Origin of the sequence: Anoxybacillus sp. ST70, assembly GCF_019553625.1 — a bacterium.
In the GTDB taxonomy this organism is placed as follows: Bacteria; Bacillota; Bacilli; order Bacillales; family Anoxybacillaceae; genus Anoxybacillus; species Anoxybacillus gonensis.
Map to the genome: position 1 here is coordinate 57,224 of NZ_JAHZOF010000006.1, position 57,671 is coordinate 114,894.

The 57,671-nt window shown below is 40.0% G+C and carries 55 protein-coding genes, 1 other RNA gene, 1 pseudogene and 1 riboswitch (2 of these 58 running past the window's edge); of the genes and pseudogenes, 11 read left to right on the top strand and 46 right to left on the bottom strand.

Annotated elements, in window-relative coordinates; translation table 11 throughout:
- The 4 genes from K1I43_RS09510 to K1I43_RS09525 form a co-directional block, all read right to left on the bottom strand.
- Positions 1-93, bottom strand: the start of a protein-coding gene (locus K1I43_RS09510) for a putative bifunctional diguanylate cyclase/phosphodiesterase (protein WP_370628352.1). 1,617 nt of this gene lie to the left of the window's left edge; 93 of the gene's 1,710 nt are visible here — the first part of the coding sequence; it begins with the start codon at positions 91-93; its stop codon lies off the left edge, out of view.
- 80 nt (positions 94-173) lie between these two features.
- Positions 174-564, bottom strand: an RNA gene (rnpB, locus tag K1I43_RS09515) — RNase P RNA component class B.
- Between the two features lie 67 nt (positions 565-631).
- Positions 632-928 (bottom strand): cell division regulator GpsB, encoded by a 297-nt coding sequence (gene gpsB, locus K1I43_RS09520; protein WP_009361304.1) that lies wholly within the window; start codon positions 926-928, stop codon positions 632-634.
- A gap of 124 nt (positions 929-1,052) precedes the next feature.
- Positions 1,053-1,286 carry a CotD family spore coat protein gene (locus K1I43_RS09525; RefSeq protein WP_009361305.1) on the bottom strand — a complete coding sequence of 78 codons (234 nt, stop codon included), beginning with the start codon at positions 1,284-1,286 and terminating at the stop codon, positions 1,053-1,055.
- Between the two features lie 372 nt (positions 1,287-1,658).
- Between K1I43_RS09525 and K1I43_RS09530 the strand changes: the two genes are divergently transcribed.
- Genes K1I43_RS09530 through K1I43_RS09545 form a run of 4 tightly spaced genes read left to right on the top strand, consistent with a single transcriptional unit; the run spans position 1,659 to position 4,042 of the window.
- Entirely contained in the window at positions 1,659-3,026 is a 1,368-nt protein-coding gene (locus K1I43_RS09530) for a globin-coupled sensor protein (RefSeq protein ID WP_136260205.1), read from the top strand.
- Positions 3,027-3,044: 18 nt separating this feature from the next.
- Positions 3,045-3,380 carry a hypothetical protein gene (locus K1I43_RS09535; RefSeq protein WP_019417713.1) on the top strand — a complete coding sequence of 112 codons (336 nt, stop codon included), beginning with the start codon at positions 3,045-3,047 and terminating at the stop codon, positions 3,378-3,380.
- Positions 3,358-3,756 (top strand): ATP-binding protein, encoded by a 399-nt coding sequence (locus K1I43_RS09540; RefSeq protein ID WP_136260206.1) that lies wholly within the window; start codon positions 3,358-3,360, stop codon positions 3,754-3,756. The genes K1I43_RS09535 and K1I43_RS09540 overlap by 23 nt, the downstream gene beginning before the upstream one ends.
- On the top strand, positions 3,749-4,042 hold the full coding sequence (locus tag K1I43_RS09545) for an STAS domain-containing protein (RefSeq protein ID WP_009361310.1): 294 nt from the start codon (positions 3,749-3,751) through the stop codon (positions 4,040-4,042). Before K1I43_RS09540 ends, K1I43_RS09545 begins: the two co-directional genes overlap by 8 nt.
- Before the next feature lie 18 nt (positions 4,043-4,060).
- On the opposite strand, the gene K1I43_RS09550 is transcribed toward K1I43_RS09545, so the two are convergent.
- The 4 genes from K1I43_RS09550 to thiM form a co-directional block, all read right to left on the bottom strand.
- A complete protein-coding gene (locus K1I43_RS09550; RefSeq protein ID WP_136260207.1) occupies positions 4,061-5,197 on the bottom strand; it encodes a fused response regulator/phosphatase in 1,137 nt (378 codons plus the stop codon).
- Positions 5,198-5,290: 93 nt separating this feature from the next.
- Positions 5,291-6,052, bottom strand: a complete 762-nt coding sequence (locus K1I43_RS09555; RefSeq protein WP_035066349.1) for an enoyl-CoA hydratase — start codon at positions 6,050-6,052, stop codon at positions 5,291-5,293.
- Between the two features lie 102 nt (positions 6,053-6,154).
- Complete coding sequence (gene thiE, locus K1I43_RS09560; RefSeq protein ID WP_136260208.1) at positions 6,155-6,808, bottom strand: thiamine phosphate synthase; 654 nt, start codon at positions 6,806-6,808, stop codon at positions 6,155-6,157.
- Position 6,809: 1 nt separating this feature from the next.
- Complete coding sequence (gene thiM, locus K1I43_RS09565) at positions 6,810-7,601, bottom strand: hydroxyethylthiazole kinase (protein WP_136260209.1); 792 nt, start codon at positions 7,599-7,601, stop codon at positions 6,810-6,812.
- 59 nt (positions 7,602-7,660) lie between these two features.
- Positions 7,661-7,776: riboswitch (TPP riboswitch) on the bottom strand.
- A gap of 163 nt (positions 7,777-7,939) precedes the next feature.
- Here thiM and hcp point away from each other — a divergent pair.
- Positions 7,940-9,229: a hydroxylamine reductase gene (gene hcp, locus K1I43_RS09570; RefSeq protein WP_026011685.1), complete on the top strand. Its 1,290-nt coding sequence runs from the start codon at positions 7,940-7,942 to the stop codon at positions 9,227-9,229.
- Positions 9,230-9,259: 30 nt separating this feature from the next.
- Here the strand turns inward: hcp and K1I43_RS09575 are convergent, their stop codons facing one another.
- From K1I43_RS09575 to K1I43_RS09650, 16 genes and pseudogenes are all read right to left on the bottom strand, one after another.
- Positions 9,260-9,787 carry a thermonuclease family protein gene (locus K1I43_RS09575; protein WP_019417719.1) on the bottom strand — a complete coding sequence of 176 codons (528 nt, stop codon included), beginning with the start codon at positions 9,785-9,787 and terminating at the stop codon, positions 9,260-9,262.
- Positions 9,784-10,410: a histidine phosphatase family protein gene (locus tag K1I43_RS09580; RefSeq protein WP_019417720.1), complete on the bottom strand. Its 627-nt coding sequence runs from the start codon at positions 10,408-10,410 to the stop codon at positions 9,784-9,786. The genes K1I43_RS09575 and K1I43_RS09580 overlap by 4 nt, the downstream gene beginning before the upstream one ends.
- A 50-nt stretch (positions 10,411-10,460) precedes the next feature.
- Positions 10,461-11,162, bottom strand: a complete 702-nt coding sequence (locus tag K1I43_RS09585) for an ABC transporter ATP-binding protein (protein WP_019417721.1) — start codon at positions 11,160-11,162, stop codon at positions 10,461-10,463.
- The gene (locus tag K1I43_RS09590) at positions 11,155-11,964 is read right to left on the bottom strand and encodes an ABC transporter permease (RefSeq protein WP_009361320.1); all 810 of its coding nucleotides are present in this window, start codon (positions 11,962-11,964) and stop codon (positions 11,155-11,157) included. The genes K1I43_RS09585 and K1I43_RS09590 overlap by 8 nt, the downstream gene beginning before the upstream one ends.
- Entirely contained in the window at positions 11,961-12,410 is a 450-nt protein-coding gene (locus tag K1I43_RS09595) for a nitrous oxide reductase accessory protein NosL (protein ID WP_009361321.1), read from the bottom strand. The genes K1I43_RS09590 and K1I43_RS09595 overlap by 4 nt, the downstream gene beginning before the upstream one ends.
- On the bottom strand, positions 12,394-13,725 hold the full coding sequence (locus K1I43_RS09600) for a right-handed parallel beta-helix repeat-containing protein (protein ID WP_019417722.1): 1,332 nt from the start codon (positions 13,723-13,725) through the stop codon (positions 12,394-12,396). Before K1I43_RS09600 ends, K1I43_RS09595 begins: the two co-directional genes overlap by 17 nt.
- Positions 13,726-13,823: 98 nt before the next feature.
- A pseudogene (locus K1I43_RS09605) lies at positions 13,824-14,123 on the bottom strand (EAL domain-containing protein); the annotation flags it as partial.
- A 370-nt stretch (positions 14,124-14,493) separates the two neighbouring features.
- The gene (locus K1I43_RS09610) at positions 14,494-16,554 is read right to left on the bottom strand and encodes a heavy metal translocating P-type ATPase (RefSeq protein ID WP_019417724.1); all 2,061 of its coding nucleotides are present in this window, start codon (positions 16,552-16,554) and stop codon (positions 14,494-14,496) included.
- Positions 16,555-16,565: 11 nt separating this feature from the next.
- The gene (locus K1I43_RS09615; protein WP_019417725.1) at positions 16,566-16,871 is read right to left on the bottom strand and encodes an ArsR/SmtB family transcription factor; all 306 of its coding nucleotides are present in this window, start codon (positions 16,869-16,871) and stop codon (positions 16,566-16,568) included.
- Positions 16,872-16,959: 88 nt separating this feature from the next.
- Positions 16,960-17,679: an exonuclease domain-containing protein gene (locus tag K1I43_RS09620; RefSeq protein ID WP_019417726.1), complete on the bottom strand. Its 720-nt coding sequence runs from the start codon at positions 17,677-17,679 to the stop codon at positions 16,960-16,962.
- A gap of 3 nt (positions 17,680-17,682) precedes the next feature.
- Positions 17,683-18,711, bottom strand: a complete 1,029-nt coding sequence (locus K1I43_RS09625; RefSeq protein WP_019417727.1) for a DUF294 nucleotidyltransferase-like domain-containing protein — start codon at positions 18,709-18,711, stop codon at positions 17,683-17,685.
- 13 nt (positions 18,712-18,724) lie between these two features.
- Positions 18,725-20,038 carry an ammonium transporter gene (locus K1I43_RS09630; RefSeq protein ID WP_026011686.1) on the bottom strand — a complete coding sequence of 438 codons (1,314 nt, stop codon included), beginning with the start codon at positions 20,036-20,038 and terminating at the stop codon, positions 18,725-18,727.
- A 156-nt stretch (positions 20,039-20,194) separates the two neighbouring features.
- Positions 20,195-21,583, bottom strand: a complete 1,389-nt coding sequence (locus K1I43_RS09635) for a hypothetical protein (protein WP_009361329.1) — start codon at positions 21,581-21,583, stop codon at positions 20,195-20,197.
- A gap of 66 nt (positions 21,584-21,649) precedes the next feature.
- Positions 21,650-22,591 (bottom strand): endonuclease I family protein, encoded by a 942-nt coding sequence (locus K1I43_RS09640; RefSeq protein ID WP_220382658.1) that lies wholly within the window; start codon positions 22,589-22,591, stop codon positions 21,650-21,652.
- Between the two features lie 198 nt (positions 22,592-22,789).
- Positions 22,790-25,045, bottom strand: a complete 2,256-nt coding sequence (locus tag K1I43_RS09645) for a thiamine pyrophosphate-dependent enzyme (RefSeq protein WP_019417730.1) — start codon at positions 25,043-25,045, stop codon at positions 22,790-22,792.
- A 16-nt stretch (positions 25,046-25,061) separates the two neighbouring features.
- The gene (locus K1I43_RS09650; protein WP_019417731.1) at positions 25,062-26,054 is read right to left on the bottom strand and encodes a 2-oxoacid:acceptor oxidoreductase family protein; all 993 of its coding nucleotides are present in this window, start codon (positions 26,052-26,054) and stop codon (positions 25,062-25,064) included.
- A gap of 197 nt (positions 26,055-26,251) precedes the next feature.
- On the opposite strand from K1I43_RS09650, the gene K1I43_RS09655 reads away from it, so the two are divergent.
- On the top strand, positions 26,252-27,178 hold the full coding sequence (locus K1I43_RS09655) for an MBL fold metallo-hydrolase (protein WP_019417732.1): 927 nt from the start codon (positions 26,252-26,254) through the stop codon (positions 27,176-27,178).
- Between the two features lie 54 nt (positions 27,179-27,232).
- Here K1I43_RS09655 and K1I43_RS09660 read toward each other — a convergent pair whose 3' ends face one another.
- Positions 27,233-28,999 (bottom strand): ABC transporter ATP-binding protein, encoded by a 1,767-nt coding sequence (locus K1I43_RS09660; protein ID WP_026011687.1) that lies wholly within the window; start codon positions 28,997-28,999, stop codon positions 27,233-27,235.
- Complete coding sequence (locus K1I43_RS09665; RefSeq protein WP_035067302.1) at positions 28,996-30,750, bottom strand: ABC transporter transmembrane domain-containing protein; 1,755 nt, start codon at positions 30,748-30,750, stop codon at positions 28,996-28,998. Before K1I43_RS09665 ends, K1I43_RS09660 begins: the two co-directional genes overlap by 4 nt.
- A gap of 179 nt (positions 30,751-30,929) precedes the next feature.
- On the opposite strand from K1I43_RS09665, the gene K1I43_RS09670 reads away from it, so the two are divergent.
- The gene (locus K1I43_RS09670) at positions 30,930-32,150 is read left to right on the top strand and encodes an NAD(P)/FAD-dependent oxidoreductase (protein ID WP_026011688.1); all 1,221 of its coding nucleotides are present in this window, start codon (positions 30,930-30,932) and stop codon (positions 32,148-32,150) included.
- Between the two features lie 9 nt (positions 32,151-32,159).
- Here the strand turns inward: K1I43_RS09670 and K1I43_RS09675 are convergent, their stop codons facing one another.
- The 3 genes from K1I43_RS09675 to K1I43_RS09685 form a co-directional block, all read right to left on the bottom strand.
- The gene (locus tag K1I43_RS09675) at positions 32,160-33,470 is read right to left on the bottom strand and encodes a glycosyltransferase family 4 protein (RefSeq protein ID WP_033383432.1); all 1,311 of its coding nucleotides are present in this window, start codon (positions 33,468-33,470) and stop codon (positions 32,160-32,162) included.
- Positions 33,467-34,558 carry a CotS family spore coat protein gene (locus K1I43_RS09680; protein ID WP_026011689.1) on the bottom strand — a complete coding sequence of 364 codons (1,092 nt, stop codon included), beginning with the start codon at positions 34,556-34,558 and terminating at the stop codon, positions 33,467-33,469. Before K1I43_RS09680 ends, K1I43_RS09675 begins: the two co-directional genes overlap by 4 nt.
- Positions 34,559-34,662: 104 nt before the next feature.
- Positions 34,663-35,157 (bottom strand): glutathione peroxidase, encoded by a 495-nt coding sequence (locus K1I43_RS09685; RefSeq protein WP_026011690.1) that lies wholly within the window; start codon positions 35,155-35,157, stop codon positions 34,663-34,665.
- A 131-nt stretch (positions 35,158-35,288) separates the two neighbouring features.
- On the opposite strand from K1I43_RS09685, the gene K1I43_RS09690 reads away from it, so the two are divergent.
- Together K1I43_RS09690 and K1I43_RS09695 are read left to right on the top strand one after the other, a co-directional pair.
- Positions 35,289-36,134, top strand: a complete 846-nt coding sequence (locus K1I43_RS09690; RefSeq protein WP_019417739.1) for a carbon-nitrogen hydrolase family protein — start codon at positions 35,289-35,291, stop codon at positions 36,132-36,134.
- 11 nt (positions 36,135-36,145) lie between these two features.
- Positions 36,146-36,808, top strand: coding sequence for a GNAT family N-acetyltransferase (locus tag K1I43_RS09695; RefSeq protein WP_009361339.1), 663 nt, complete (start codon positions 36,146-36,148; stop codon positions 36,806-36,808).
- 82 nt (positions 36,809-36,890) lie between these two features.
- On the opposite strand, the gene K1I43_RS09700 is transcribed toward K1I43_RS09695, so the two are convergent.
- From K1I43_RS09700 to K1I43_RS09750, 11 genes are all read right to left on the bottom strand, one after another.
- Positions 36,891-37,325, bottom strand: coding sequence for a DnaA N-terminal domain-containing protein (locus tag K1I43_RS09700; RefSeq protein ID WP_019417740.1), 435 nt, complete (start codon positions 37,323-37,325; stop codon positions 36,891-36,893).
- A gap of 53 nt (positions 37,326-37,378) precedes the next feature.
- Positions 37,379-37,624: a YuzB family protein gene (locus K1I43_RS09705; protein WP_009361344.1), complete on the bottom strand. Its 246-nt coding sequence runs from the start codon at positions 37,622-37,624 to the stop codon at positions 37,379-37,381.
- Between the two features lie 73 nt (positions 37,625-37,697).
- Positions 37,698-38,216 carry a hypothetical protein gene (locus K1I43_RS09710; RefSeq protein ID WP_019417741.1) on the bottom strand — a complete coding sequence of 173 codons (519 nt, stop codon included), beginning with the start codon at positions 38,214-38,216 and terminating at the stop codon, positions 37,698-37,700.
- A gap of 4 nt (positions 38,217-38,220) precedes the next feature.
- Entirely contained in the window at positions 38,221-39,342 is a 1,122-nt protein-coding gene (gene menC / locus K1I43_RS09715; protein ID WP_019417742.1) for an o-succinylbenzoate synthase, read from the bottom strand.
- Between the two features lie 59 nt (positions 39,343-39,401).
- Positions 39,402-40,571 (bottom strand): sugar ABC transporter permease, encoded by a 1,170-nt coding sequence (locus K1I43_RS09720; RefSeq protein ID WP_019417743.1) that lies wholly within the window; start codon positions 40,569-40,571, stop codon positions 39,402-39,404.
- Positions 40,572-40,574: 3 nt separating this feature from the next.
- Positions 40,575-42,128, bottom strand: coding sequence for a xylose ABC transporter ATP-binding protein (locus K1I43_RS09725; RefSeq protein WP_019417744.1), 1,554 nt, complete (start codon positions 42,126-42,128; stop codon positions 40,575-40,577).
- Between the two features lie 16 nt (positions 42,129-42,144).
- Positions 42,145-43,227 carry a D-xylose ABC transporter substrate-binding protein gene (xylF, locus tag K1I43_RS09730; protein ID WP_019417745.1) on the bottom strand — a complete coding sequence of 361 codons (1,083 nt, stop codon included), beginning with the start codon at positions 43,225-43,227 and terminating at the stop codon, positions 42,145-42,147.
- A gap of 179 nt (positions 43,228-43,406) precedes the next feature.
- A complete protein-coding gene (locus tag K1I43_RS09735) occupies positions 43,407-44,639 on the bottom strand; it encodes a helix-turn-helix domain-containing protein (protein WP_019417746.1) in 1,233 nt (410 codons plus the stop codon).
- Entirely contained in the window at positions 44,617-46,056 is a 1,440-nt protein-coding gene (locus K1I43_RS09740) for a sensor histidine kinase (protein ID WP_019417747.1), read from the bottom strand. The genes K1I43_RS09735 and K1I43_RS09740 overlap by 23 nt, the downstream gene beginning before the upstream one ends.
- Positions 46,053-47,039 carry a sugar-binding protein gene (locus K1I43_RS09745; RefSeq protein ID WP_019417748.1) on the bottom strand — a complete coding sequence of 329 codons (987 nt, stop codon included), beginning with the start codon at positions 47,037-47,039 and terminating at the stop codon, positions 46,053-46,055. The genes K1I43_RS09740 and K1I43_RS09745 overlap by 4 nt, the downstream gene beginning before the upstream one ends.
- Positions 47,040-47,116: 77 nt before the next feature.
- Positions 47,117-48,793, bottom strand: a complete 1,677-nt coding sequence (locus K1I43_RS09750; RefSeq protein ID WP_020424552.1) for a methyl-accepting chemotaxis protein — start codon at positions 48,791-48,793, stop codon at positions 47,117-47,119.
- Positions 48,794-48,966: 173 nt separating this feature from the next.
- Between K1I43_RS09750 and K1I43_RS09755 the strand changes: the two genes are divergently transcribed.
- On the top strand, positions 48,967-50,310 hold the full coding sequence (locus K1I43_RS09755) for a TrkH family potassium uptake protein (protein ID WP_019417750.1): 1,344 nt from the start codon (positions 48,967-48,969) through the stop codon (positions 50,308-50,310).
- A gap of 12 nt (positions 50,311-50,322) precedes the next feature.
- On the opposite strand, the gene K1I43_RS09760 is transcribed toward K1I43_RS09755, so the two are convergent.
- The 6 genes from K1I43_RS09760 to K1I43_RS09785 form a co-directional block, all read right to left on the bottom strand.
- Positions 50,323-51,513 (bottom strand): MFS transporter, encoded by a 1,191-nt coding sequence (locus K1I43_RS09760; RefSeq protein WP_019417751.1) that lies wholly within the window; start codon positions 51,511-51,513, stop codon positions 50,323-50,325.
- Between the two features lie 97 nt (positions 51,514-51,610).
- Positions 51,611-52,882, bottom strand: coding sequence for a TRAP transporter large permease (locus K1I43_RS09765; protein WP_019417752.1), 1,272 nt, complete (start codon positions 52,880-52,882; stop codon positions 51,611-51,613).
- Positions 52,879-53,400, bottom strand: coding sequence for a TRAP transporter small permease (locus K1I43_RS09770; protein WP_019417753.1), 522 nt, complete (start codon positions 53,398-53,400; stop codon positions 52,879-52,881). The genes K1I43_RS09765 and K1I43_RS09770 overlap by 4 nt, the downstream gene beginning before the upstream one ends.
- A gap of 56 nt (positions 53,401-53,456) precedes the next feature.
- The gene (locus K1I43_RS09775) at positions 53,457-54,494 is read right to left on the bottom strand and encodes a TRAP transporter substrate-binding protein (protein ID WP_019417754.1); all 1,038 of its coding nucleotides are present in this window, start codon (positions 54,492-54,494) and stop codon (positions 53,457-53,459) included.
- An 80-nt stretch (positions 54,495-54,574) separates the two neighbouring features.
- A complete protein-coding gene (locus K1I43_RS09780; protein WP_019417755.1) occupies positions 54,575-55,252 on the bottom strand; it encodes a response regulator in 678 nt (225 codons plus the stop codon).
- The gene (locus tag K1I43_RS09785; RefSeq protein WP_019417756.1) at positions 55,249-56,841 is read right to left on the bottom strand and encodes an ATP-binding protein; all 1,593 of its coding nucleotides are present in this window, start codon (positions 56,839-56,841) and stop codon (positions 55,249-55,251) included. The genes K1I43_RS09780 and K1I43_RS09785 overlap by 4 nt, the downstream gene beginning before the upstream one ends.
- Positions 56,842-56,915: 74 nt before the next feature.
- On the opposite strand from K1I43_RS09785, the gene K1I43_RS09790 reads away from it, so the two are divergent.
- Positions 56,916-57,671 carry the 5' portion of a DctP family TRAP transporter solute-binding subunit gene (locus K1I43_RS09790; RefSeq protein WP_019417757.1) on the top strand. 300 nt of this gene lie beyond the right edge of the window, so the window shows 756 of its 1,056 coding nt (coding positions 1-756); the start codon lies at positions 56,916-56,918; its stop codon lies off the right edge, out of view.

Below are 57,671 nucleotides of genomic sequence, written 5' to 3' on the forward strand. Positions count from 1 at the left end.
GACAATCATTCCTTCATCTGCTTCTTGAATAATCGTATGAGCGATAGATAAAAATGTATCTGTTTCAAACAAAGATGACAACTTTTTGTTCACATCAGACTCTCCCCTCATATTTCCCCCAAAAAACAAAAACTCCCCTAGCGTGATGCAGGAGAGTCATGCCATGAACCATGTTCTGTAAGCCATGTTCTGTTCCGTCGTACTGCAAACGGCTTGCGCCTCGTACTTCGGCGGTAATCATCTATCTACAGGCTTATGCCTGTCCTTCTCTCCGTTCATTTCCTTCGAGAAGGTGCCCCTACCATTATTTGGGTTTCTCGCTCGTGGGGTTTACCGCGTTCCACTCTTGCCGTTTCCAGCAAGACTACGTCACTGTGGCACTTTAAAGGTAATCGAGCCATATCCGTTGCGGACGTAGGCTCTTTCCCTGCCGTCAGCCCAGCTTATTGCCAGACTGCCCTAGCTTATGTATTCGCTAGGCACGAACACTACGGGCATCTCAGCACCGTGCGAGCATGGACTTTCCTCTACGACGCATACGCATCGCAGCGATTACCCGAACATGATTCATGTAAGCATATGATAGTATATCCGAAACGATGAGCCAAATCAATAGAAAAAGTTGGAATATTCATTCGTAAAGTTTACTGCCAAAAACATGTTTTTCCAAATTAGAAAGACGTTGTAAAATATCGAAGTTCGTCGTTCCTGATTGAGATGGCTGACGTTTTTGCGCCTCCTGCAATTGGCTTTTTAGGCGTGTATTTTCTTGTTGTAATTGTTCAATCATTTGATGAAATGTTTCATAGTCTTTAATAATTAAATCGAGAAAGCGATCCACTTCATCTTGATTATATCCACGCATGCTTATTTTAAACTCTTTTTCGAGAATGTCTTTTGCTGTTAAGTTGATGCGATCCGAAAGCACGTTTGCTCACCTCAATTATCCATGTCTACACCTATTCTTTCAAAAAAAGCAGTCGTTGTCAATTTTTCATTTTCACAAACTTCGTCTTTTTTTCGACAAAAAACCGAAGGCGAATTGCCTTCGGTTAAAATGGTCGTGGGAACGGACCAGGCCCTGGACAAACAACATGTTGGTGTGATACATCGTTTACAACAGATTGTGTATGCGGAAAATAATGCTGATGCTGGAACACATGATGGTTCACATACGTCGTATGTGACGGATGAATGTGCGGCACAATCGTTGTTTGCATTTGATGTTGTGTACAACATTTTGTTGGATGAACGATCGGCGGCATCATATTCGGACGACAATGCATATTTCATACCCCTTTCGCATTAAAGTTTGTTACACTTCTAGCGTATGTACGAAGGGGGATACATGTACTAATGGAAATACCTATTTTACATGAACGTATAAATATTATGTTTCATATTCGCAAAAATAACGACGGTAGCCCCAATTAAAACGAAAAATAAATATAAAATTTTTTTGCTCATCGCTTCTCTCTCCGCAATTCATATTGTTCACAAATATACATTCTACTTCATTCTTTTTCATTCGACAAGAAGGGAAAACTTTGTCATTTTTTGCGCTTCCCTCGGAAATAACATAAAAATTTTCCTTCTTATTTTTGTTGCACATGATATAATATTCTAGGGGATTTTTAATAAATAATGGAGGGAATACGATGTCAAAATGTCCATTTCACACCCTTTTTAATGAAGCGGGAGCGATTCAACTGTTTCGAAAAAAGCATCAAAAAGAAAAAGAAGATGCGACTCTTCATCTTTCTACACCTTCACATGTAACAACATATTATCGCCAACTTCTTTCAAGCGATCGAAAACAGCAAGTCACTTTCGTCGGGCTGACAGAAGAAGATGTACAACAACTCGCTTCGATTCGCCCACTTTTTGCTAAACATGTCGAACGAATTGTCAATGCGTTTTACGATCAAGTTGGACAGATGCCGCATTTAAGAAACATTATTGACAATCATTCAACGATCGATCGCTTAAAACAAACATTGCGCGCTTATTTAATGGATATGGTATCTGGAGAAATTGGCGAACAGTACGTGATTCGTCGAAAAGTAATCGGCAACGTTCATAACCGCATCGGATTATTCCCAGAATGGTATTTAGGCGCTTATACCATTATTCAAAATGAAGTGCTCCGCATATTAATGGAAGAGTTGCCTCCAACAGAAGCAACGAACGTATATCGTTCGTTCGCTAAACTTTGTTCATTGGATATGCAAATCGCTATTGAAACATATATTGAGGCGTATACGTCTTCGATGATGAAATTAAACGAAATTGCAGAGTTACAACATCGGTTAACAGAATCATCTACAACACTTGCGTCAAGCGCAGAAGAAACGACTGCTTCCATTTTTGAAGTACAAAAAAACGTGCAAGATATGTTACATGAGGTGACAAACATCCAACATCAGTCCGTACAAATGACTGAACGGGTGGAAAAAGGAAAAGAAGATGTGAAGCAAACGTTAACAAAATTAGATGGTGTCGCGAAACTAATTGAAGGAACAAAGTCGTTGACGAATGAGCTAACAGATAGCTCGCGGAAAATCGGGGAAATCGTCAATGCGATTCGTAGCATTTCAAATCAAACAAACATTTTATCGTTAAATGCAAATATTGAAGCAGCGCGTGCTGGTGAACACGGAAAAGGATTTGCGGTCGTCGCAAATGAAGTACGAAAGCTCGCGGCACAAACCGAGCAATCGCTTGATTACATTCAAAATCATATTGATGTCGTACAACAAACGATTCGAAAGTTTGAACATGCGTTTCAACAAATTGTCGAGGAAACGCGCGCATTCCGGCAAGCAAATGAAAGCATTGTTCATATTTTTGATCAGTCCGTTACCGATGTGAAATCGACAAGTAAAAAAATTGATCAGTTTACTTCACTTATTACACAGTTTCATCAAATGTTTGATGAAATTTCATCAGCCGCATCTCAAATTGCTGAAATGGCCGAACAGTTAAACGACTTAAATCAAGAGTTGACAGAAAAATTTAATTCGTAATGGTTAAACGGAGGAAAGATGACGATGAAACACCCACGGCTGAAATACGAGCAACGAACGTTTGCGCATATAGATGAAATGGCAGAAACATTACTTCACGAAGCAAATGAGCAACTTGTACGAATCGATATGGGACTTCTTCCAAACGACGTACCATCACGAAATTATGCAAAGTTTCGTCTCATGCATTTACAACGTTCATTTGGAGAACATATCCCTATTTCGTTTCGTTCAACGTATAATTCTTTATGGAGTCAATTGTACCGCCTCGAGCATCAAGGGGATTATAAACATCCATATATTCAACAACTTTTTATTCAGTTAAGAAACAATGATTCAAGCTCAACTAAATGAAACAAATTATAGCACGATGATCTCAGCGATGCTCGAGCAATTAGATCGTTGTATCCAGCTAGACGACATGCAAAAATATACAGTACAACTCGTATTATGGGAGCTTGTTTCAAATGTTATTCGTCACTCTACAAAAAAAGATGCAGACGTATATATCAGTTGGTCAGATGAAACGGTCGTCATTGAAGTAATCGATCAAGGTGATGGGTTTGAATGGGAAAAACAACTAAACACCCTCCCTCCTCATTTCACACAACAAGAAGGGGGACGCGGACTTTTTCTCATTCAACAACTCGCCTCGCATTTTTCATTTGACGAAAAAGGAAAGCGTGCAATCGTTATGATTGCACGAAAAAAGGGGGAGAAATATGATTGACATTGTAACATATCATGACAAAATCGTTGTCTCTTTTCAGCAAGATATTAACTTTGAAACATCGCGTATCATGGAAGAAATGATTCAATCACAGTCGTGGGATACATCTCTTTTACAAATTGACTTATCTGCTGTTCGGTTTATTGATAGCTCTGGTGTTCGGTTGCTTATTAGCTGGCTGTATCCATTAAAAGATCGAATGCGAATTGAAATGACCGGTGTTTCAGCACCTATTAAGCATATATTATCGATTTGTCAATTGGATCAAATGGTAGACGTAAAATAGCGATCTGTTCACAGATCGCTATTTTACATGAATGGAAACAAACGTAATATCGTCATTTCCTTTCGCATATTGTGCTTGTTCATTGATCTTCTCTATCATTTGATCAAACGAATGAGCCATTTGCATTGTATGTGCAAGTTGATTCGCACATTCTTCACCTAACACTTCTATTAGCCCATCTGTGTAGAGAATAAGGTACGCTTCATGTTGAAAAGAAATCGTCCCTTTTTTATATGGGGCATTTGGTACAATACCGATTGGAATGCCTCCTTCTTTTAAAAACTTCATTTTTTGATCGGTCATGAATATTCCCGAAGGATGTCCTGCATTCACATATTCTATCACTTTTGTTTTCACATCAATCGTTCCGTAAAAAGCTGTAAAATAATATTTCGTTTCCTTTCCAAACAATTGAAAAGCATGTCGATTTAATTCATGCACAACCGCAAGCGGTTCAGTCACTTTCGTCATTAATCCGTGTAATAGCGAACGAATCGACATAGCAACGAGCGCAGATGCAACGCCATGCCCCATGACATCAATTACGATAAAAGCATACATATGGGGGCGAACTTGCTGCCAAAAATACAAATCGCCAGACAGTTGTGAGGACGGAATATACGTCCCAACAAAATGAATATGTTCATTATTCATTCGTTCAGGGAGCAAACCTTCTTGAACGAGTCGAGCTAAGTGTAAATCTTCGTTCATCTTTTTTTGCATCGCCCACATATGTCGATAACTTTCCATATATGCTTCGTTCGTTCGTTTCAGTTGATCCATCGTTTCTTTTTGGCGATACGCCAATTGAACACGAGCAATCAGTTCAACCATGGTAAACGGCTTGCGAATGTAGTCAAATGCCCCGGCTGCAAACGCTTCTTCTAATTTTTGTTCCTCATCGTAACCGGTGACCATTAATACAGGAACGTGTTGTAATTGCTCATGTTGTTTAAAGCGCCGACACCATTCAATACCGTCTGTTTTCGGCATACAAATATCCATTAAAATGACATCTACATGTTGCGATAAAATATATGCGTATGCTTCATCTGCATCCTCAAACGGATAAATTGAAATATTTTCAATATGTTCAAGCATTGCTTCAATCATTTCTAATGTTGGTCTATAATCATCAATAACTACTACTTTCATCTTCCGTCGCCCTTTTCGTTATGTTTTTATATTTTATTTATACACGTCACAAAGTCGAAAAGGCTAGTTAAAGATGAAAGTTTTGCAAACTTTTTATTTTCCACGAAAATGCGGACGACGCTTTTCTAAAAAGGCACGAATGCCTTCCGCATGATCTTCTGTTTTTCGCATTTCTGCTTGATATGCTGTCTCCATTTGCAACGTTTTCAACAATTGTTCTTCGCTTAAATGAGCATACAACTGCTTCGTTGCAATCATCGCAACAATCGGTTTAGCCAACCATTCATTCACTTTTTGTTGAATCGTCTGTTCATCGCCAATTCCATCAATGAGTCCCACTTCATATGCCTCTTGTGCACTCATCACTTTTCCTTCCCATATTACTTGTTTTGATTTTACTTCTCCAATTTTCCGTTTTAAAAAGAAATGGCCACCGCCATCTGGGATTAATCCAATGCCGATAAAATTCATTGCAACACGTGCTTGTTCGTTTGCAATAACATGATCGCAAGCGAGCGCTAAGCTAAGTCCTAATCCTGCAGCAGCGCCATGCACGTAACTGATCGTTAGTTTCGGCAATTGATATAGTGTGAGAGCAATATGTTTAATCGTTTCCATTACTTCTATGAATGAATGCTCATTCGTTGATTGCAACATCGTTTTAATGTCTCCCCCTGCACAAAATCCCTTTCCTCGTCCACGAATGACGACAATATCTGCCTCGCTTTTTTCCACTTCTTTTAACGCTTGTAGCAACTCTGCTAACATTTGTTCGTTTAAAGCGTTCAACGCATCCGGACGATTCAATTCAATTGTTGCGACTCGTTCTTTATATGACAATACGATATGTTCCATTTTTCCCATCTCCCTCTTTCATCTGTTCGTTTTTCTCTTTCGACACATATAAAGAAAATCCTGCATCAAAAATATAAACATTTAGTAATAAAAAAGACGACATTAACTGCCGCCTTTTTGTTTTGCATCCATCACCATCTCATATAGCTGCTTTGTTTGTTCCCGAATTTGTTCGGCACGGCAAATGGCCGAAATGACAGCGATTCCATCTGCTCCCGCTTCAATGACTTGTTTTGCTGTTTGGTGTGTAATCCCACCGATTGCCACAAGCGGAACGTGCTTTTCATGCGCGCGAATGTGCTTAATCATTGCCAATCCACATGCTTGTTTTGCATCTTCTTTTGAAACAGTTGGGAAAATTGGACCTAATCCAACATAATCGGCACGAGCAGAAAGCGCTTGTTTCACTTCATTCAAGTTGTGCACAGATACCCCTAAATAGCGATCCCCTATTCGATCACGAACACGTTCAGCTGCCTCGTCTTCTTGTCCGACATGAACCCCATCTGCCTGTAAGGTAAGCGCTAAATCAACATCATCATTTACAATAAAAGGAATGTTGTGAGCAAGACATCGCTCAAACAATTTCTCAGCTAAGCGATATTTTTCAACTCCTGTAAGTGCCCCTTTTCCTTTTTCCCGAAACTGAAACATCGTAATGCCACCTTCGATCGCTTCATCAAGCACAGCGAGTGGATCTTTCGTACAATCGACACTCCCCATCACAAAATATAAAGATAGTTTTTGCTTCATCATTTTATTCCCCTCGAATGTGTGCGTATTCATCTACTTCTTCTGCGCTCGTTTCGTATAAAGCATTCAGAAATGCAAGCTGAAAAGAACCAGGTGCTTGCGTTTGTTTGGCTGCTTTTTCAGCCGCTATACCGTAATAAGCGAGCGCAGCGACGGATGATTCTACGATGTTTTCTCCTACACTAGCAAATGCGCCTAATACCGCACTTAATAAGCAACCTGTTCCCGTTACTTTCGTCAACATCGCATCGCCGTTTGAAACGATCGTTACGTGTTCTCCATCTGTCACTATATCATTTTCCCCAGTTACAACGACTACACAGTGAAACATACGTGCTACTTTTTTTGCGACGTGCATGAGATCACCTTGAACGTCCCCTGCATCTACCCCTTTTGTACGTACTTGTTCTCCAGCAACGCTTGCGATTTCTGATGCATTTCCGCGCAAAATAGAAATGTTTACTTCATTCAATATACGTCTTGCTGTTTCCGTGCGATACGCTGTCGCTCCCGCCCCAACGGGATCAAAAACAACAGGAATGTTTGCTTCATTTGCCGCTTTTCCAGCAATCAACATCGCTTCTACGTCTGTTTCATTTAATGTGCCGATATTCAATACAAGCGCACGTGCCAAGCGCACCATATCAGCTACTTCTTCTTTGGCATACGCCATGACAGGAGATGCACCTATCGCAAGTAAACCGTTAGCAACAAAATTGGTCACCACCACATTTGTCATATTATGTACAAGCGGTGACTCCTTTCTAACGCGCGTTAACCATTGTCCAACATTCATCGTTCATTCCCCCTATAAAAAATAAAAACTAGTCGGAAAGAATCGACTAGTTTACATTGCCAAAACATAGCCTACTTCCCTCCGCTGGTACAAACCAGATCAGGTTCAAAGGGTTGGAAAACTGATTACGCGTTTTCCTCTCAGCCATCGCCATCCGGCACCCCTAGTAGTGTGATTCATTTAATTTTCTTTCATTTTAATACATTTTTTCTCATTATTCAATATAGAACATTGTCAATTTTCGTTCACATTTTTGTATAGAAGTGTGATATGTATCACTTACGTCACACATATTTTCCCCTATTGTTAAAGTGTTAATAAGAAGAGGAGGGGTTATGATGTTTTGTCATCAATGTGAACAAACACCAACAGGGGGATGTACAGTTGTCGGCGTTTGCGGGAAGGATGAAACGATTGCAAGCTTGCAAGATACTATTGTGTTTGCGTTAAAAGGAATTGCAGCATATCGCACGCATGCTCATCAACTCGGATACACAGATCCATTCGTCGACACAACAACACACGAAGCGTTATATATGACGTTAACAAATTCTAACTTTAACGTACAAGAGCATTTAGATATGGCAATGAAAGTTGGTAGAGCTGCCATTCGAGTCATGGAACTACTTGATCGGGCACATACGGAACGGCTTGGCATTCCTCAGCCCGTCCGAGTCACACAAAATAAAATTGAAGGAAAATGTATTCTTGTAACAGGACATAATTTATTTGCTCTCGAACAGCTATTAAAGCAAACGGAAGGAAAAGGAATTAATATTTATACACACTCAGAAATGCTTCCAGCACACGGTTACCCACAATTAAAAAAATACAAACATCTAAAAGGAAATGTCGGAAAAGCATGGTATGATCAACGTCGCTTATTTGAAAAGTTTCCTGGCGCCATTTTAGCGACAACAAACTGTGTCATGCCAATTAAAGGTTCGTACGCTGATCGCATGTTTTCATACGATGTGGCAGGATTAGAACATGTACAAAAAATTGAAAATGACGATTTCACACCGTTAATTGAAAAAGCATTACAACTTCCAGAAGCAAATATCGAATCAGAAGAAACATTAGTGACCGGTTTCCATCACGAAACAGTCATTCAAATTGCGCCTGAAATTATTCAAGCTGTAAAGGAAGGAAAAATTCAACGCTTTTTCGTTATTGCAGGATGTGATGCTCCTGGAAAAGGTGGTGAATATTATCGCTCATTAGCAACATCTTTACCAGAAAACACCGTCATTTTAACGACATCTTGTGGAAAATTCCGCTTTAACGATGTGGATTATGGTGTTGTTCCTGGTACAAACATTCCGCGATATATTGACTTAGGACAATGCAATAACTCGATTTCAACAGTAAAAATTGCGATGGCGCTTGCAGAAGCGTTTGGCTGTGAAGTGAATGAACTGCCTGTTAGCATCGTCCTTTCGTGGTTTGAACAAAAAGCGGTTGCCATCTTACTCGGATTGTTTAGTTTAGGCATTCAAGACATTCGAATTGGACCGAAAGCACCACACTTCATTTCAGAAGGTGTGTTACTCGTCCTACAGGATATGTTCGGTCTCAAACTTATCGGTGACGTAGAAGAAGATATGCAAGCCATGTTAGCACATTAAAAGGGCTGTTTCATCCAGCCCTTTTCATATTTACGAAGCTTGATCTAACCATACACTCATATTAAATCCTTCTTCTGTGACATATCCATCCACACTCCAAATGCGCTTTTTCTCTTTTTTTGCTTCCTCTTGTGCTTTATACAATCTTTTTGCATATTTTGTATCCGGTTCAAACACATAAGCAACGCGTGCAAGCCCTTCTTGTACAATTTTTTCTTGATACAAAGTTCCATCCTCCAACCATATGTACGCAAGCAATCGACCGTAACGATCATACGGTTGTTCTTTCGCACTTAATTCGACCGTCACTTTTTTGTGAAGAAGAACGTCTTTAGCCATTTGTTTTGCTTCTTCACCATACGCCTGTTTTTCGCGATACGTTTCGGGCGTGTCAATGTTTAACAGACGAACGGTTACCATCTCTCCATCTTTTTTTACTTTGACTGTATCTCCATCAACAACGTATTGTACTGTCGTAACAAACGTCGTTCCTTTATTTTGCTGTACACAGCCGTGAATAAGGAAAATGAATACAAAAAGAACAAACCATTTTTTCATCCTCGTATCATCTCACCTTCAAGGTGCGAAATATTTGACTCACATTCCAACATCCACTTTTCTCCATCGAACGAAACAATTGTCACACTCGTACCATATACGCGACTATTTTCCCATAACTGTGCGAGCGTTTGCTGTTTCCAATATACAAGAAGCGTACGAATAACGACACCATGTGTCACGACGAGAACATGACCTTCTGAATGAGTGTGAGCAATATGATGAATGGCAGCTACAGCTCGCCGTTGCACATCAAGAAATGTTTCTCCAACAGTCGGATTGTACGCATGTGGTTCATAATAAAAATGATGATGATTTCGCTCGTCCGTTTGAGCAATTTCGGCAATCGTTTTCCCTTCCCAATTCCCTAAATGAATTTCACGTAATCGCTCATCAAAATAAGTTGGTATGTCACGTTGTCCTAAAACAATTTGAGCCGTTTCTTTTGTTCGATCGCTCGGGCTACAATACAGAGCCGTAAACGGAACTGTACGAAAGCGTTCCTGTAAAAGTGACGCATGTTTTCTTCCTGTTGCGGTTAAAGATGAATCTTTCCATCCTTGCATACGTTGTTGAGCATTCCACTCTGTTTCTGCATGGCGAATGACGTATAATTTTAACATGTTACATTCCCCCTCCAAACGAAAAAAGTAAGCTATGTTCGCTTACTTTTTCAGTATGCCATATGTTGTGAAAGTTGTGCAAAAAATATAGATTCTAGCGATTGCCCATCTTGACAAAGTGTAGAAACCGAATCATATACGAGCATTTGTCCTTGATGAATAAACGCAACAGTATCTGCGATTTCTTCCACGATCGACAACATATGTGTCGAAAAAATAACAGCTTTCCCCTTTTCTTTTTCCGTGCGAATAAGGCGTTTAAATTCCCATACCCAGTACGGATCTAAGCCATTCGTTGGCTCGTCTAAAATAAGCAATGGGGCGTCCGCTAAAAGCGCTTGCGCAAAGGCAAGGCGTTGTTGCATTCCTTTTGAATATGTCTTGACTTGCTTATGTTGATCATTCGTCAATCCAACAAGCTGTAAACATTGTTCGACACGCTCAACTGCTGCTCCTTGCCATCGTCCAAACAAAGATAATACTTCGTAACCGGTTAAAAGCGGAGGAAATTGCAAATGATCAGGCATAAAAGAAAACCAATGTTTATCGTCTTTTTGAACTTGCTTTCCGTTTACACATATGTCTCCTTTTGTTGGAGTGAGCTGTCCAATTAACATTTTAATAATTGTACTTTTCCCTGCACCGTTACCACCGCATAACGCCAAACATTGTCCCGATTGAAGAGAAAATGAAATGTTTTCTACTTTGTTTTGCTCATTATATATTTTCGTTAATTGTCTCACCTCAAGCATGTCGTTTCCCTCGTTTCATCCATACGTTCGCTAAAAATAATGGCACAATGATCCATACGCACGCGATCGCCAAAAAGACTAGTTGTCCACTTGCACTTTCTGCCCATTTCGACCATTCATATAGCTGTGGGCCAAATAGAGCGCTACTTTTCATCGCCGTTATCGTCCAAACACGCACAAGCTCAACGGGATTAAACATAACGGATAACCCGAATAGGAAGATGGTAAACTGTTTTGGCACAAGCGATAATAATGCTAATGTGAGAAATTCATAAAATAAAACGAAAAATGCCCAAATAAACAAGCTGACACCGAGTGCTTGTAAACGATTAGAAGCAACAAGTCCAATGAATAAAGCGATGGCTAAAAAAATGCTCGTTAATACGATCGTCAATGCAAACGAAAGGAAAAAAAATGTCGACCACGTTCCTCCTGTTGTAAAAAGGACAACACTTGCACTTCCATATCCGAAAGCAATCACTGTCCATAATGATATACAACTACCGACATATAATCCGAACGTTAACGAACGAGGGGAGATCGGATATGTTAATATAAGTGATAACCGACCGTCTTCTTTCTCCCCTGCAATAAACAAACTACCTGCTAATAAGGAGACAAGTGGAACAAGTAAAAGAGACAAGTTTAATAAAGCTGCCGTCGAACGTGTAAATACTCCTGCTGTCTCGTGCCCGCTACTCGCGATCACAGTTGATGATAAAACAGCAAATATAATGGCGAAGCTCATTAGCCATTTGCTACGAATCATCATCATCCATTGGTACTTCATCGCTGTATTCATTGTTCAAATCCCCACCGATGTTGTTTTAGTTGCTCATACGTCCATAACTGCCCTTCCCCTTCTTGTTCCATATACGCTTTCGCATGTTGCTCATTCGCAAATGAAACGACGCCATAGTTCATCGGCGTCCAATAATTTGGATGATAAGCATAGACCGCTTTCTCGAGCTCAATCCATTCACCGTTTGTTACATCACGAACATATAGCTTAGCTATGTCGTCGTTGTTTTGCTTATTCATCCATTCCATCATGCAGCCGATATCATCAAATTTTTGCACCGTTCCATCTTTTAAAATCGCTTCTGTCGCATATTGCTCTGCTGCGATACTCATATTGCAAACTACACATACATCAATATCTGGATTAATGTCTTCGGGTTCATACGTTTTCTCTCCACTACATGCGGCAAGAAAACATGCAAATAAAAGACTAGCAATTTTTTTCATGTTTCATTCCCCTTCCATATGCAAACATCAACAAACTGCTTACTAATAAGATGCTTCCAAACAACAATAGTCGCCATGATCGTTCGTTTGTTGTACTTTTCTTGTGACTGATTTCCGTAAGCGGAAAACGATCTTCTCCTTGTGCCTGTGCTTGTGTAAAAAATGACTCCGTCGTATTTAGAAGTGCTAGTGCAGGACTTTGAAAATAAAATTGCACACTCGGCCATTGTCGTAACAGTCGACTATACATGGAACGAATACGATGTGGGGCATCCCCAATTCCATCATCGTTCAAGTCGTAAAACCGATAACTATCCCAATAGTTCCCTTTTTCCCCATCATCAAATGAAATAGCAGTCCCTTGAATGAGCGCGTCTTCCATATTTCCTAAAAATTTATTTTCAACAACAATCGTGTCATGATTTTGATATAAACTATGCAGAGCACGATAATTTCCAATGAATTCATTTGCTTTTATGGCACAATGACGTGCATTTTGTAATGATAACGCTGTGCTATTATAAAGTAACCTATTTTGATGCATCAAAACATGTTCACTATCATAAATAAGCGCTCCGTAGCCACGGTAATCTAATTGTTTGGCAATCGTATTTTGTTCGATCATAAATCGTTTTGACATCATCATCATAATTCCATTAATATTTTCCATCAGCACGTTCTCTTTTGTTATTCCATCCTCAGCATACATAAAATGAATGGCATAGCGTGCATTTGTTACTTTATTTTTCTCGATCGTCGTATGTTCAGCTCCATCCAAATACACACCATCTTGTACACGCGAAATATCATTTTGACTTACAACGACATGTTTTGTTTTCAATAAGTGAATGCCGTTGCCCCGTTGAGCAAAGTGAACATCCCTGCCACGAATAACATTGTTGATGAGATGAATATTTGTTCCTTTTTCGACGTAAACACCGTAATGGACATCTTCGATATGTACATTTTTTAACGTGACATGTGCGCTTTCTTTAATTTGTACACCTGCTCCTTTTCCGTACGCACTTCTATGAATCGTGAGCCCTTCTATATAAACATGAGGCGCACGAATCGTTATGACATATTCACTTCCATTCCCATCAACTACCGCTCCGGGCTCAGCAATCAAATGAATCGGCTTATGAATAATAATCGGACCTTCATATACTCCTCGTTTGACGACTAATACATCGCCGGCGTGCGCTTCATCAATGGCCTGTTGCAACTGTTTATGTCCTTCCATCGTTTGTCCATATACAGTTTTTGTAAACAACAGCGTGACGATTGGTATAAGCCAAAAAAATAAACTACGCATATACATTCATTCCTTGTTCGTATCATTTATACATCTACACTAATGTAAATTTGTGAAGAAAAAAGAAAATATATGTGAACAAAACGTGAAAAGAGGCACTAATGAAGCGCCTCTTTCGATTGATTATGTTGTTCGAGCCATTGTAGTAACTTTTCCGCTTCTAACGATTGACTAAAGTAAAACCCTTGCGCAAAATCACAATCCATCTTTTGCAACAAAGATACTTGATCGTCACGTTCTACTCCTTCGGCAAGTACTTGTAAATCTAAACTTTTCGCTAAATGAATAATCGTATCAACAATCGTAGCATCTTTCGAATTATCGGTAATATCACGAATGAATGAGCGATCAATTTTCACCAATGAAACGGGTAGGTTACGAATATAAGCAAGCTCGGTTGATAGCATAAATAAAACTGCTTGTAAATTCCCTTCCTTGTTATATAACGCGGTTGCTTGTACATATACATCGTTTTGTCCATTTTTTTGTTTTACAATGGCATACGAAACGGTGCGCCCATTTTCAGCTTCTTGAATAAACTTTTCTAACAGCTCGCGATCAACCTCACGATGATAAAAATGTTGAAAAAAATGTTCATCTGCTCCTAAAATTTTTCCATTTGGGGCAATGACAGCGATTGCTTGCATCATTTTATTCATCCTCTTTGTTGTTAAAATTCTATCTTCATTTTCACTAAAAACGTTGAAAAAATCAACAACGTTTCTAATATTTCTGAATAATATCCTTTTTTTAGAAAAGCGCACAATGTTACCTTGTGCGCTTCTCCCATAAAATTAATAAGCTTAGTACGCTAACAAAAATCGTTGCACCCATATCGGATAAAATAGCGATCCATAACGTTAACCAACCTGGAATGGTTAATAGTAGCGCCATCGCTTTTAATGCGAGCGCTACCGCAATATTGAAACGAATCGTGCGATTCACTCGTCGAGCGATAGCGATCGCTTCTGGCAATTTCCCTAGATGATCTTGCATCAAAACAACATCCGCTGTTTCGATTGCGCTATCTGTCCCTTTCCCCATAGCAATTCCAACATGCGCATGAGCAAGCGCGGGTGCATCATTCATTCCATCCCCTATCATTGCTACGATATCGTCCTTCATTAACTGTTTTATTTTTTCTACTTTCTGTTCAGGAACAAGCTGAGCGAATACATCTGTCACTCCTACTTGCTTTGCTACTTGTTCCGCTGTTTTTTCGTGATCTCCTGTTAACATCACTGTACGACGAATACCGATACGATGCAGTTGCTTTATCACCGCTTGACTCTCTTCGCGCACTTCATCAGCAATGCCAAATAAGCCGAGTACATGTTGTTCATCCGCTACAAAAACGATCGTCCGGCCTTCAATTTTTAACTTCTCCGCATCTTTTTGAATTTTCTCGGACAGATCTTGTTGATCAAACATTCGTTCATTTCCAATACGATAGCGCTTCCCATCTATTTTCCCTTCTATTCCGCTTCCTGTTCTCGTCTCAATTTGTTCGGGTTGTTCATATGAAATATCATGCTGTTTTGCTTTTTGAACAATCGCTCGCGCAAGTGGATGGGAAGATACACTTTCTAACGATGCGGCAATACGAAGCAGTTCATTTTCGTCAATATATGCAATGACATCCGTGACATGAGGCTTTCCTTTTGTGATTGTCCCTGTTTTATCAAAAGCAATCGTACGGACACGACCAAGCGTTTCTAAATGAACGCCTCCTTTCACTAACACTCCTTTTTTCGCATTACGCGTCATACCAGCTAACAAAGCTATAGGAGATGATAAAATAAGCGCGCAAGGACAACCAACAATTAAAACTGCTAAACCTTGATATAATGCATCGTGCCAAGGTACTCCAAACGCTAAAGGTGGAATGGTCATCACGAATAACGAAATCACCATAATGAATGGAGTATAGTATTTCGCAAAGCGATGAATAAACAATTCAAGCGGTGTTTTTGTTTCTTGTGCTTCTTGCACAAGATGTAATATTTTAGATAAAGAACTGTCTTTATATTGTTTTGTAATTTGGACGTGTAACACTCCTTCGTTATTCACACTTCCTCCATACACGCTCATTCCTGTTTCTTTTTCAATTGGCATCGATTCACCTGTAATCGCCGCTTCATTGACTGAACTTTTTCCTTGGATGACAACGCCGTCTGATGGAATTTTTTCACCGGGACGAACGAGCACCACATCTCCAACTTGTAACGAATCAACCGAAACGGCACGCGTTTGCCCGTTATATATGACAAGCGCTTCTTTTGGTACTTGTTTTAGCAACATATCAAGCGATCGCCGCGCCCGTTCCATGCCTAATCCTTCTAAATATTCGTTTATACCAAATAAAATGGCAACAACAGTCGCTTCTTTCCACTCTCCGATCCCAAACGCTCCGATCAGTGCAATCGTCATTAACGTATCCATATTGAAACGAAAACGAACGACATTTTTCAGCCCTTTGATAAACGTTTTATATCCGCTCAATGCTGTCGCAATGATATAAATGATAACGACTTCGTTACCGATAACTCGTTCGAATAAAAGTGCCATGACAAAAAGGAAAATAGATGTGCCAACGAGATAAAGAAGAGGATTTCGTTTTCTTTGTGACTGCTCATCGTCTGCCATATATGCCCCATCTGTCGCCAAAATCGCACGTACTTTTTCTAAATCTACGCGTTCATTCACACGCAATTTCCCGCTACTGTAGCTTAACGTCGCTCCTTCTCCATATGGAAGTGACTGAATTTGTTCTTCTAATGCTCGCGCACAATTTGCGCATGTCAACCCTTTCACTTGATACTCCTTCACTTTACTCACCCCTAATGGTCACGCGCATGGCGTATCGTTTGTTCAAGAATGTGCAACACATGTTCATCGTCATACGAATAATATAACGTCGTTCCTTCCCTGCGATATTTCACAAGGCGTAAATTTTTTAAAAAATGGAGCTGATGAGATACGGTCGATTGTAGAAGCGACAGTCGATTTGCGATCTCTGTTACTGAACATTCACCCGATGAAAGTAAATGTAAAATGCGAATACGTGTCGGATCACTTAACGCTTTAAACGTTTGTGATACGATGAAAAGCGTTTCCTCATCTAACGGCTCATATAATTCTTCCATATAGATCCCCTTTCTTTCAATATATGAATATATGTTCATATAAGTTAATGAGATTGTATAATTTTCCGAAAAAAAAGTCAACATTCATTTATGAACGTTGACTAAGTAACGCATATAAATCATGTAACGTAGCAATTTGCAATCGTTGCAAGTCTTCAAAAACCTTCTTCCAAATTTCAAATAAACTCATGACATCTCCTTTCGCTGTATGACGATCAACAGGGGATAAATGGTAAAACGATAATGCATCATCAAGTGTTGGAAATGAATGATGATATACACATTCCATTATTCTCCTCATTTCGATCGCGGTTTGTTGCAAAACTATACGATAGTTACGCGATAAAAATTCATTTAAAAATGCAACGTCGTGCTGAATATGATAACCGATTAAAATACTGCCCTTCAAAAAAGAAAGAATATGATGAATCTCCTCTTCAAGCGAAGGCGCACATGCCACATCGTCATTTGTTATGCCCGTCAGTGCGACAATGTGCTCTGGAATCGGACGCTTTGGACGAAAGTGAGAACAATACAAGTCAAACGCTTCACCTTTTTTTGTTTTTAAAGCCGCAAGTGAAAAAATTTCATCTCCTCTTTGAGGCGAAAAACCTGTCGTCTCTGTATCTAATAAAATAAACGTCACGTCAGAAAGTGGTGTGTCGAGCGAATACGTATGTTTCTTTGCTTCTTTCATCATTTTTCGAATCCAGGCCTCTTGTTGAAAAGCTGGACCGACCGCTGTGGCTTGATCATAACGAAGCCCAAGCGATAATACGCGGTTAATCCATTGAAACGGTCGCTCCATCAATTACACCCACTTTCTTGCATCACGTTGCATTTTTTTCGCTACTGTCATCGCGTTTTTTAATCGTCTTTTCTCTTCCTTCGATAAATGTCGTATTGCTAAATGGCTTCCTTCTAACGAACATCGTAAGCGAAAATACAAAAACGTCTGAAGCGCTTTTTCAATACGTTCAAATTGTTGTTGCGAGCAGCCATGTTCATCATGCCAGCACATTAACCGCTCAAATGTTGAATAAGCATGAACAAATTGTTTTTGAACAGCAACCCATTTCAACACATGATTGAGCTGAACATATCCTCCTTGTTTTATATCAAGCATGCCGCTTTTCTCCCCCCAACGTTCGACGTACACCCGTCCAAAAGGCCCAATCGGCACAAAAGGAATACGAACGCTATCAATCATGCGACTGCGCAAAGAAACAGTCGCCGCAATCTTTTTATATAATGTCGTTTTCAGCTGATTAGCAAGTGCATATTCTCCATAAATTGGACGCATATCAGCTAACATAGATAAATAGCGAATATCATCTATATGTTCGTTTGTTACATATTTTTCAATTTGTTCATGCCATTCTCCAACTTCTTTCAACCATCTTTCGTTTGTTGCCATCACATAACCAGGACAATACGGATAACCAATTTCGTTCAAAAAAAGAACGCCGATACGTGCATACTCACGCATATATATATAACAATCGTCTTTTTCGCTATGCAAACATGAAAAAATCACTCCGTTATCTTGATCAGTCCAAACGGTCGGTTCCTTTCGCCCACTGCTCCCCATCACAAACCAACAAAAAGAAGAAGGTTTTTTGCCGATTCCTTGCCGATCAACTTCTCGTTCAGCTAACAGCAACGCTTGTTTCATGAGCGCATCGTGGCACATACAAAGCGCATCGTATACATCAAATATGCTATAAAAAGAAAATGAAAGAGAAGAGAGGAGAAAAGCAACTTCATCATGAAGTTGCTTTAGTTGTGTCGTATCGCTACATTGTTCCGTCCGAGCGACAATGGTGTCCAAAGCATTCATACGATCACCATTTTCATAACGAACGAGATGAAACAGCGGTTGGTGGCTGTTGATAATTTGGGTCTAAATGCTCTGGATACCCATATGAACCATGCTCACTAATATCAAGGCCAGAAATTTCTTGATCAGGTGTCACACGTAAGCCGATCGTCTTTTTCAAAACATATAAGATCATAAACGAAACAATAGCCACATACACCGCTGCACCTAAAACACCAATCGTTTGAACAAGAAGCTGATCCACTCCTCCGCCATAAAATAACCCCGGTTTCCCAATCCCTGTTTTTTCCACAAGGCGTGACGAAGCGAAAAAGCCAGTTGAAATCGTCCCAACAATGCCGGCTATGCCATGAACAGAAAATGCATAAATCGGATCGTCAATACCTTTTCGTTCAAAATATACAGACGTCCAAAATGTAAATGATCCAGCAACAGCCCCAATGACCGCCGCCGCCCACGGCTCAACGAATGCACATGCTGCTGTAATCGCAACGAGTGCGGCTAATACACCGTTGACCATCGCAGGAATATCCGCTTTCCCAACAAGCCATTTTGCTGTCAAAATAGAAGCGATCGCTCCGGCTGCTGCTGCAATATTTGTTGTTAAAGCTACATAACCAAAAAATCCATCTGCTGTCCCCATTGTACTCCCTGCATTAAATCCAAACCAACCAACCCATAAGACGAAGCCACCGATAACGGTATATACTTGGTTATGCCCTGGAATGTAGTTCGGCGTCCCATCTTTGTTGAATTTTCCAATTCGTGGTCCTAGTAACAGCGTTGCGACTAATGCGGCAATGGCTCCTTGTAAATGAACAACTGTTGAACCCGCAAAGTCTTGCATTCCCATTTCTCCGAGCCAGCCACCTCCCCATACCCAATGACCGATCACAGGGTAAATAGCGACGGTAAAAATCGTCCCGAAAATAAAGTAAACAGATAATTTCGCTCGTTCAGCGAATCCTCCCCACGCAATCGCTAAAGATACACCAACAAAAGCAAGTTGGAATAAAAATTTTAACTCAAGCGGTACATTCGCCCATGAAAGTGAGGAGAACGTTTCTGTTCCTTCTTTTAAAAACCATCCTTCTGTTCCAATGAACCCATTTCCTTTTCCAAATGTAATGGCGAAACCTGCCGCCCAAAATGCAAGTGAGGCAATCGCAAAACTTAATATTTGTTTTCCGGCGACATGGCCAGCATTTTTCATTCGTGTCGAACCCGCTTCTAACAAAGCAAATCCGACTTGCATTCCAATGACTAAAATGGCACCTAACATGACCCAAAGTGAATCAAGCGCCAAACTCAACTGTACTTCATTCATTCTCATCTCTCCTTTATGTCATTTTTTATAACATTTATGGTTATAATATATTACACAAAGAGATAGAAATGCAACATTTTTTTGAAAATTTTTTATTTATACGTTACTTTTTATAACATAGAAAAAAGAGTGCCTCGTTGGAGACACTCTTTATAACTAAATAAGAAACATCGCAACCACTGTCGTTACAGTTAATCCGACAATAACTGGCACAACATTTCGTCTTGCTAATTCAAATGGGCTGACACCACAAATGGCAGCTGCCGGAATGAGCGCCCAAGGCACTAATGTTCCTCCCCCAACCCAAATTGCTGCGATTTGACCAAGTGCTGTCAATGTCGCAATCCCCGTTCCAATTGCTGCTGCAAACAATTTTGCAATGGAGCCGACAAGGGAAATACCTGAAAATCCCGAGCCATCCAAGCCGGTAATGGCCCCTACCCCAGCTAATGTCACAGCTCCAACTTCTTTACTTAATGGAACGATATTCGATAAAGCAACACCTAAGTCATTCACAATGCCATGGGACGGTTTCGGTAAAAAATCACCGATAATCGTTTGAAATCCTGAATCTCCTAAATAAAAGAATGCTGCAATTGGGATGACCGGACCGAACACTTTAAACCCAAATTGAAATCCTTGAATGAACAAGTCTGTAATTTGTTCTAAACTTTTCTTTTTATATGCGACGACTGATAAGAGAGATAAAATGAAAATAGCTGTTCCACCAATTAACGCAGTTGCATCTCCGCCTTGCAATTGAAAATAATACATCGCTACAACGTCTAGGCCAAATAAAATCGGAATAAGAAATGCAAACGTAACTTTCATTCGTTTTGTTAATAAATGAGACTGTACTTCATTTTCAGCGATAGCAACCGCTTCACCTTGTTGAATGTTCCCTCTTTTCATATCGCGACGCAACAAGAAAAACGCGGTTGTCACTGTGACTATTCCCATCACAAAGACGAGCGGAATGCTTGCGGAAATGACTTCAGAAACAGGAATACCTGCCGCATCTGCTGTTAATTTCGGTGCCCCTTGAATAATAAAATCACCTGATAGCGCAATGCCATGTCCGAATAAATTCATCGCCATCGCTACCCCTAACGCAGGTAATCCTACACGAACAGCGACCGGTAACAACACCGCTCCAAGCAACGCTACAGCAGGTGATGGCCAGAAAAACCACGAGATAACCATCATTAATATCCCGATCGTCCAATAAGCTAACGTTGGGGTGCGAATCAATTTCGCAAACGGCGCAATCATCACTTCATTCATTCCTGTGATCGTCAGAAGCTTACTCATTGATACGATAATAGATATGACAAGAATGGTCGGAAGAAGTTCGGTGATTGCGTAAATGAAACTTTTAAAAATCGTGCTAATAGAAAGCGGCAAAGAGCCTGTCGCTGTCATCGCTAACAAAAAGATGCCAATCATACAAGCTAACGATGTATCTTTACGCCAAATCATTAACGCGATAATGATACAAATAAACGAGACGTAAATCCAATGTAACGCTGTTAACTCCACACCCATCGTTCTCTTCCCCTTTTCATAAACTGTAATACAGCATATGAAAAAGAGGGGGATGTGTGCGAACGCCTAACCACTTTTACGTCCAATCAAAAAATAAATCTGTTCAACAAGATGCGGTTTATCTATGAACGGATTGCGGTTTCCTTGAATACGAAAAATAGCCGCGTTACGATGTTTTTCATACATTGTAACAGGAAACTGTTTATGCCATTGAATAAGCAGTGAAACATTGATTTGATCAATAAACGATTGTTTGATCGCTCGCGGATAACGAACGAGGAAATACAACATCGCTCGCGCCACCGCCCCTTTTCCGTGTTCAGGTTCAAAATATTCTCCGTATGCTACTCCACAGTCATTTTGGATCATTTCATCAGGAGACTCTGGTTCATAAAACGGGAAATCCGCATAAGGAAAATTTGAACGGATCGAATTACAACGTGGTTCACAAACGAATAAGTGATGCAAATCTCCTTTCATCGGCTCTTTCGCCCCAAACCAAGATTGTGGAACGACATGCTCTGCATTAAATTTGAATTGTCGATCGACCATTTTTATCTTTTGTTCAAGATCAAGTTCACCTTTTTTCGCTTTTTTCACAAGTTGAATGAATTGTTCATATCGCTTTCGAATCGTCTCATAGTCTTGTAAAATAACTGTGCGCGGATCTTTCTTTTTTCCTGAATAAATGCTTTTTACTGTTCCATCGGGCTGCAAATCCACCCATGTGTACAAATAGTAATCTTTGCTTAGAAAATAAGGGATGCGGCGTATATGTGTCCGCTTTATTAAATCGTGATATGCTTGAAATAAAAACGTTCCGTCCGTTTGATCATTCATATGTTCATAATATCGTTCAATAATGCGCGCCTCTTCTTTTTCGTTATAATATAAATCGTTTTGCTGATGAATTTTTTGTTGGTTTTCGATTAATTCTTGCAAAATCTCTTCTTGTTTTTCTGCCCAATGCTTCAACTGTTCCGCATGTTGAAGTACAACATCTTCCACCTTTCTTCTCCCCAATCATTTTTTTACTATAATGTATTCATATCCGGTCCATCATGACGCGGCCATGTCATCTTCTTTCGCTTCATACTATCCATTATAGTTAATATGTGAACAATAAAAAATAGAACTGAGCATATGTCATGCCCAGTTCCTTACACTTTTTCATCGCTCATGCTATATTCCAACAAATTGAATTTTCTATAAATCCGGATGTTCGTGCATTGCTTTTAAACGTCTCCATCTTCGTTCTACTTCTTGTTCGAAAGCAATGAGCAATTCCCGATTTTCTTCTTTTAATAGATGTTTCGCCTTGCCCATATATTTTAACCATTCTTGCAACGGAATACGCTTATTTTTTTCTTCTGGATCGTACGTAATCGTTGTTTTTCCGCGTTCTACTTCATATAGCGGGAAAAAGCATGAATCTACCGCTGCTTTCATGATTTTTTCCCCGTATCGTTCGTCAGATTTCCAGTTTAATGGACATGTAATCAATAGCTTACCGTATGCTGTTCCTTCATGTTGAGCATACCACTGGGCTTTTGCCGCTTTTTTAATTAAATCTTGCGGAAACGCTTCTGTTGCCGTAAACACATATGGAATATTTGTAGCCGCCATAATTTGCGGCGTATCTTTATGATGAAACGCTTTTCCTTTCTGTGTTTTTCCAACGCCTGTTGTACTTGTCATATGTCCAAGCGGTGTAGAATACGACATTTGCGATCCTGTATTCATATATCCTTCGTTATCGTATTCTAGCATAATGAGTTTATGGTTACGAAGTGCTGTGCCAATTGCTGATCCCATGCCAATATCCATGCCACCGTCGCCTGTCACCATAACAAACGTGATATCATCAGAAATTTGAATATCTCCACGGCGTTTCATCTCAAAAAACGCTTCTACCGCCCCAGATAATGTGGCTGGACCATTTTGGAATAAATTATGAATCATCGTTTGCTTATGCGAACTGTACGGATAAGCTGTTGTAACCACGTAAGCACAACCAGTTTGAAATAAAACGACAACATCCCCTTCAATTCCTTTAAAAAACAACTCGAGACCTGGGAAAATCCCACATCCTGGACATGCACCGTGACCTGGAGCTAACCGTTTCGGTTTTGACGTTAACGCTCGAAGCGGAGGAATTTTTACTTTTAATCTTTTCGTCTCTTCATCTTCAGTCACTTGAATGAGTCCGCTTTTAAATGCATCGCCATACATTGGCTCGATGGCTTGTTCCCATTTATGTTTTGGATCCCCTGGTACATGTCCAAAATAGTCAAATGGCTTTTCAGCGAAACCTTTTTCTAAAGTTTGTAAAGCGATATCAAAAAATGCTTTCGCATCATCAGGGTAAAAATCTTTTCCACCAAGCCCAAAAATGCGCGTTAAAACAATCGTTTGATTGTGTGGATCTTCCTTTAATGCGGATTTAATTTCATGTGTCATATTTCCTCCGTGCGCCCCGTATGAGTCGGCACGTTCACCGACAAGAAGCACTTTTACATGTTTACATGCTTGTCGGATGGATTCACTAGGAAACGGACGAATCATATTCGGGCTCATGACACCTGCTTTTATCCCTTTTGCTCGCAACTGATCGACAACATCTTTTGCTGTTTCTGCTGCTGAATTAATTAAAAATAACGCCACTTCTGCATCTTCCATTTTATACAAATCAACAAAAGGATATTCTCGTCCTGACAATTGCGCATATTCTCGCGCTACCTGTTGAAATACATTAGCTGCCCGATATAACGCTTCTGACTGTTGATAATGGTTATTAATTAAATCATCGCCATTCATATGTGCACCAATTGTCACTGGTTTTGTTGGATCGGATGCGTTCGGAAAATGAGTTGGTCGCTCCCCGATAAACGTTTGAACAACTTGACGATCTTTAAAATATTGAACTTTTCGTTTTTGGTGCGATGTGAAAAATCCGTCGTATGCCACAATAACTGGCAACCGTACATCTTCATGTTCAGCTATTTTTAAAGCCATAATATTCATATCGTATACCGCTTGTGGTGTACGCGCCGTTAAAATCACCCATCCTGTATTTAAAGCAAAATATAAGTCCGAATGGTCCCCGCGAATATCTAATGGCCCACTAATCGAACGCGTGACTAAATTCATGACCATCGGAAAACGTGTCCCCGATTGAACAGGCAACTGTTCAAGCATATACATGAGTCCATTTGCACTCGTTGCATTAAATACACGAGCGCCCATAACGGCTGCACCATAACAAATTCCTGCTGATCCGTGCTCCCCATCTGCAGGAATAAGTACAATTTGATGTTCACCGCGTGCTTTCATTTGATCTAATAGTTGAGCAATTTCTGTTGATGGGGTGATCGGAAAGTATCCCATAAGATGATAATTAATTTGTGCTGCTGCGAGAGCCGCCATCTCATTCCCAGACTCAAATGCGACTACTTGTTCCATATGTGTTTTCCTCCTTTCACACTCTCATTCGCTTTACCGTATGAGCCTCGGCAAAGCCAATTTGTTCACGATATGGCGTTAACGCACTCGTTGGACATGCTTCTACACATTTCAAACAACCTTTACAATATTGATAGTCAATTCCTTTTAAAAACATTTGTTTTCTTCCTTTACGATCTTCTCCTTCCTCCCACACGAAACAAAAATCTGGACAAACGGTGTCGCAGGCGGCACAATGAATGCAATCTTTTTCCTCCCATTTCGGCAAAAACCCTTGCCGAGAGCCGCTTAAGTCTTTCCATACGCTATTGCCGTTTGTTATAATGACTCCACCGATCGTTTGTGTCTCATAACCGAACAAAGGATACGGACGAGAAAACGGCTTTCCTGTTTCTAATGAAGCGTCTTCACTCTCATAAAAACGTACTTCTTCATATCCACGTTCAAATGTACGGATATTTGCCTCAACGAGGTGCGGATATTTTTTTTCAAACGTTTTACGAATAACTTGTTTCATTTTCTCAGGATCAAGAAAGTGACAAATGCGAAATAATGCCCCGAGCATAGCTGTATTCACTTTTGTTTTTTCCTCTACCGCAATTCCAAGCGCATCGACAATCGCGAGTGTTCCGTATGACAAGCGTAGATCGCGACGAATATGCTCAGCACTTCGCACAGAATTGACGAGCACCACACCGTCTGGCCGCAATCCGCTAACGACATCAACCATCTTATAAAGCGCTTCATGGAAAACCCCGATAACATGCGGTTGTTCAATCGGACTATGATCGCGAATATGTACATGCTCATCACAAAAGCGAATATAACTTTTCACAGGCGATCCTTTCTTCTCAGAACCGTATGTTGAAAAGTTTGCAGCATTTAATCCATGCCCGAGAGCTCCTACTTCCGCCAGCATTTTCCCCGCTAAATTCGCACCTAATCCCCCGATAGACTCTAGACGTATTTCAAAAAACCCTAATTCATTTGTTTTTGGTAAAATAGACATCGAATCCCCCCTCATTCGTCAATCGTTCTTTATTTTATAAAAAAATTCAAAAAAGGGATGTGACAAAAATCAAACATAAACACATTTTTTATTTATACAAGCAAAAAAATGAGTGAAATCATGTTATATAACAAGGAATTTTTATATATAACAGATTCATATAATCGAATGAAACACCCATATTGGAGGAGAAGAAAATGGGAAAACGATATGAAAATTTAGATGGGGTATACACAACAAAAACATTTGCTGATTTACGGCGTTGGTATGCGGAAAGAAGACAAAAAAAGAAAGATTGGTCATATACTTTGCCCCGTGAATATATTGACTCTTCTTTGCTACATACAAATAAAAAGCAAACGTTGCTCACATGGGTAGGGCATGCGACATTTATTATTCAAATAAATGGCTTAACCATCGTTACAGATCCAGTTTGGGCAAAACGATTAGGAACGATTCGCAGACTAATTGATCCGGCCATTCCGATTTATGATGTACCTCCTGTTGATGTCATATTAATTTCTCATAGCCACTATGACCATTTACATTTCTCAAGCATAAAACAGTTAAAGGGAAATCCTCTCATTCTCGTTCCAAGCGGGTTACGTTCATCCTTTCTGAAAAGAGGGGTTGAGCGTGTTGTGGAATGCTGTTGGTGGGACACAGTTGTCGAAAAAGATGTTTCGTTTACGTTCGTTCCTGCACAACACTGGTCAAAGCGGACACTATTTGATACGAATACATCCCATTGGGGCGGATGGGTCATTGAAGCAAAAGAAAAACCAACGTTTTATTTCGCTGGAGATAGTGGATACTTTCGCGGGTTTCGCGCAATCGGGGAACGTTTCCATATCGATTATGCGTTGTTGCCTATTGGAGCATATGAACCAGAATGGTTTATGGGGCCTCAACATGTGACACCAGAAGAAGCTGTACAAGCATTTGTCGATTGCCGTGCAAAAACATTTATTCCGATGCATTACGGTACATTTCCACTCGCTGACGATACACCAAAAGAAGCGCTAGATCGCCTATATGCCGAATGGAAGCGGCGCAACTTTCCAAGCGAGCAGCTATGTGTACCAAAACTTGGGGAAATCGTATATTGCGAAACCGCCACTTAATATGGCGGTTTCGACAAATGTGCTTTACAAAACAGAAACAAGCTTGAAAAACTTTTATATACATACATCTTCGGTTAACCCATTTTGCAAGACGTACATCCGATAATATAACCCTCTTTTTGCAAGCAGCTGTTGATGCGTACCACGCTCAACAATTTCACCTTGATGCAAAACGAGAATTTGATCGGCATCTTGAATCGTTGATAAACGATGGGCAATCGCAATCGTCGTTCGCCCTTTTCGCATCTTTTCGAGCGCTTGTTGAATGGCTTCCTCTGTTTCTGTATCGATATTTGCCGTTGCTTCATCAAGCACTAATATTTTCGGATTGATCGCAATCGTACGGGCAAATGCAATTAGTTGACGTTGGCCGCTCGAAAACGTCGTCCCCCTCTCTGTCACGGGATGATCGTACCCTTTTGGCAATTTTTCAATAAACGAATGGGCTTGAACAAATGTGGCAGCTTGTTCGATATCTTCATCTGTCAAACTTTTATGATGAAGTCGAATGTTATCTCGCACCGTCCCATAAAACAAAAACGGATCTTGAAGAACAAGGCCGATATTTTTTCGCAATTCTCTTTTCGGATATGCTTGAATGGAATGTCCATCAATCAAAATGTCCCCGCGCTCAAACTCGTAAAAGCGCATGAGCAGTTGAATGATCGAACTTTTTCCGCTTCCTGTATGACCGACGAGCGCAACCGTTTCTCCAGGTCGAGCGATAAACGAAATGTTTTTTAATACGTCGCGTTTTCCATCATAACTAAACGATACATTGCGAAATTCCACCGTTCCTTTTTCAATCACAAGTGGTTGCTCATATTGTTTCGGCTCTTCTTCTTGTTCATCTAACAATTGAAAAACACGTGACGAAGCAACGAGCGCTTGCTGAAACATCGATAACCGCATCATCATTTGGTTAATCGGTTCAAAAAAACGCTCTAAATAATTGACGAAGGCGTATAACACACCGATTTCAACCGGACTTTGAAAAGAAGAGATGCCAAAATAACTTAAAACGACAATAAGTGAAAATACATAAACGACGTCTGTCGCTGGACGAAGCAATAAACTATCAAGTTTAATATTTTTCATTGCCGCTATATAATGTTTTTCGTTAATGGATCCAAATTGCTCTCTCATCCGTTTTTGTTGGCGGAACGCTTGGATGATCGCCATACCTTGAAGCGACTCATTTAACTTTGCATTCAGCTGACTTAACCGCTCGCGCAAATCGCTATAAAACACCGAACTATACTTTCGATACGTACGAATAATGATATAAATAACCGGTAAAATCACTAAACAAAAAGTAGCTAAACGGACATCGAGCAAAAACATCGCAACAAACACACTAATTAAGAAAAAAGCACTTTGGATAAATGTGACGAGCACTTCAACAAACATTTCTTTAATCGCTTCCGTATCATTTGTCACTCGCGATACAATGCTTCCCGCTGGCGTCCGATCAAAATAGCGCATTCCTAACGATTGTACTTTCGCAAATACATCGATGCGCAGCTGTTGAATAATTTTTAGCGCAATTTCTTGAAACTTCAGCAATTGAAAGTAAGAAAGAACGACTTTCCCAATGTGGATCGTGACGTAGGCAGCTGCTAATCCGATCATCGCTTGAAGCGGAAATGTCATCTGTGTTAAGTAGTCATCAATAAACACTTTTACAATAATCGGACCGAGCACTTCGCCCGCAGTCGTTAAGGCTAAAAGAAAAAAAGCAAAAAACAGCGACTTTCGATGCGGGATCGCATAGCTCATGAGCCGCATAAACACTTGCCGTTGATTCATATTCGATTTCATTGCGCACCTCCACGTTCCACAAACTGTTCGAGCTGTTGGCGAACGTACATATCTCGATACCAACCGTCTTGGGCAACAAGCTCTTCGTGCGTACCTCGCTGAACAATGTTTCCATCTTCAAGCACTAAAATTAAATGCGCGTGTTGAATGGCACTTAACCGATGCGTCGCAATGATCGTCGTTTTGCCTGCCCGATTTTCTTTCAACGCTCGTAAAATGCGTTCTTCCGTTTGAGCATCGACTGCAGATAACGAGTCGTCTAAAATAAGTACTTCCGGATCAAGGAGCAATGCACGCGCAATCGAGAGACGTTGTTTTTGTCCTCCTGAGAGAGAGACACCTCTTTCACCAACAACTGTTTCATACCCTTCTGGAAACTGTACAATATCATTATGCACTTGAGCGAGTTTGGCGACATGCTCTACTTCTTCTTGACTCGCGTCTGGTCGGGCAAAAGCAATATTGTCGCGAATGGAGGCAGAAAAAAGAAAATGATCTTGTGGTACATAACCAATCGCTTCGCGCAATCGTTCTAACCGATATTGTGTAATCGAATGTCCACCAAAATAAACGTCTCCATCCATTCCAACAAACTCGCGCAATAACACTTTTAAAAGCGTCGTTTTTCCGGCCCCCGTTTTTCCAACAATTCCTAACGTTTCTCCTTTTTTTAATGTAAACTGAATGTGCTGTAATGTTGGCTTCGTTTCATTCGGATACGTAAAGGAACGAATATCGTACGTGATGTCACCTGTCGGCACTTCATCAAGTAATCCTTCCTTTTCTTGTATATCTGGTTTTTCACGCAACAACGAGGAAACACGGTCATACGAAGCACGACCGCGTTCGACAATATTAAATAACCATCCGAACGCTAACATTGGCCAAATGAGAAGCCCTAAATACATCGTAAAAGAAACGAGTTGCCCAATTGTCAACTCTCCTTGCACAACAAAACGAGCACCAAAAACAATCGCTAAAAAAAACGACACGCCGACAATAAGCGAAATCGTTGGATCAAACAACGAATCAATGCGAGCAACCGCCATATTTTTTCGAACGACGTCATCCGCTTGTACTCGAAACGACTCAATTTCTTCTTTTTCTTGTCCGAACGTTTTTATTACTTTTATGCCCGCAATGCTTTCTTGCACTTTATCGTTTAAAGCAGAAAAAGCCTCTTGCGCATGATGAAAACGTTGATGAAGCAACGACCCGTAATAACTTGTTAAATAAGCCATGAGCGGCATTGGCAATAAACAAATGAGCGTTAGTTTCCAGCTAATTGTAAATGCCATCGTAGCAATAACAAACCCGCCAATGCATAGTGAATCAACAAGCGTCAAGACACCAACACCCGCTGTTTGCTGGATCGCTTGTAAATCATTTGTCGCATGTGCCATTAAATCACCGATGCGGCGATGTTGATAAAAAGACGGAGACATCATTGTAAAGTGGCCGTACAGTCGATCGCGCAACAGCCGAGCAAGCTTCGCCGCCGATCCGAAAATCATCGTCCGCCAAACGTAACGACAACCGTACATACAAATCGCAACACCTGCGAGCAAGCTTAACCACATCGCAAGCTTTTCTTTCGTTAATTCTCCTGCTTTTATCGCATCAACAACGTGCCCAATCACTTTCGGTGGCACAAGCTCAAGCAACGACACAATCGCAAGTAATATAATTCCGATGATATATGCTTTTTTTTCTCGTTTAAAAAACCACATTAAGTCCAAAAATACTTTCACATTTCATCCCTACTTTCTTGTCATCCATCTGATGCTCCGTTTCATTTTATCAAATATTCCAAAAATAAGAAAGCTTTTTGCTATGTCAATATATAAATGACGTTGTTGTTGTCGCATACTTTTACATATGCAGGTCAATATAAAAAAGACCTGAACGAAGAAGAAAGGTGGTTATCGCGATGGATTTACAAACAGGAAAATTATATTGGCCAACGACATTTCCCGATGCTCCCTCGTATCCCCCTCTTGAGGGCGACATACAATGCGACGTGTTAATTGTCGGAGCGGGTGGTTCTGGGGCGTTATGCGCTTATTATTTAAGTGAAACGGATTTAGACGTCGTTGTCGTCGATAAACGAAAAGTCGGATACGGGAGTACGATGACAAATACGGCACTCATTCAATGTCTCGGAGATAAAATGTTTTTTGAACTCGTTAACAGCTTTGGTGAACCGTATGCTGCGCGCCATTTAACGCTTTGTCAACAAGCGATCGATGAACTGGAACGAGCGGCAAATCGCTTACATATCGATGTGGAATTTCAAAGAAGAGATAGTTTGTATTACGCAAGCGTGGCCGAAGATGTCCAAAAACTTGAAAAAGAATATACGGCATTAAAAAAGCAAGGATATCCTGTTGTTTGGTTAGATGAACAACAAATTCGTCGCCATTATCCGTTTACAAAGCATGCCGCTTTATATACAACGGGGGATGGAGAATTAAACCCATATAAATTGACAATTGGTTTATTAGAATATGCAAAACAACGTGGGGTACGTATTTTCGAAGAAACAGAAATCAACGGAAAAAAACTCGAACAACATATGGCAACATGTTATACGAAAAACGGGCATTCCATTCGAGCACGAACAGTTATTTTTGCTGCAGGTTACGAAACGTTAGAAGTGAAACAAGAAAAAAAAGCGTTACTCGTTAGTTCATATGCTGTGATTACAAATCGTGTGAAAGATTTTTCAAGTTGGTATAAACGTACGCTTATTTGGGAGACGGCTCGTCCGTATGTATATATGCGCACAACAGCTGACGATCGCATTATTATCGGAGGGCTTGATGAAAATACAGCTTATGCGGATGACCGCGACGCAAAACTGATGCATAAAAAAGAACGACTGATCGAGGAATTTCATCGACTTTTCCCCGATATTCACGTCGTTCCTGAATTTTATTTAGCTGCCTTTTACGGCGGGACACACGATGGCCTTCCGATGATTGGGGTGTACGATTCCTTTCCAAACTGTTATTTCGTCTATGCTTACGGAGATAACGGAACCGTGTATAGCACAGTCCTTGCTCAAATTTTACGCGACGTTATCACAGAAAAACAAAACGATGACTTTTATTTATATATGCAAACAAGACCGAAACTCCCACAAACATAAGTGGGGGTTTTATGTCGTAATCGCCCATACAAATGCTTTTTTCCTTTTTTTATTCAACACCACTTCCTCTTGAATTGGCTGTAAAGGTGGTAAAACCGGCTCGGTCGGCTGTTCTTCAACGACTTTCTCAACCGTTTCCTTAACAGAAACAATGGCTTCTGTCATAGAAAGATCGATTTGTTCGACATGTTGCCATACATGAAGCAAATCTGATGCCACGCGCTCCCAACGATAAAGCGATGTCGCTAATTTACGCCCGTTTTCTCCCATTTTCTTCATGAGTGTACGATTGGATAGCACATATGTCATTTTTTCCACAAAGTCTTGCGGATCTTCTGGTCTTTCGACGACAACACCGTTTTCATTTGGAACGATGACTTCTGGATTCCCACCACGAGCGGTTGTAACAATCGGAAGCCCTGCCGCCATCGCTTCATAATGAACGCGAGCAAGCGGCTCTTGCCATTGCGACGTACAAACGAATAAGTCAGCAGCAGCAAACCAATGTTGAATTTCATTTGGCGACACAAATCCTGTCGCTACAACAGGAATTGGTAATCTTTTAGCTAACGAACGAACGTAAGCAATGTAATCTGTCGTCCCTTCTTCACTAAACCATTTGCTTCCGACGATGACGAGCGCTAAATCATTAAACCTCTTCGCAAGTTCCGGCAATGCTTGAATTAATTTGTCGACCCCTTTATTTGGCGATAAACGCCCCGCAAATAAAATGACTGTTTTTTGATCGATGCCATGCGCTTGACGTAGCTGTTTACGAATCGACGCCATATTCGGATGATTCCCTGGTAAAAATCGTTCCGAGTCGACACCGGAGTAAATCGTTCGCAACTTTCCTTCTGCTTCTGGGTATAGGTCACGAATAACTTGGCCGATGTAGTTGCTAATAGTGACAATCGCACATACTTGCCTGATTACTTCTTCTGCTTCTTCGCGGTTAATTTTCGCCACTTGAAACATATCGTTATGCATGCTAAGTGTAATTTTCGCATGAGGAGCGACTTGACGAATAGGTAAAACGAGACGTGGACGGTTAAAGATGTGGATGAGATCAAACGGATGCGCTTGCACGTATTGAACGACGTGATCCCGATACGTGTCAAACGTTCCCCCTGGGACACGTACATAATGAATGCCGTCGATCGTTTCTTCGTGTGGCAACGTTTCATGTTGTACACCTAATACCGTAATACGATGTGCGCGGTGAAGATAGGGGAGAATACCAGCAATATACGTTTGAATCGCACCACCGAGCACAGGAGGAACAGGTAGCTTTTCTGTACAAATCATTAAAATATTCATCTGTTTCCGTTCTCCTTCCAATCGTTTTCAATCTCCGCAAGAACCGGCCATTTCGTTTCATCCGTAGCAACAATCAGTTCAATGAGTTGCATCGTTTGTTCGGTTAAAAACAGCTCTGGTTCATATACAACTTCTTTTAAGTTTTTGTAAAATTCATTCGGAAGTGACAAATCAATCATCAAGATGTCATATAATGAAGCGTCGATCGGATTCGCTTCATGATACGCTCGAATCATCTCTCGCACCCATTGAGCATCCCAGCGGTATAAATCAGCCATCGTACCGGAAATAAGTTTTCGTAAATCTCGAATGGGCAAATCATACGCCACACCATCTAAATCGATAATCCACATGCCGTCTGCACCCATTTGCCCGTTCGACCAACCATAATCTTGATGCACTAATCCCCATTCGCTATGTCCGCGTTCGACTAGTTGGTTGTACGAGGATTGTTGTAGTCTTGTGAAACTTTCGCGCGCCTGTGCTTGAAAACGGTCGACAACTTCCAATAACATCGCACTTGCAGGCATCTCTTTATATGCCTTCGCCAATTGGCGAAACCAGTCCATTTTGTTTATCGTTTTTTCATACGTTTTCGGCCATTTATACAGCCGAGACGCGATTTCTGCTCCTTTTGGAGGAACGTATCCTTTACTTAAACGATGAAATTCACCAAGCGCATAACAAAGCTGTTTCGCTCCTTCTAAATCTTTCGTTACAGGAAATAACGGCTCGATCCATTCCGCAACAAACCATAGTTTTCCTCCCGCCTCTACATAATCCGTTCCTTCTTTCGTTTGTACAATCGGCGGGACATTTGCGTTTTGCACATCGACTAAATATCGCTGAGCGCCAAGGCTAAACAAGCTGCGTGTTGGACGACGATGAAGTAATTTTAAACTTTTTGGCCCTTTGTTCGTTTCTAACTTCCAAATGGCTCCCCCTTTATCCGGTTTCGTCGTGACAACTTGCCTACTTTGAACAGATAAATCGTAATGACGCAAAACATCTTCTGCCATTTGTTCGATATAGTCCGGTACGAAAAACTCATGCATCGTTTCATCTACGATCCAAGGTTCAATGAACATATAACCCCTCCTATTTGACATTAATCCCTACTATCTCAACATATGCACTATACAAAAATCCGTATAGACACATCCATTACTTCAAACAAAAAACCGTCTCTTTTTCATTCAGAGACGGGTTCGTGAAGCAACGATTCAATATGTTGTTCAAGCTCGAGCGGCTTTGTTGTTGGGGCAAACCGTGCCACAACTTGACCTTTGCGATCAACTAAAAACTTTGTAAAATTCCATTTCACCGCTTTCGTTCCTAATACACCTGGTGCTTGTTCCGTTAAGTAAGTGAAGAGCGGATGGGCGTTTGGACCGTTTACGTCCACTTTCGCAAACATCGGAAACGTCACACTATAATTGAGTTGACAAAACTGTGAGATGTCCTCTTCGGATCCCGGCTCTTGATTTCCGAATTGATTGCACGGAAAGCCAAGCACAACAAAACCGCGATCTTTATACTTGTCATACAATTGTTGCAATTGTTCGTACTGTGGCGTCAATCCACATTTGCTTGCTGTATTGACGATTAATAATACTTTTCCTTTATACTGCGCTAACGATTGCTCTTCCCCATGAATCGTACGTACACGAAAATCATAAATGCTCATTTCATATTCCCCCTTTAGCGCTATTGTAACACATCGATCATTTTTTCTACAAAAACAATGCTTCGATTCAGACAAAATAAAAAATGTTCGTTATAATGGTGAAAAAATACAAAAAAAGAAGGTGAGTGTCATTGAAAATGCGCGTCAGTGCGGTTCAATACCATTTACATACGATTGCATCATTTGAACAGTTTGCAAAACAAGTTGAACATTACGTAAAAACAGCGCAAGAATTTGGTGCTGAATTTGTGCTCTTCCCTGAGTTTATTACGACGCAACTTATGTCCATTGGAGATGGCATAACGATTGAAGAACTTCCGACGTTTACAGATGCATATCGCTCATTATTTTCAACTCTTGCGAAACAGACGAATATGCATATTATTGGCGGGACACATGTCATAAAAAGAGAAGATCGACTATATAATGTGTCACATTTATTTTATCCCGATGGAACGATTGCCGAACAGGCAAAGCTACATATTACGCCGACGGAAGTGAACGAATGGAATATGCATGGCGGCGATACATTACACGTCTTTCAAACAATAAAAGGAACGATTGCGATTTTAACATGTTATGACATTGAATTTCCTGAAATTGTACGCATGGCGCGTGCAAAAGGAGCGGATGTCATTTTTTGTCCGTCGTGTACCGATGATCGTCACGGATTTCATCGCGTACGCTACACATGTCACGCCCGTGCGATTGAAAATCAAGTATACGTCGTCACAACAGGGACAGTCGGGTCATTGCCAACCGTTGATTTTATGCGCGCAAACTTCGGGCAAGCAGCGATCATTACACCGAACGATATTCCGTTCCCGCCACGCGGTATTTTAGCCGAAGGAGAAATAAACGACGATATGATCATTACAGCGGATCTTGATTTACAGCTTCTTTACGACGTTCGCGAGCGCGGTTCGGTAACCACTTGGCGTGACCGCCGCACGGATTTATATGGAGATTGGACATAAGGAGGAAGGCGATGTATAAGAAGCAACTTTACGTATTTCATGATGATCGTCCCATTCCTGCGCTCATTCGCAACTATGAAGAAAAAGATATCGATGCGTTAATTCGTATTCAACAAGAAAGCTTTCCACCTCCTTTCCCATCTGAACTATGGTGGAATAAAGAGCAGCTCATGAATCATATGACACTTTTTCCAGAAGGGGCGTTATGTGTCGAAATTGATGGAGAAGTCGTCGGATCGATGACTAGTTTAATTGTGAACTACCATCCGAACGACGTTGATCATACGTGGGAAGAAATAACGGACAACGGATACATTCGCAATCATAATCGAAACGGCAATACGTTATACGTTGTTGACATCGGTGTACGACCAGCATATCGCAAACTCGGGTTAGGAAAATGGCTCATGCAGTCGATGTATGAAGTTGTCGTCCATCAAAAGCTTGAACGGCTGTTAGGTGGAAGTCGAATGCCAGGATATCATCGATATGCCAATGAAATGACTGCCGAACAATATGTAGATGCAGTTATAAAAGGAAAACTCACAGACCCTGTTATTACTTTTTTACTTCGCTGCGGGCGCACACCAGTGAAAGTCGTCGCTAATTATTTAGAAGATGCCCAATCGTGCAACTACGCCTTGCTTATGGAATGGCGCAATCCGTTTTTGTAAAAACTTATTAAATAAAGCGACAGGGTGCCTCAAGATGCGATAACAAGCACCCTGTTCAATAGCAGTGAGAATAAGTCTTTTTTTAATGAATATACGTTTTCTGTACAGGTTGCTCATCTGTTGCGAGCAGTCGTTCAAGAAAGTCTGTTCGTTCGCGCAGTTGTGCCACTTCCTTTTCTATTTCTTCCATTTGCTGTTCCACTTTTGTGACGCGCGCTTCAAGATGCCACGTTTGTTTTTCGAGGATAATCATGTAGTTCCACATACGCATAAATTGCTCGTTAGAAAGCTCATGAGGTGCCTCTAACTTGACAGCCATCCGTTTTCCGCAAACTTTTTCGATCGCTTGTTCAATGTAAGACATATACAACGTTTCAATCCAACTTTTTTGCATTGGGTTTGTGCAATGAATAGTGATCGTATGTTCTTCCATCGTCGCTGTCGTTCCTTCAATCCATGTTTCAAAAGCAAGTGAGGACATCATGCGAGATAACACTTGTTTTACTTCTGACCACATTATTTTCCCCCCCTTTCACACATGAAATTAAACAAAAACAAAAAAATTCCTGCTTATTTTTCCCGAAACGCCCACCATTGTTTTGTCATTTCATAAGAAATACGATCATACAATTCATCGGTCGTCGCCGCTTTTACAGCTTCTCCGTCGATTAAAACGAACGGACAATGTTTGCACATTTTGCATTTGCCGACGCAATCTTTTCGCTTCACTTTGACATGTTTGAACGTTTGTTTTAAAAATTGATACAACGTTTTCGTTGCGAATTTATTCTTTTTACAAAAATGTATTTTTTTCATTCAGCAACACTCCAAGTATGATAACTATAATCATTTTCACTTCTATCATACTTGGAATAGCACATTCCTTCAATTATTTTTGTTCAGCATACAAAAGCAACTGTTCAAGGGAACGAATGATGTATGGAATCATATGTAATAAATCATCAACATGGCTTTCGTTAATCGTACGTTCGAAATCAATCGTCACTTGATGAGTATATCGTTCATGTTTTGGGTATGTATACGTTAACGTTTGTATAACTGTGCGCTGTTCCCCCCAAATGTGCTTTAGCGCCTGTTCTACGTCTCCGCAATCGACATGTGTAGCTGAAAAAGAAAACGAAACCGTCAAAGTACAACCTGCGCTCGTAACATCTTCGTGTAACAACTCGTTTGCAATATGCTGGAGCGTCATTTCAAGCGAAATGGTACACGTCACTTGATGAGCATGACGCAATTGAAAAGAAAGAGCGTACGCGCGCGTAAATTTCGCTAAGTCAACGATGTCTGAGCGATCAATGATCGCAATCAGTTCATCATTTGTATCTAGATCGTAAACAGCTCCTTCAACAACCGTTTTTAAATTATCAAAAATCGTCGGGTCAAACATATCATCATCCTTTCGCACGCTTATATATTTTTGAGCGAACGACACGCCGCTCGACTTCCTTCATATTCACTTCATAGCCTATACCGGACTGTTTCGAAACGAAAATGCGTCCATGATGAACGATAACTTCTGGATCAATGAAATCACGGTCCCAATAATTTGCCGACGCAGCTGTATCGCTTGGCAAAGAAAAATGAGGAAGTGTTGCTAAAGCGATGCTATGTGCTCGTCCGACTCCGCCTTCTAACATGCCGCCGCACCATACAGGAATATGATGTTGTTGGCATAAATCATGAATGCGTTTCGCTTCCGTTAATCCACCTACTCGACCAATTTTTATATTGATGATTCGGCAACTTTGCAATTCAATGGCTCTTTTGGCATCTTTGTATGAACATATGCTTTCATCTAAACAAATCGGTGTGTTTAACTTTGCTTGTAATTTCGCATGATCAACGATATCATCTACAGCAAGCGGCTGTTCAATCATCAGCAAATCATAGTCATCGAGCGCTTGTAAGCGATCGATGTCGTGTAACGAGTAAGCGGAGTTTGCATCGACCATAAGCGGAACATCAGGGAAATGTTGACGAACGACACGAACGACATCCACATCCCATCCTGGCTTAATTTTTATTTTCACACGCCTGTATCCTTCCGCAAGCGCTTGTTCCATTCGTTTTAGCAAATTCGTTATTGGCTGAATGCCAATGCTTATTCCAACTTCCACTTCTTGTTTTTCACCGCCGAGCGCCGCGCTTAATGACATCCGATGTCGTTTGGCAAATACATCCCATACCGCCCCTTCCAGCGCTGCTTTGGCCATGTAATTGCGGCGAATCATCGAAAATCGGGTGCGCAATTCATTCGGATGATGAATGGGTGCTTGAAAAAGAAGCGGAATTAAAAAATGTTCAAGCATATGCCACGTCGTTTCCAACGTTTCTTCCGTATACCAAGGGGCAGAAAAAGCAACACCTTCCCCCCATCCTCGCTCGCCATTTTCATCAATCGCTTCCACTAATAAAACAGGTCGCGTTTTCATCGTCCCAAAGCTTGTTGTAAACGGTGATTTTAATTCCATTTCTAAATGTCGCAATATTACTGTATCAATGTGCACATACATCCCTCCAAAACAATTATAAATGAAAAAGCTGACCGAGAGAACGATCAGCTTTTTTGTACTTAATTTACTTTTCTTTTTCGGCTAGCAATATCGATCCAAACGGCTAAAATTAAAATACTTCCTTTTACAATATATTGCCAAAATGTTTCCATACCTAGTAACGACATCCCGTTATCGAGCGACGTCATGACCATTGCACCGATCATTGCACCGATAATTGTACCAGATCCACCCATTAACGACGTTCCACCGATGACGCAAGCAGCAATCGCATCTAGTTCGTACATTTGTCCCGCTGAAATGGTAGCTGATGATAAGCGTGCCGTTAAAACGAGGGCAGCAATAGCAGAAAGCAATCCTGTAAAAACAAACAACATCATCGTATGACGTTGAATGTTAATGCCAGATAAACGAGCGGCTTCCACGTTGCCTCCGATTGCATATACATGACGACCAAATGTCGTTTTTGTCGCAATGAATGAAAAGATCAACGCGAGGGCAATAACAAAAATAATAGGAAAAGGAATTCCTTTATAACTGTTCATCGTCAAAACAAATAACAAAATAAGTACGCTAATAACAAGTAGTTTAGCAATCTCAATTGGTAATGGTGAGACAGTAAAGCCGTATTGTTGCCGCGATTTTCGCTTACGGAACGTAGAAACGAATAAAGAAACAATAGCGATCACCGCAAGCACGATACCAAAGGCGTTTGTAAAATATGCGCTTCCTAAAGCGATAAATTGAGCATCAAAAATTGGGATGGTTGTTGATTTTGTAATCCCCATTAACGCCCCACGAAAAATCATCATCCCACCTAACGTAACGATAAACGCTGGGATCGCGCGATAAGCAACTAGCCATCCTTGAACAAAACCGACAAGCGCTCCCGCAAGCAACGTGCATATGATGACAACAGATGTCGGCATTCCCATCCAGTTGCTTAAAATAGCTGCGATGCCACCAGTTAATCCGACGATCGAACCGACGGAAAGGTCAATATGCCCCGCAACGATGACGAGCACCATACCAATTGCCAAAATAGCGGTAACCGACATTTGTGTAAATAAGTTAGATAAATTTCGTGCGCTTAAAAACGTCTCATTTAACATACCAAAGAAAATCCAAATCGCAATTAGTGCACCGATCATCGTATAAGCACGAATATCTACTTTTCCAAATATATTTTTCTTCTTTTGTTGCTGTTCGATGACTGCTTTTACTTCCATGACTCATTCCCCTCCTGTCGCTGCCATCATAATATTTTCTTGTGTTGCTTCATCGTGTGATAACTCTTTCACGATTCGTCCTTCACGCATGACATAAATGCGATCGCTCATCCCTAAAATTTCTGGAAGCTCAGAAGAAATCATCATGATGGCAACGCCTTCTTCAGCTAATTGATTCATTAAATGATAAATCTCATATTTTGCACCAACATCAATACCGCGTGTTGGCTCGTCTAATATTAAAAGCTTTGGCTTCGCCATTAACCATTTCGCTAATACGACTTTTTGTTGATTTCCTCCAGATAGCGTACCAACAGCTGTTTCTAAAGACGCTGTTTTTGTTTTTAGTTCATCGACATACTTCTGACTCCACTTTAATTCTTCATTTTGATTAATGACTTGCAAACGGCTAATGTTTTTTAAACTTGCTAGTGTCGTGTTTGTTTTAACATCCATTCCGAGTACAAGACCTAACCTTTTTCGATCTTCTGTGACAAGTGCAATGCCTGAGCGAATGGCGTCTTGCACAGAGCGAATGTGCACTTGCTTTCCTTCCATCCATACTTCTCCTTCAGCTTTTCCTTCGTATGCACCGAACAAGCTCATCGCTAGTTCCGTTCGCCCGGCTCCCATCAAGCCAGCAATGCCGACAATTTCCCCAGCACGAACAGTCATATGAATACCGTCGTTAACTTTCATCGGTTTTTCTTTATGCCAAACGGAATAGTTTTTCACTTCTAATACGACATGACGTGGCGTTTTTTTGACGTACGGATAACGCTCTGTCAATTCGCGTCCAACCATGAGCGCAACAACTTCATCTTCATTCGTTTCTGCGCGTGAAAGTGTCGCAATGGATTTTCCGTCGCGCAATACGGTGATCGAATCTGCTAATCGAAATACTTCTGGCATTTTATGAGAAATATAAATACACGCAACTCCTTGTGCCCGCAGCTGTTCTAAAATACCCATTAAAATTTCAACTTCACTTTCGGTTAAAGCTGCCGTAGGTTCATCTAAAATTAAAATGTTTGCTTGTTTTGCGAGCGCCTTTGCGATTTCAACTAATTGCTGTTGACCTATGCCAAGTGAATGGATTTTTGTTCGTGGAGAAATCGTTAATCCGACTTTCTTTAACCATGTTTCCGCTTCATAATACAATTGATCCCATTGAATGACACCGAATTTACGTGGTTCGCGTCCTAAAAAAATGTTTTCTCCAACTGTCATTTCTTTTACGAGTGCGAGCTCCTGGTGGATGATTGCAATGCCCGCTCGTTCAGCATCAACAATATTTCGAAACGAGACCGGTTTGCCATCAATACGAATTTCACCATCATACGTGCCAGCTGGATATAGTCCGCTTAACACTTTCATCAACGTTGATTTTCCAGCACCATTTTCGCCACAAAGCGCATGAATTTCTCCCTTTTTCACTTTGAAACTAACGCGGTCAAGCGCTTTCACACCGGGAAACTCTTTTGTAATATTCATCATTTCTAACGCATACATTCGTTTCACTCCCGTTGTATCATGTTGAAAATAAGGGTCTGGCAAAGCCAGCCCCTTGTTTTCATTGTTTTGGCCATTGATCTTTCGGTACGTTTTTGAATACGTCCTCTAATTTGTGATATCCATCTTTAATGACTGTATCTAATACGTTGTCTTTTGTTACCGCAATTGGATCAAGTAAAACAGATGGAACATCAATTTTGCCGTTTGATACAGTTTGATTCGTTTCGATTTTCTCGCCTTTCGCTAAAGCAACAGCCATCTCCGCTGCTTTTGTTGCAATAGCTTTAATTGGCTTATATACTGTCATCGTTTGAGTACCTTCAACGATTCGTTGGAGTGCTGCCAAGTCAGCATCTTGTCCAGAAACAGGTACTTTTCCTGCCAATCCTTGTGCGGCTAACGCTTGAATGACTCCACCTGCTGTTCCGTCATTCGCTGCAACAACGGCTTGAATGTTATTATTGTTTGCTGTTAATGCGTTCTCCATATTTTTTAACGCTTCTTCTGGTTTCCAATCTTTTGAGAATTGATCGTAAACAATTTTAATGTCGCCTTTTTCTTCAAGTGGCTTTAATACGTTCATCGCTCCTTGGCGGAATAAATGGGCATTGTTATCTGTATCTGCTCCACCGATGTAAACGTAATTTCCTTTTGGTGCTTTCTCTACAATCGCTTGTGCTTGCATTTCACCGACGCGCACATTGTCAAATGAAACATAATAATCAACATCTGCGTTTTTTATTAATCGATCATACGCTATTACAGGAATTCCTTCTTTATGTGCTTTATCTACAATTGGAGCAGAGGCTTCAGCGTTGTGGGGGATCACAACAAGCACATCTACTCCTTCGGAAATGAGCTGTTCGGCTTGGCTCAATTGCACAGCATCATCTCCGTTTGCCGCTAACGTTTTTACTTCCCCTCCAAGCTCTTTCACTTTTGCCTCAAACAATTCTTTATCCCTCTGCCAACGTTCTTCCTTCAGTGTGTCCATAGAAAGTCCTATGACAATTTTGTCATCGTCTTTTTTCGACGATTCGCTTCCCCCTTCATTTCCTGAAGATACAACCCCGCACGCTGTTAATGCGGAAGCTAAAACAAATGTTGCCGCTCCTTTCGCGACATGTTTCCACCATTTCACATGTATTCCCCCTTGTTTTTCATATCGTCTACATGTTAAGCGTACCATAAGGAAAAGAAAGCGTTTTCTTTGTTTTCTTCACTTATTTGCGATATATTCGCACAATTTAAACGTTTTCATAAGTGTGAAAAAGAACAAACTAGCATTTTTTTGCGATAAGACAAAAAAGTACGAGCGCTTTATAGACGCTCGCACACTTCTTGTCGATATTCTGTCGGTGTCATATTTGTCACTTTTTTAAACACACGGCTAAAATAGTTCGGATCTTTATATCCAACGCGATAACATGCTTCTTTCACCGTTAATCCTTCATCACGCATCAACTGTTTCGCTTTTTCAATGCGCAAATGTGTTAAGTAGTCGATGAACGTTTGACCTGTTTCTTTTTTAAATAGTTTGCTGAAATAATACGGTGTTAAATGGACGTATTTTGCTACCTCTTCAAGCGTGACATCATAGCAATAGTTTTCGTGCAAAAACATTTCGACTTGCTCAATGACGTTGCCATTTGTCTTTATATGAATTTGTTCCACTTCGTCCGTGATCGGAACATCATCAATATGTATCGCTCGACTAAATGATGATACATAGCGTACCGCGGTCCACGCCTCTTTATATGAACGTTTCAGACCATCTACTCCCGAGCGAATCGTACCAATCCCTATCTTTACGCGCTGTTGCAATGCTTTCTCGAGCTGTTTTAACAACGATTGAGCGAAAGAAATGATCCGTTCATGTTGTTCAGCCTCAATAAAAATAGCCATTTGCCTTTGGCTAAGCGGGCTGCATAAACAATGTCGCTGTTGTTTTATACATTGTTTCACTATTTCTTCCCACTTTTCACGCTCAGACGCATCACTTTTTTCTAATTCAATAACCATTGCATACCCCTTTTCAAATTCCATGCCGGTAAATGTATGGGCAGAACATTCATCCATTTTCCCCATTAACAACCATGTCCAAGCTGTCTCACTTAGCGCTTGCAGCTGAACGAGTTTTTCACGAGCCGTCAATTGCTGTTCACGCATCGCTTGTTCTTCCGTAATTTGATGTAACAATTTTTGCAACAGCTCGATGATTTGTTGCTTTTTAGCCGGTTTTAACACGTATTCGATAACACCTAAAGAAATTGCTTCTTTCGCATATGTAAAGTAATCGTATGCTGTTAAAATGACAATTTTCGCTTGCGCATCCATTTTGCGTATTTCCGCAATCGCTTCTAATCCTTGAATGCCCGGCATTTTAATATCCATAAAAATGATATGCGGACGATGGTGTTCCACTTGCTGAATGGCGCTTCGACCATGTTCAGCATGAAAAATAGTAAACGTCTGTGGAAATGCGCGTTCAATCATCAATTGCAACCCTTCACGCTCTAGCGGCTCATCATCAGCAATAAGTAGCTTGTACATCGCTCTCCCTCCTCGGCAGTCGTAAAATAATGGCTGTACCTTCGTTTGGTGCGCTTTTTATATCAATTATTTTCTCTACTCCATAAAAAAGCTGCAGACGTCGTAGCACGTTTTCTAATCCAAGTCCAGTGGAATGACCTGTTTTTGTGAATGAATATGATGCGTTCATAATTGCTCGTTGCACGTCGTATGGCATTCCTACACCGTTATCGGCGATGGTTACTTGAATGCAATTTCTTTTTTCTTCGATGATTAATCGAATGTTTGCTCCTTCTTCCATTCCTTCAATACCATGAATAAAAGCGTTTTCAATCAGTGGTTGCAACGTTAAACAAGGGATCGGCTGGTCTAAACATGACTCATCTATTTCAAGTTGAAACGTCACACGATCGCGAAAACGGGCTTTTTGAATAGCGAAATACTCCTTTGCATGCTCTACTTCTTCACGTAACGTAACAGGCTGATCGAGCTTTCGTAAGTTGTATCGCAACAAGTTCGACGTGGATACGGTGAGTTCGCTTGTCTTTTCTGCCCCTTCGATATAAGCAAGTTTTGAAATGACGTTTAGCGTATTAAATAAAAAGTGAGGATTAATTTGACTTTGGAGCGCTTTTAGCTCTAATTCACGAACAAGTTTTTCTTTTTCTAATATTTCCATATTTTTAGAGATTAATATGCGCAAATTTTCAATCATATGTTGAAATGTTTTACCGAGCAAACCAATTTCATCATGTCCATCAAAGCGGGGGATTCGCGTGTCCAGTTGACCCGCTGAGATGTTTTTCGCCGCATGAACAAGATGATGAATTGGAATGACGATCGTTCGTGATAACCATATTGCAAATACGATGCTTAAAATCGTTGTTAAAATAAACAGCATCCCGCCTAATTCATTCATTCGTGCTGTATGTTGTAACATCTGCTTATACACCGGTTGATATAAGCTTAGTTCAACATCAACGAGCGCTTGACTATCTTCGCGAATAAATGAAGCAATTTTTTCAATTTCGTTATATTGATCAGCATATCCTGTGAGGTGTTTGTTTATCAGTTGATTTATGATTGACTGTTCTCTTTGCAAAAATACACTCAGCATATTTTTATAGTTTTCGAGTATAAAAGCGTCATTTCCTTCTAGTTTTCTTTCAGTTAGCAAACTTTGTAGCACCTCTAATTTTTTTTTATGTTCAATTAACTCTTTATAGCTATTTTCATCTTGATGAATTAAATAACTGCTTAAAAAACGCACATTTTCTTGTGTTTCAAGCGAAATTTGTTTATATAAAAAAATGCGCTGCATCATGACATCGTAACTTTCTTGTACCTTTTTTCCACTTTGAAAAATAAAAAACGCGATACAATTCAATAAAAGAACGAGAAGTGGAATAAAAACAAATAATTTCGTCCGGATTTTCATTTGTTTCTCCCCTGCTGAACGTTTTGACGGTCGATGACTTCAATTGCTGTAAAATGTTCTTTATCAATTTGTTTGCCAGAAAGATGGTCAACCATTAATTTAACTGCGGAATATCCCATATCGTAAGGTTTTTGGACGACCGTAGCCACAATGTCCCCTTCTTTAATCGCTTCCATTGTTTCTTCCACATCGTCAAAACCGAAAATTTGAATGTTTTCACGATGTAAGTTTTTTACCGCCATTCGAATTCCAATCGCATCGAGCGCACTCGTGCCGACCATAACAGAAATATTCGGATGTTTTCGCAACATTTGTTCCGCTTGAATCGAGGCTTGAATGCGAGAAATGTTCGATGATGTAACGGAAACAACTTGTAAGCGCGGATGCTCAGCAATAACAGATAAAAACCCTTGCAAACGTAGGCGTTGGTTTTCTGATGTATCGGTTCCAATGATTACTCCAATCGCTCGCTCTCCTTCTACGCGAGAAACAACTGCCTTTCCAAGCAGCTGTCCTGCTTCAAAATTATTTGTTCCAACATAAGCGATGCGCCGGCTTTTCGGGGCGTCAGCATCAATTGTAATCACAGGGATATTGCGCGAAATAGCTTTGTCAATAAGCGGTGTAAACGCTTCGTCTTTTAAATTTTGAACAATGATGCCATCTACCCGAGAAGCAATCGCTTTTTCTAGCAATTTCACTTGTTCATCAATACTTGTTTGAAGTGGACCAGTATATTCAATATTGATATTATACTGTTTTGCTGCCTCTTTTGCTCCATTCTCAATTTTTCTCCAATATGGATTATCAAATACTTGAGATATTAAAACAATATGTGGATATTGGGACATGTGTTTCGGTTGATATTGCAAACGTGCAACAGTCCTTTCAAGTTGCTGTGTCACAATAATGAAGTAGAAAAATACGTACAGAAATAAAACAAACAAAACAATTAAGATACTTGTCCATTTTTTTTGTGCCATTGTCTTCACCTAATTTTACTATAATTCGTTTTGATAACGTTTACAATGTTTTTTAAAGCGACAGATTTTCTGTCGCTTTACACGGTAAATCGATTGGTCGTTTCTTTCATCTTTTCTGCAATGTCATACAACCGTTGAGCGGTTGCGGCTACTTCTTGAGCTGATGCGGTTAATTCCTCTGATGAAGCAGTTACTTCTTCTGTTGCTGCTGAGTTTTCTTCAGCCACTGCACTAATTTGTTCAATACGAGCAATCACTTTATCTTTTTCTTTCACAATTTCATCCATCGCTTGTTCAGTCGAAGCAAGTAAAGGTGCGATATGACTAATGGATGTTAAAATATCAGCAAACGAACGAACCGTTTTTTCGACGGCATTTGCTTGATCTTTAATAAAGTGTTCCACTTCTTCCGATGTATGAATGACATCTTCTGTATTTTTACTAATAGATGAAATGAGATGAACGATGTCCTCTGTAAATGATTTAGACTGTTCAGCTAATTTACGCACCTCATCAGCAACAACAGCAAACCCTTTTCCTGCCTCCCCAGCACGTGCCGCTTCAATGGCAGCGTTTAAGGCTAATAAGTTTGTCTGATCCGAAATCGTTGAAATCATTTCCGTAATTCCACTAATTTTCTGTACAGATGTCGTTAATGTCCGAACATGGTTTGTCACCGTTTCAAACGCTTGTTTAATTTGTTCGATCGAAGCAATTAATACATCCATTTCTTTTTTACCAATATCTGCTCGTTCAGACGTACGAACCGCCTCTTGTTTGACATTTTCAAGTTCTACATATACACGTTCGACTTTCTCTGTTAAATAAGAAAGCGAATGGGTCATATCGGCTAAATCGTTCGCTTGTGCGGCCGCTCCTTGCGATACTTGTTCCATCGTTGCTGCCACTTCTTCAGTAGATGCAGACATTTGTTGTGAAGTAGCTGATAGTGCGCTTGATTGTTGGTCGATGGCATCTGCTTGCGTCTGAATGTGCATAGCTATATGTCGCAGCGCTTTTTTCGTCTCAGCGAGCGCGCGCGCCATTTCGCCAAATTCGTCTTTGGACTCGAGAAGTTTTTCAGGTACCTGCTTGCTAAAATCGCCGCTAGCCATTTGTTCGAGATGTTGTTTGGCGATATGTAACGGTTTCATAATTCGAATAGAAATAAAGAAATGATATGCGATGACTCCAACAATAACAAACAATGCAGAAATAGCAATGACTTTTACAATAACATTATTAATCTCTTGATTGACGATTTGTTTTGGCATACCGACAAAAAACATACCGATGACTTCACCACGGTCGTTTGTAATGGGTAAATAACTCGTTACATACGGTTCCCCAAGTACGTTTGCTTCACCGATGTAACGTTTTCCACCATGAATGACTTCCTGTACAACTTTCGGATCTGCTTTCGTTCCTATTTGTCTCTCGCCATCTTTCATAATTGTAGTGGTAACACGTTCATCGTTAAGAAAAATGGTACTGTCTGCCCCAACAACTTCCTTTACGTAATCAACGACCTTCTCGTTGTTGTTAATTTCTACTTCTCCTTTATACAGTTTGCCGTCTTTCATTTGCCACTCCCCAACAAACTTCGCATCAATCAATTGCAAAGCAAGCTGAGCGTTTGTCGTTATCACTTTATTAGCGATTAATGATTGAAATTGAACATAAATCATACCGTTAATAAGTCCCACTAATATAAAAACGGTCAGAATATATACAGCTACAATTTTTCCACGCATCTTCACGATTGTCCCCTCCACTTTTGTGAATCAATGAGCAACACTATTTTATCAAATGTAACAAAATTTATAAATACAAATATTGCTTCGTGAAAAAACAGACTTGCATTCCTTTTTGTCATTTGCCAAAATCAAAATATGTGTAAAACGAAAACATGCGAGGGAGTAAAGCTGTGAAATCTCGAAAATTATCGCGCCTATCTACCGTTCAGCTTATCGTCTTATTTTACTTTGTAGCTGTTTGCATATCGACATTTTTACTATGGCTTCCTATTTTTCATCAGCCTGGGGTAAAAATTAGCTTTGTTGATGCGTTATTTACCGCAGTCAGCGCCATTAGTGTAACAGGCCTCACGGTCGTATCAACAGCTCATACTTTCAATACGCCTGGTATATTTGTATTAGCTTTTATTCTTCAATTTGGCGGAATTGGCATTATGGCACTTGGAACATTTATTTGGCTTATGTTTGGGAAAAAAATTGGGTTTCGCGAACGACAACTGATTATGACAGATCAAAACCGTTCAACATTTGCTGGATTAGTAAAGCTAATGAAAGAAATTTTAACGCTCATTATTACTATTGAAATCATTGGTGCGGTGATTTTAGGTGTATATTTTCTCCGTTACTTTCCGTCATGGAAAGAAGCGTTTTTCCAAGGCTTCTTTGCATCGGTGAGCGCAACAACGAACGCTGGATTTGATATTACAGGACAGTCGCTTATTCCATTTGCTCACGATTATTTCGTCCAAACGATACATATGATTTTGCTCGTTTTAGGTGCAATTGGTTTTCCTGTACTTATTGAAGTGAAAGAATTTTTCTTCCATCGCCAAAAGCAACAATATCGTTTTTCGCTTTTCACGAAATTAACGACCGTCACATTTTTTCTTCTCGTTTTATTCGGGACATGGTTTATTTTATTCATTGAATGGAATCGTTTTTTTGCGGACAAAACATGGCATGAATCGCTTTTTTATGCGTTGTTTCAATCCATTTCTTCCCGCAACGGTGGACTAGCAACGATGAATGTCGCAGACTTTTCTGAACCTACGCTACTAGTTTTAAGTGTCCTCATGTTTATCGGTGCCTCTCCAAGCAGTGTTGGTGGAGGGATTCGAACGACGACGTTTGCTATTGTGATGTTAACGATTTTCTTTTATGCGAAAGGGAAAAACTCGATTAAAGTGTTTCAACGAGAGATTCATCATGAAGATATATTAAAGTCGTTTATTGTGTTTGGAACAGCCTTTATTCTTTGCTTTTTAGCCGTTGTGTTTCTTTCTTTTTCAGAGCCTTTTACAATGATCGAAATCGTTTTTGAAGTATGCTCTGCATTTGGAACGACGGGTTTATCCATGGGAATTACATCCCAACTAAGCACATTTGGAAAACTAGTCATTACTGCCTTAATGTTTATTGGGAGAATTGGCATTTTATCGTTTTTGTTTCTTATTCGCGGCAACCATCCAAAAGAGACGTACCATTATCCAAAAGAACGCATTATTATTGGTTAAAAGCGAAGGGATTTATGCTCCTTCGCTTTTTAACTCTTCTTTTTTACGAAACATCGTGTATGTCATTAACAAAAGTGATAAAGATCCAAACAAAACGACCATATTTTCTAATCCAATGGTATCTAACAAAAATCCAGAAGCTAACAATACGATTTGGAACGTCACGCGATCAAACATATTTTTAAATGAAAAAAATCGACCGTGGTATAGCTTTGGAACATTTGTTTGAAAAATGGTCGCAATCATTGGAAAAAAGCAACCGACAGATATACCGAACAATCCAAAAGAAGCGAGCGAAACCCATTTGATATGAGCAAAATGTAGAGATAGTTGTGCAAAAGCAATGAAACATGTTAATGCATACATCCATTTTATATACGCTTTTTCATGAGCAGCATATTTAATGAAAAACGCTCCGAATAAAAATCCGATTCCTTCAATAGTATATAGCCATCCTTTAATTGACGGGTCATGTTGCAATTCACTAATATTGATGACCATTAAATTAAATCCGCCAATAAATAGCTGAGGAACAATCGTTAAAACAACTGCAATATAAACGATAGGCAATTGACGAATGATTGGAAATATGTCTGTAAATCGCTGTTTTTCTTTCTTATTGTGTTTTGTTTCACGCCTTTCTTCTTTTATATCAATAAAAAACGTAAGGAAAAATAGTAAAATATATGCAACTATCGCTCCAATATATAACGTTTGTAAACTCGTAATCATCAGTAGTGCACCACCGAAAGCAGTACCAGCAATACGTGATAGTGCAGAAATGTTCATATGCATTCCATTGACGGTCATCAATTGCTTCTCTTCCGTTACCGCAAGTGGAATAATGGCTTGCAACGTTGGAAAATAAAAAGCTGCCGCTATTTGAATCGAGATCATAAAACAAATCATGAGAAAAATAGATTCATATTTTAAAGCGAATAACATAAAAAGGACGCTCCCTACACGACCGATTCCAGCGTATAGAAGAATATGTTTTTTGTTATATGTATCAATCCATCTCCCCGCTATTGGACTAACGATCACACCAGCAAGCAAACCAGAAAATAAAATAAGTGACTTCACAAAGTCAGAAGGAATATGTTTCTGCATAAATTCTAAATTCCCAATAATTCCGAGCCATAAGCCAATCCCTGCAATAAACTCCCCTATGAAAATAAGAATAATATTTTTATTTTTCCACATACGTATTCCCCTTCATTCATATCTCTCTTCCAATACATGTCTTTCATTTTACAATAAATCATCGAAAAAGAAAAACCTCTCCATCTTTAGAGAGGTTTTAACGAATAAGAAATGTCGACAAATCTTCCCAAACAATAATTAAAACGAGTTGGATAAGCATAATGAGTAAAAACGGTACAATGGCGCGAATCACTTTTTCGAGAGGCTCTTTCGCAATACCGCTCACAACGAACAGGTTTAAGCCAACAGGTGGCGTAATCATCGCAATTTCTAAGTTTACCGTCATAATAATCGCAAAATGATATACGTTAATGCCAAGACTCTCAAGTACAGGCAAGAAAATTGGTAGCGTAATTAAAATGATCGCAATTGCCTCTAAAAATGTGCCAAGCACAAAGAACAGCAAATTTACGAGTAAAATAAATATCCATTTGTTAAATTCATGCTCAATAATCCATTGTGCAATCATTTGCGGTACTTGAGCTAACGTTAAATACTGTTTAAATAAAATAGCAGATGCAATAATCATAAAAATCATCGAGCTAATGTGAACCGTCTCGCGTAAAATAGGGCGCCAGTCTCCCCACTTTAATTCGCGATAAATAAGGAGCGAAACGATCACTGCATATGCGCTAGCAATTACAGAAGATTCTGTTGGTGTGGCCATCCCTGTATAAATTGAACCAAGAATTAAAATCGGCATGAGAGCACCAGGCATTGCCTTCCATGTTAAAATCCATCTTTCCGACCACGTCGCCTTTTTTCCACGCCCAAATCCATTTTTTCTCGCGTATACAATCGCTGACACGATAATAATCGCTGTCAAACAAAGCCCTGGGATGATGCCTGCCATAAATAATTTATTAATCGTAGCTTTATTTTCCGCAACGTATCCATACATGATTAACGGAATGCTAGGTGGTATTAAAATTCCAAGTGTTCCAGCTGCTGCAACAAGTCCCATTGCATATTTTTTACTATACCCCGCTTGCACCATAGCTGGTATCATGATTGAACCAATTGCTGCTGCAGTAGCGGGACTAGAGCCAGAAATAGCCGCAAAAATCGCACATGCTAATACAGTCACTACTGCCATTCCTCCAGGTAAATGACCAACCCATGCACGCAATCCATCAATCAAATATTTAGAAATACCTCCCCTAGCTAAAATAATACCCGCAAATACAAATCCTGGAATAGCCATTAGGGATGTATGATTAAGTGCTGAAAAAATTTCAACAACCGCACTTTCGTAATGAAAATTAAGAAAAGGCAAAAATAGAAGGGCAGACAAAGCTAAAGAAAACGCGACAGGGACACGCAGTAACATTAATATTACGAATACAGTAAATAAGCCTACAGTCATCATACTTGTTCCACACCTTTATGCTCATAATCTGATTCAGGCAATCCTTTCACCACACGAACGAGACGAATGATAAAACGAAGCACCATTAACACTCCCATTAACGGCATGACCATATATACTTTCCACAACTCTACTCCTTCACCGATTGAAACAATCCCCATTCGATAAGCGCTGAACTCATCTAAAAAAATACCTTTTATACCGTAAACAACAAGAAATAATGCGAAAATGAGCCCAACGATATTAGCAAATATATCAACAGCTTTTTTTACTCGCTCTGAAAGCAAACGATAAAACATATCGATACGAATATGATGATTATCTCGCAATGCAACAACCGCTCCAATCATCGTTCCCCACACAACCATATACCCCGCGTATTCTTCTACAAAACTTAAAGGTGAGTTGAACACATAGCGCATAACAACACCTATTAAAATAAGAAATAATCCTCCAACAATAAATAGACCAGCAATCCAATCTTCTAGCGCTTCAATAACATGCTTCAACTTTTGCACACTCGCTTCCTCCCCTGATAGAAACAACCTGGAAAACTCCAGGTTGTTCCGTTCATTTATTCGTTTGCTTTTTTCGCTAATTCGATCAAATCTTGACCGATACTATCTGCGAATTTTTCATAGACAGGTTGCATAGCCTTTTGGAACTCTTCAATATCTTCTTTCGTCAACTCGTATACTTCCATTCCACTTGCTTTTAGCTTTTCATATGACTCTTTGTTTAACTCTTCAGACCATTTCCGCTGTTGTTCAGTCACTTCTACAATAACTTCTTCTAACGTTTTACGAACGTCTTCAGGAAGGCTATCCCAAAACTTTGTATTTGTTAATAAAAGGTAATCTAAACGCCCGTGTCCAGATACTGTTAAATATTTTTGTACTTCGGCATATCCTTGCGTATCGATGTTGTTAAACGTATTTTCTTGTCCATCGACAGTACCTTGTTGTAAAGCAACATATACTTCGGAAAATCCCATTGGTACTGCAGATGCACCTAACGCAGCAAATTGCTCATCAAGCACTTTTCCCGTTTGTGTACGGAACTTGAGTCCTTTAAAATCTTCTGGCTTTTTCAATGGACGCTTAGAGTTAGTAAAGTGCTTATCCCCATTTGCCCACATCGCTAAAACTTTAATATTATATTTTTCTAGTTTTTTCGATAAAATTTGGCCACCTTCTCCATCCCAAAATTTATATACCGCTTCATCACTTGTGAACAAAAATGGCATATCAACAATTTGGAAAGCTGGGTCATAGCTGACAAGCTTTGTTGTTGATGGTGCGATTAACTGTACAGTGTTTCGCGGCAATTCTTGAATCGCTTTATCATCATCAAACAATTGACTCGATGGATACACTTCTACTTTTACTTTTCCCTTTGTTCTCTCTTCGACTAGTTGTTTAAATAAATCAGCCGCTTTTCCTTTTGGGCTATCTGGTGCTGTAACATGTGAAAACTTAATCACAATCGGCTCGCTTGACGCTTCCTCTTTTTTCTTTTCTGTCGTGTTTGTGCTCGTCGATTGCGAATTGCTACAAGCAAACAATCCTCCAACAAGCAAGATGAGCATAAACAAAAAGCCCATTTTCTTCATGAAAAATTCCCCCCTATCAATGATTACGACTTAAATGATATCGCTTTCATTTAAAGGAGGGAATATTTTGAACATATTGATCATTTTGTTCTTTTTGGTCTTCGATAGCGGTGAATCGGACGACCTATTGTCCCATACTGTACTTCTTTTTCCACTTCACCGATGTTCTCTAAATATTCTAAATAACGTCTTGCCGTGACTCGAGCGATACCGATAGCTTCTGCTACTTCATCTGCCGAATGGGCATCCGGCGTTTGAAGCATATATTGTTCGATTTGTCGAAGCGTTGCCTCATTTAATCCTTTCGGTAAACTAATTTGTTGCTTTTGAGTATGCCTGTACATCCACTCATCAATTTTTTGTTGTGTCACCTGTTTATCTTTTAACGTTTTTCGTAATGATTGATATCGTTCAATCGCTTGTTTTAAGCGCTCAAACTGAAATGGTTTAATGATGTAGTCTACTACCCCATTGCGTAACATCGTTTGAATGGTTTCTGCATCACTTGCTGCTGATACAATAATGACGTCGACTTGATATCCTCTTTCCCGAAATAAACGAATGGTTTGTATCCCGTCCATTTTCGGCATATATACATCGAGCAAAATTAAATCCGGCCGCAACTTCTCCAACTTTTCTAACGCATCTTCTCCGTTTACTGCTGTTCCTACGACTGAAACTCCTTCCACTTGGGCAACAAATTGTTTATTAATTTGTTGTACCATCGGATCATCTTCTACAAGTAATATGCGAATCACAATTTTTCCCCCTTGTTTCTTGAAAATGAAATCACAATCGTTGTTCCAATTTGCCACGATGTTTCGAGCTTCATATCCCCATCACTCTTCTTTAAAATATTGTAAATGAGATGCATGCCAATTCCTTGATGACTCCCATCCTTTGTTGTATATCCATAATCAAATATGCGCTTCTTTTCCTCTTCTTTCATTCCTATTCCATTATCTTCAATGACAATTGTCCATCCGTCTTCTTGTTCTCCTATCCATAACTCAACAAATTTTTCTTCTCTCTCCGTTGCCAAACACGCATCAAAAGCATTTTCTATTAAGTTACCAAGCAAAATGACAAAATCGTGCCGATCTAAACGCGGTGGAAACGATAACAACATGCTTGAGCGATCAATGATAAACGATACACCGATTTCTTTTGCCCGTGACACTTTGCTCAAAAGTAACCCGGCTACACTTTCATCACGAATACGTGTGCGTAAAAAATACATCAGTGACTCTTGTTCTTCTTTTTCTTCAAACACATAAGCGAGCGCTTCACTTGTTTTACCAAGCTGAATTAATCCTGCAATCGTATGTAACTTATTCATATACTCATGATTTTGCACGCGGAGTGCCTCTATGAAAGCACGTACACCCGTTAACTCTTCAGCCATTTTCGCCACTTCTGTTCGATCTTGGAAAATCGCAACTGCACCAACAATATTACCATTCACTTCAATCGGAATACGATTACTTACAATTAAGCGGTTACCGACAATAATTTCTTGATGATATACAGCTTTTTTAGAATATAGTACTTCTGGCAAGCGTGTATCGGGAATAACTTCACGAATACACATTCCAATGACCTCTCCGTCTACTCCCATCATTTGCTTGGCTTTTTCATTAAAAATTGTAATTCTTTCTTTTTTATCAATTGCAATAACCCCTTCATACATGGCATGAAACGTAGCTGTTCGTTCTACAAGCAAACGTGTAAGTTCATGTGGTTCTAGCTCAAACATTTCTTTTTTTAAGTGATTCGCGAGCAATAATGAACCAACAACACCACAACTAATTGTAATGATTAATGTCCAAATAATTTCCCTTTTAAAATCTTTTAATGATTCTTTTATAGATGGCAACAAATGACCGACGACAACGACCCCTACTTGTTGGTGGTTTTCGTTCATAATCGGGGTAAATGCACGAACAGAAATACCTAGATCTCCTCTCGCCTTTGACGTATATGTATGTTCTGTAAATGCCTCAATCTCATCCTCACCATAAGAAATTGTGCCAAGCTTCTCATAAGAAGGATGAGCAAAGCGAACACGTTCCATGTTCATGACAACGATGTAGTTCGCATGATAAATCGTTCGGATGTTTTCAACAATCGGTTGAATCGTTTGCCATCCTTCTTTGCGTTGTACATGTTTCTTTACTTCAGGGATTTGTGCCACCGTTCGAGCGATCAAAAGAGATCGTTCTCTAAGAGACTGTTCTTTTAATTGAATAACGTGACTAATGACAATAGCACTTCCAACCGCAATACTAACGAGAACAATGACCATAGATAACATTAAAATTTTCCATCTGACCGATATCTTTTTCATGAATTGTTCATCCATTCGAAATTTTCTTGTATAATGTATAATTAATTATACAAACACAATGCACGGTGATAAAGATGAAGAATGTAAAATGGGGCATTTTCTCAATCGTTATAATTATCTCTTGGTTTTACTGGCTCATCCCTTCGTTTTCATCAATGACTTCTCTTCCATATGACGACGAACAAGAAGGACTTCAAGACCAACTTACCATTCGTTTTAGTCATGTTGTCGCAGAACATACCCCAAAAGGATTAGCGGCACAAAAGTTTGCTACACTCGTGGCTGAAAAATCAAACGGAAAAATAAAAGTTGAAATTTATGCGAATGCAACATTGTTTACAGATGAAGAAGAAATAGAAGCATTAAAACAAGGAAAAGTAGAAATGATTGCACCGGCCTATTCAAAATTAACAACTCTTATTCCAGAATGGCAAGTACTCGATTTACCGTTTGCATTTCCAAATAACGAAGCTGTTGAAGAAGCGCTTAAAGGGAAAATTGGTCATATTTTGTTTTCAAAACTACAATCTTTTCACATTAAAGGATTGGCGTTTTGGGAGAATGGCTTCAAGCAAGTAACAAACAGCGTACGTCCGATTGTACAGCCAAACGATTTTCATGGGTTACGATTTCGCACAATGCCAAGTGAGGTCATCCAAGAACAATTTCGCTTGCTCGGTGCAATCCCAAAAGTAGCCCCTTTTCATGACACATTTCGTGAATTGTATTATAAGCAAGTTGATGGACAAGAAAATACAATTTCCAACATTTATTCAAAAAGATTTTATGAAGTGCAACCATATATGACAATTAGCAATCATGGGTATCTT

Excerpts from the sequence above, each read along its gene's own strand:
- K1I43_RS09700 (WP_019417740.1), bottom strand. The coding sequence starts at position 37,325 with ATGTGGTCAGAAGTAAAACAAGTGTTATCTCGCATGATGTCCTCACTT.
- K1I43_RS09720 (WP_019417743.1), bottom strand. The coding sequence starts at position 40,571 with ATGGAAGTAAAAGCAGTCATCGAACAGCAACAAAAGAAGAAAAATATA.
- K1I43_RS09750 (WP_020424552.1), bottom strand. The coding sequence starts at position 48,793 with ATGCGTGGAAAAATTGTAGCTGTATATATTCTGACCGTTTTTATATTA.
- menC (WP_019417742.1), bottom strand. The coding sequence starts at position 39,342 with ATGTATGTGCACATTGATACAGTAATATTGCGACATTTAGAAATGGAA.
- K1I43_RS09680 (WP_026011689.1), bottom strand. The coding sequence starts at position 34,558 with ATGTTCATTGAACCTTGGATCGTAGATGAAACGATGCATGAGTTTTTC.
- K1I43_RS09550 (WP_136260207.1), bottom strand. The coding sequence starts at position 5,197 with ATGAAAGTAGTAGTTATTGATGATTATAGACCAACATTAGAAATGATT.
- K1I43_RS09585 (WP_019417721.1), bottom strand. The coding sequence starts at position 11,162 with ATGCTTGAGGTGAGACAATTAACGAAAATATATAATGAGCAAAACAAA.
- K1I43_RS09540 (WP_136260206.1), top strand. The coding sequence starts at position 3,358 with ATGATTCAAGCTCAACTAAATGAAACAAATTATAGCACGATGATCTCA.
- K1I43_RS09620 (WP_019417726.1), bottom strand. The coding sequence starts at position 17,679 with ATGGAGCGACCGTTTCAATGGATTAACCGCGTATTATCGCTTGGGCTT.
- K1I43_RS09695 (WP_009361339.1), top strand. The coding sequence starts at position 36,146 with ATGTATAAGAAGCAACTTTACGTATTTCATGATGATCGTCCCATTCCT.
- K1I43_RS09580 (WP_019417720.1), bottom strand. The coding sequence starts at position 10,410 with ATGTTAAAATTATACGTCATTCGCCATGCAGAAACAGAGTGGAATGCT.
- K1I43_RS09615 (WP_019417725.1), bottom strand. The coding sequence starts at position 16,871 with ATGGAAGAATTATATGAGCCGTTAGATGAGGAAACGCTTTTCATCGTA.
- K1I43_RS09785 (WP_019417756.1), bottom strand. The coding sequence starts at position 56,841 with ATGAAAAAGATATCGGTCAGATGGAAAATTTTAATGTTATCTATGGTC.
- K1I43_RS09635 (WP_009361329.1), bottom strand. The coding sequence starts at position 21,583 with ATGGGTGTGGAGTTAACAGCGTTACATTGGATTTACGTCTCGTTTATT.
- thiM (WP_136260209.1), bottom strand. The coding sequence starts at position 7,601 with ATGAATGTTGGACAATGGTTAACGCGCGTTAGAAAGGAGTCACCGCTT.
- K1I43_RS09660 (WP_026011687.1), bottom strand. The coding sequence starts at position 28,999 with ATGAAATCGAATATGAATCAACGGCAAGTGTTTATGCGGCTCATGAGC.
- K1I43_RS09535 (WP_019417713.1), top strand. The coding sequence starts at position 3,045 with ATGACGATGAAACACCCACGGCTGAAATACGAGCAACGAACGTTTGCG.
- K1I43_RS09710 (WP_019417741.1), bottom strand. The coding sequence starts at position 38,216 with ATGTTTGACCCGACGATTTTTGATAATTTAAAAACGGTTGTTGAAGGA.
- thiE (WP_136260208.1), bottom strand. The coding sequence starts at position 6,808 with ATGATGAAGCAAAAACTATCTTTATATTTTGTGATGGGGAGTGTCGAT.
- K1I43_RS09675 (WP_033383432.1), bottom strand. The coding sequence starts at position 33,470 with ATGAATATTTTAATGATTTGTACAGAAAAGCTACCTGTTCCTCCTGTG.
- K1I43_RS09735 (WP_019417746.1), bottom strand. The coding sequence starts at position 44,639 with ATGTACAAGCTACTTATTGCTGATGATGAGCCGCTAGAGCGTGAAGGG.
- K1I43_RS09545 (WP_009361310.1), top strand. The coding sequence starts at position 3,749 with ATGATTGACATTGTAACATATCATGACAAAATCGTTGTCTCTTTTCAG.
- K1I43_RS09555 (WP_035066349.1), bottom strand. The coding sequence starts at position 6,052 with ATGGAACATATCGTATTGTCATATAAAGAACGAGTCGCAACAATTGAA.
- K1I43_RS09600 (WP_019417722.1), bottom strand. The coding sequence starts at position 13,725 with ATGCGTAGTTTATTTTTTTGGCTTATACCAATCGTCACGCTGTTGTTT.
- K1I43_RS09670 (WP_026011688.1), top strand. The coding sequence starts at position 30,930 with ATGGATTTACAAACAGGAAAATTATATTGGCCAACGACATTTCCCGAT.
- K1I43_RS09760 (WP_019417751.1), bottom strand. The coding sequence starts at position 51,513 with ATGTGGAAAAATAAAAATATTATTCTTATTTTCATAGGGGAGTTTATT.
- K1I43_RS09625 (WP_019417727.1), bottom strand. The coding sequence starts at position 18,711 with ATGAATGCTTTGGACACCATTGTCGCTCGGACGGAACAATGTAGCGAT.
- K1I43_RS09685 (WP_026011690.1), bottom strand. The coding sequence starts at position 35,157 with ATGAGCATTTATGATTTTCGTGTACGTACGATTCATGGGGAAGAGCAA.
- K1I43_RS09650 (WP_019417731.1), bottom strand. The coding sequence starts at position 26,054 with ATGTCTATTTTACCAAAAACAAATGAATTAGGGTTTTTTGAAATACGT.
- K1I43_RS09645 (WP_019417730.1), bottom strand. The coding sequence starts at position 25,045 with ATGGAACAAGTAGTCGCATTTGAGTCTGGGAATGAGATGGCGGCTCTC.
- K1I43_RS09590 (WP_009361320.1), bottom strand. The coding sequence starts at position 11,964 with ATGAATACAGCGATGAAGTACCAATGGATGATGATGATTCGTAGCAAA.
- K1I43_RS09705 (WP_009361344.1), bottom strand. The coding sequence starts at position 37,624 with ATGAAAAAAATACATTTTTGTAAAAAGAATAAATTCGCAACGAAAACG.
- K1I43_RS09775 (WP_019417754.1), bottom strand. The coding sequence starts at position 54,494 with ATGAAGAAAATGGGCTTTTTGTTTATGCTCATCTTGCTTGTTGGAGGA.
- hcp (WP_026011685.1), top strand. The coding sequence starts at position 7,940 with ATGTTTTGTCATCAATGTGAACAAACACCAACAGGGGGATGTACAGTT.
- K1I43_RS09765 (WP_019417752.1), bottom strand. The coding sequence starts at position 52,882 with ATGATGACTGTAGGCTTATTTACTGTATTCGTAATATTAATGTTACTG.
- K1I43_RS09655 (WP_019417732.1), top strand. The coding sequence starts at position 26,252 with ATGGGAAAACGATATGAAAATTTAGATGGGGTATACACAACAAAAACA.
- K1I43_RS09530 (WP_136260205.1), top strand. The coding sequence starts at position 1,659 with ATGTCAAAATGTCCATTTCACACCCTTTTTAATGAAGCGGGAGCGATT.
- K1I43_RS09525 (WP_009361305.1), bottom strand. The coding sequence starts at position 1,286 with ATGCATTGTCGTCCGAATATGATGCCGCCGATCGTTCATCCAACAAAA.
- K1I43_RS09575 (WP_019417719.1), bottom strand. The coding sequence starts at position 9,787 with ATGAAAAAATGGTTTGTTCTTTTTGTATTCATTTTCCTTATTCACGGC.
- K1I43_RS09740 (WP_019417747.1), bottom strand. The coding sequence starts at position 46,056 with ATGAAAATCCGGACGAAATTATTTGTTTTTATTCCACTTCTCGTTCTT.
- K1I43_RS09745 (WP_019417748.1), bottom strand. The coding sequence starts at position 47,039 with ATGGCACAAAAAAAATGGACAAGTATCTTAATTGTTTTGTTTGTTTTA.
- K1I43_RS09595 (WP_009361321.1), bottom strand. The coding sequence starts at position 12,410 with ATGAAAAAAATTGCTAGTCTTTTATTTGCATGTTTTCTTGCCGCATGT.
- K1I43_RS09630 (WP_026011686.1), bottom strand. The coding sequence starts at position 20,038 with ATGAATGAAGTACAGTTGAGTTTGGCGCTTGATTCACTTTGGGTCATG.